Source organism: Acinetobacter pittii, from assembly GCF_022449185.1.
Taxonomy (GTDB): Bacteria; Pseudomonadota; Gammaproteobacteria; order Pseudomonadales; family Moraxellaceae; genus Acinetobacter; species Acinetobacter pittii_I.
The window spans coordinates 173,014-230,684 of the sequence record NZ_JAKUKO010000005.1; the positions used below are offsets into that span (position 1 = coordinate 173,014).

General features: G+C 39.7%; 51 protein-coding genes (1 of these 51 running past the window's edge). 30 read left to right on the forward strand and 21 right to left on the reverse strand.

What is annotated here, in order from left to right:
• The first annotated feature begins 430 nt into the window (after positions 1 to 430).
• The 8 genes from MKX14_RS12825 to phnX all read left to right on the forward strand — a co-directional run bounded on the left by MKX14_RS12825 (position 431) and on the right by phnX (position 9,088).
• Entirely contained in the window at positions 431 to 637 is a 207-nt protein-coding gene (locus tag MKX14_RS12825; protein ID WP_240282615.1) for a hypothetical protein, read from the forward strand.
• Between the two features lie 349 nt (positions 638 to 986).
• The gene (yvoA, locus tag MKX14_RS12830; protein ID WP_032052979.1) at positions 987 to 1,709 is read left to right on the forward strand and encodes a UTRA domain-containing protein; all 723 of its coding nucleotides are present in this window, start codon (positions 987 to 989) and stop codon (positions 1,707 to 1,709) included.
• Between the two features lie 91 nt (positions 1,710 to 1,800).
• A complete protein-coding gene (locus tag MKX14_RS12835; protein WP_240282616.1) occupies positions 1,801 to 2,838 on the forward strand; it encodes a putative 2-aminoethylphosphonate ABC transporter substrate-binding protein in 1,038 nt (345 codons plus the stop codon).
• 22 nt (positions 2,839 to 2,860) lie between these two features.
• Positions 2,861 to 4,063 (forward strand): ABC transporter ATP-binding protein, encoded by a 1,203-nt coding sequence (locus MKX14_RS12840; protein WP_240282617.1) that lies wholly within the window; start codon positions 2,861 to 2,863, stop codon positions 4,061 to 4,063.
• Entirely contained in the window at positions 4,057 to 5,766 is a 1,710-nt protein-coding gene (gene fbpB / locus MKX14_RS12845; RefSeq protein WP_240282618.1) for a putative 2-aminoethylphosphonate ABC transporter permease subunit, read from the forward strand. Before MKX14_RS12840 ends, fbpB begins: the two co-directional genes overlap by 7 nt.
• A 101-nt stretch (positions 5,767 to 5,867) precedes the next feature.
• Positions 5,868 to 7,022 (forward strand): TIGR03364 family FAD-dependent oxidoreductase, encoded by a 1,155-nt coding sequence (gene msoX / locus MKX14_RS12850; protein WP_240282619.1) that lies wholly within the window; start codon positions 5,868 to 5,870, stop codon positions 7,020 to 7,022.
• Positions 7,023 to 7,048: 26 nt separating this feature from the next.
• Positions 7,049 to 8,236: a 2-aminoethylphosphonate--pyruvate transaminase gene (gene phnW / locus MKX14_RS12855; protein WP_240282684.1), complete on the forward strand. Its 1,188-nt coding sequence runs from the start codon at positions 7,049 to 7,051 to the stop codon at positions 8,234 to 8,236.
• Positions 8,237 to 8,272: 36 nt separating this feature from the next.
• On the forward strand, positions 8,273 to 9,088 hold the full coding sequence (gene phnX, locus MKX14_RS12860; RefSeq protein WP_240282620.1) for a phosphonoacetaldehyde hydrolase: 816 nt from the start codon (positions 8,273 to 8,275) through the stop codon (positions 9,086 to 9,088).
• Between the two features lie 215 nt (positions 9,089 to 9,303).
• On the opposite strand, the gene MKX14_RS12865 is transcribed toward phnX, so the two are convergent.
• Together MKX14_RS12865 and MKX14_RS12870 are read right to left on the reverse strand one after the other, a co-directional pair.
• On the reverse strand, positions 9,304 to 10,554 hold the full coding sequence (locus tag MKX14_RS12865) for an MFS transporter (RefSeq protein ID WP_240282621.1): 1,251 nt from the start codon (positions 10,552 to 10,554) through the stop codon (positions 9,304 to 9,306).
• 61 nt (positions 10,555 to 10,615) lie between these two features.
• Positions 10,616 to 11,767 carry an acyl-CoA dehydrogenase family protein gene (locus tag MKX14_RS12870; protein WP_004747580.1) on the reverse strand — a complete coding sequence of 384 codons (1,152 nt, stop codon included), beginning with the start codon at positions 11,765 to 11,767 and terminating at the stop codon, positions 10,616 to 10,618.
• Positions 11,768 to 12,098: 331 nt separating this feature from the next.
• Between MKX14_RS12870 and MKX14_RS12875 the strand changes: the two genes are divergently transcribed.
• A complete protein-coding gene (locus MKX14_RS12875; RefSeq protein WP_240282622.1) occupies positions 12,099 to 13,316 on the forward strand; it encodes a CaiB/BaiF CoA transferase family protein in 1,218 nt (405 codons plus the stop codon).
• Positions 13,317 to 13,502: 186 nt separating this feature from the next.
• A complete protein-coding gene (gene pcaR, locus MKX14_RS12880; protein ID WP_240282685.1) occupies positions 13,503 to 14,348 on the forward strand; it encodes an IclR family transcriptional regulator in 846 nt (281 codons plus the stop codon).
• 65 nt (positions 14,349 to 14,413) lie between these two features.
• On the opposite strand, the gene pecI is transcribed toward pcaR, so the two are convergent.
• Entirely contained in the window at positions 14,414 to 15,223 is an 810-nt protein-coding gene (pecI, locus tag MKX14_RS12885) for an enoyl-CoA hydratase (RefSeq protein ID WP_159141898.1), read from the reverse strand.
• Positions 15,224 to 15,444: 221 nt separating this feature from the next.
• On the opposite strand from pecI, the gene MKX14_RS12890 reads away from it, so the two are divergent.
• Positions 15,445 to 16,416 (forward strand): NAD(P)H-dependent flavin oxidoreductase, encoded by a 972-nt coding sequence (locus MKX14_RS12890; RefSeq protein WP_240282623.1) that lies wholly within the window; start codon positions 15,445 to 15,447, stop codon positions 16,414 to 16,416.
• Positions 16,417 to 16,454: 38 nt separating this feature from the next.
• Here the strand turns inward: MKX14_RS12890 and ygaY are convergent, their stop codons facing one another.
• The 6 genes from ygaY to dcaE form a co-directional block, all read right to left on the reverse strand.
• Positions 16,455 to 17,627 (reverse strand): MFS transporter, encoded by a 1,173-nt coding sequence (gene ygaY, locus MKX14_RS12895; RefSeq protein ID WP_000977187.1) that lies wholly within the window; start codon positions 17,625 to 17,627, stop codon positions 16,455 to 16,457.
• A gap of 64 nt (positions 17,628 to 17,691) precedes the next feature.
• On the reverse strand, positions 17,692 to 18,534 hold the full coding sequence (gene dcaR, locus MKX14_RS12900) for an IclR family transcriptional regulator (RefSeq protein WP_000081482.1): 843 nt from the start codon (positions 18,532 to 18,534) through the stop codon (positions 17,692 to 17,694).
• A 109-nt stretch (positions 18,535 to 18,643) separates the two neighbouring features.
• A complete protein-coding gene (gene dcaF / locus MKX14_RS12905) occupies positions 18,644 to 19,849 on the reverse strand; it encodes a 3-oxoadipyl-CoA thiolase (RefSeq protein ID WP_000930805.1) in 1,206 nt (401 codons plus the stop codon).
• Positions 19,850 to 19,863: 14 nt separating this feature from the next.
• Positions 19,864 to 21,387, reverse strand: coding sequence for a 3-hydroxyacyl-CoA dehydrogenase (dcaH, locus tag MKX14_RS12910; RefSeq protein ID WP_111849694.1), 1,524 nt, complete (start codon positions 21,385 to 21,387; stop codon positions 19,864 to 19,866).
• Between the two features lie 61 nt (positions 21,388 to 21,448).
• Positions 21,449 to 22,210 carry an SDR family oxidoreductase gene (gene dcaG, locus MKX14_RS12915; RefSeq protein ID WP_240282624.1) on the reverse strand — a complete coding sequence of 254 codons (762 nt, stop codon included), beginning with the start codon at positions 22,208 to 22,210 and terminating at the stop codon, positions 21,449 to 21,451.
• Between the two features lie 29 nt (positions 22,211 to 22,239).
• Complete coding sequence (gene dcaE, locus MKX14_RS12920) at positions 22,240 to 23,028, reverse strand: enoyl-CoA hydratase (protein ID WP_240282625.1); 789 nt, start codon at positions 23,026 to 23,028, stop codon at positions 22,240 to 22,242.
• Between the two features lie 311 nt (positions 23,029 to 23,339).
• Here dcaE and MKX14_RS12925 point away from each other — a divergent pair, with 311 nt between their 5' ends.
• The 6 genes from MKX14_RS12925 to dcaY are packed head-to-tail and all read left to right on the forward strand — an operon-like array spanning position 23,340 to position 29,795.
• Positions 23,340 to 24,494 (forward strand): acyl-CoA dehydrogenase family protein, encoded by a 1,155-nt coding sequence (locus MKX14_RS12925; RefSeq protein ID WP_240282626.1) that lies wholly within the window; start codon positions 23,340 to 23,342, stop codon positions 24,492 to 24,494.
• 57 nt (positions 24,495 to 24,551) lie between these two features.
• Positions 24,552 to 25,835, forward strand: a complete 1,284-nt coding sequence (dcaK, locus tag MKX14_RS12930; RefSeq protein ID WP_240282627.1) for an MFS transporter — start codon at positions 24,552 to 24,554, stop codon at positions 25,833 to 25,835.
• 47 nt (positions 25,836 to 25,882) lie between these two features.
• Positions 25,883 to 26,551: a 3-oxoacid CoA-transferase subunit A gene (gene dcaI, locus MKX14_RS12935; protein WP_000608704.1), complete on the forward strand. Its 669-nt coding sequence runs from the start codon at positions 25,883 to 25,885 to the stop codon at positions 26,549 to 26,551.
• A complete protein-coding gene (gene dcaJ, locus MKX14_RS12940) occupies positions 26,551 to 27,204 on the forward strand; it encodes a 3-oxoacid CoA-transferase subunit B (protein ID WP_240282628.1) in 654 nt (217 codons plus the stop codon). The genes dcaI and dcaJ overlap by 1 nt, the downstream gene beginning before the upstream one ends.
• Before the next feature lie 38 nt (positions 27,205 to 27,242).
• Positions 27,243 to 28,559 carry an outer membrane trimeric porin-like protein DcaP gene (gene dcaP / locus MKX14_RS12945; RefSeq protein ID WP_240282629.1) on the forward strand — a complete coding sequence of 439 codons (1,317 nt, stop codon included), beginning with the start codon at positions 27,243 to 27,245 and terminating at the stop codon, positions 28,557 to 28,559.
• An 18-nt stretch (positions 28,560 to 28,577) separates the two neighbouring features.
• On the forward strand, positions 28,578 to 29,795 hold the full coding sequence (dcaY, locus tag MKX14_RS12950) for an MFS transporter (protein ID WP_240282630.1): 1,218 nt from the start codon (positions 28,578 to 28,580) through the stop codon (positions 29,793 to 29,795).
• A 20-nt stretch (positions 29,796 to 29,815) separates the two neighbouring features.
• Here dcaY and MKX14_RS12955 read toward each other — a convergent pair whose 3' ends face one another.
• Positions 29,816 to 30,265: a PaaI family thioesterase gene (locus MKX14_RS12955; protein WP_240282686.1), complete on the reverse strand. Its 450-nt coding sequence runs from the start codon at positions 30,263 to 30,265 to the stop codon at positions 29,816 to 29,818.
• A 304-nt stretch (positions 30,266 to 30,569) separates the two neighbouring features.
• Here MKX14_RS12955 and MKX14_RS12960 point away from each other — a divergent pair, with 304 nt between their 5' ends.
• Complete coding sequence (locus MKX14_RS12960; RefSeq protein WP_240282631.1) at positions 30,570 to 32,372, forward strand: acyl-CoA dehydrogenase C-terminal domain-containing protein; 1,803 nt, start codon at positions 30,570 to 30,572, stop codon at positions 32,370 to 32,372.
• Between the two features lie 196 nt (positions 32,373 to 32,568).
• Positions 32,569 to 33,372, forward strand: coding sequence for a thioesterase family protein (locus MKX14_RS12965; protein ID WP_240282632.1), 804 nt, complete (start codon positions 32,569 to 32,571; stop codon positions 33,370 to 33,372).
• 59 nt (positions 33,373 to 33,431) lie between these two features.
• On the opposite strand, the gene iorA is transcribed toward MKX14_RS12965, so the two are convergent.
• Positions 33,432 to 36,914 (reverse strand): indolepyruvate ferredoxin oxidoreductase family protein, encoded by a 3,483-nt coding sequence (gene iorA, locus MKX14_RS12970; protein WP_240282633.1) that lies wholly within the window; start codon positions 36,912 to 36,914, stop codon positions 33,432 to 33,434.
• Positions 36,915 to 37,118: 204 nt separating this feature from the next.
• Here iorA and MKX14_RS12975 point away from each other — a divergent pair, with 204 nt between their 5' ends.
• The gene (locus MKX14_RS12975) at positions 37,119 to 38,060 is read left to right on the forward strand and encodes a LysR family transcriptional regulator (RefSeq protein ID WP_005069913.1); all 942 of its coding nucleotides are present in this window, start codon (positions 37,119 to 37,121) and stop codon (positions 38,058 to 38,060) included.
• Positions 38,061 to 38,310: 250 nt separating this feature from the next.
• On the opposite strand, the gene mvaB is transcribed toward MKX14_RS12975, so the two are convergent.
• Genes mvaB through ivd form a run of 5 tightly spaced genes read right to left on the reverse strand, consistent with a single transcriptional unit; the run spans position 38,311 to position 44,824 of the window.
• Positions 38,311 to 39,213 (reverse strand): hydroxymethylglutaryl-CoA lyase, encoded by a 903-nt coding sequence (gene mvaB, locus MKX14_RS12980; protein WP_240282634.1) that lies wholly within the window; start codon positions 39,211 to 39,213, stop codon positions 38,311 to 38,313.
• Positions 39,210 to 41,201 (reverse strand): acetyl/propionyl/methylcrotonyl-CoA carboxylase subunit alpha, encoded by a 1,992-nt coding sequence (locus tag MKX14_RS12985; protein ID WP_240282635.1) that lies wholly within the window; start codon positions 41,199 to 41,201, stop codon positions 39,210 to 39,212. Before MKX14_RS12985 ends, mvaB begins: the two co-directional genes overlap by 4 nt.
• Before the next feature lie 11 nt (positions 41,202 to 41,212).
• Entirely contained in the window at positions 41,213 to 42,016 is an 804-nt protein-coding gene (locus MKX14_RS12990) for an enoyl-CoA hydratase/isomerase family protein (protein ID WP_240282636.1), read from the reverse strand.
• A 9-nt stretch (positions 42,017 to 42,025) separates the two neighbouring features.
• Positions 42,026 to 43,627 carry a carboxyl transferase domain-containing protein gene (locus MKX14_RS12995; protein WP_240282637.1) on the reverse strand — a complete coding sequence of 534 codons (1,602 nt, stop codon included), beginning with the start codon at positions 43,625 to 43,627 and terminating at the stop codon, positions 42,026 to 42,028.
• 24 nt (positions 43,628 to 43,651) lie between these two features.
• Positions 43,652 to 44,824 (reverse strand): isovaleryl-CoA dehydrogenase, encoded by a 1,173-nt coding sequence (ivd, locus tag MKX14_RS13000; protein ID WP_240282638.1) that lies wholly within the window; start codon positions 44,822 to 44,824, stop codon positions 43,652 to 43,654.
• A 144-nt stretch (positions 44,825 to 44,968) separates the two neighbouring features.
• On the opposite strand from ivd, the gene MKX14_RS13005 reads away from it, so the two are divergent.
• The 5 genes from MKX14_RS13005 (at position 44,969) to MKX14_RS13025 (ending at position 51,148) form a co-directional block, all read left to right on the forward strand.
• Positions 44,969 to 45,586 (forward strand): TetR/AcrR family transcriptional regulator, encoded by a 618-nt coding sequence (locus MKX14_RS13005; protein ID WP_002114305.1) that lies wholly within the window; start codon positions 44,969 to 44,971, stop codon positions 45,584 to 45,586.
• A gap of 108 nt (positions 45,587 to 45,694) precedes the next feature.
• Complete coding sequence (locus MKX14_RS13010) at positions 45,695 to 47,389, forward strand: AMP-binding protein (RefSeq protein WP_240282639.1); 1,695 nt, start codon at positions 45,695 to 45,697, stop codon at positions 47,387 to 47,389.
• A 71-nt stretch (positions 47,390 to 47,460) separates the two neighbouring features.
• Positions 47,461 to 48,132, forward strand: a complete 672-nt coding sequence (cmoA, locus tag MKX14_RS13015; protein ID WP_032062693.1) for a class I SAM-dependent methyltransferase — start codon at positions 47,461 to 47,463, stop codon at positions 48,130 to 48,132.
• Between the two features lie 276 nt (positions 48,133 to 48,408).
• Entirely contained in the window at positions 48,409 to 49,692 is a 1,284-nt protein-coding gene (locus MKX14_RS13020; protein WP_240282687.1) for a DcaP family trimeric outer membrane transporter, read from the forward strand.
• 100 nt (positions 49,693 to 49,792) lie between these two features.
• Positions 49,793 to 51,148 (forward strand): MFS transporter, encoded by a 1,356-nt coding sequence (locus MKX14_RS13025; RefSeq protein WP_133480486.1) that lies wholly within the window; start codon positions 49,793 to 49,795, stop codon positions 51,146 to 51,148.
• 47 nt (positions 51,149 to 51,195) lie between these two features.
• On the opposite strand, the gene MKX14_RS13030 is transcribed toward MKX14_RS13025, so the two are convergent.
• Entirely contained in the window at positions 51,196 to 52,434 is a 1,239-nt protein-coding gene (locus MKX14_RS13030; protein ID WP_240282640.1) for an SGNH/GDSL hydrolase family protein, read from the reverse strand.
• Between the two features lie 111 nt (positions 52,435 to 52,545).
• On the opposite strand from MKX14_RS13030, the gene MKX14_RS13035 reads away from it, so the two are divergent.
• Entirely contained in the window at positions 52,546 to 53,451 is a 906-nt protein-coding gene (locus tag MKX14_RS13035; protein ID WP_240282641.1) for a LysR family transcriptional regulator, read from the forward strand.
• Here MKX14_RS13035 and MKX14_RS13040 read toward each other — a convergent pair.
• Complete coding sequence (locus MKX14_RS13040; protein ID WP_016806122.1) at positions 53,444 to 53,746, reverse strand: hypothetical protein; 303 nt, start codon at positions 53,744 to 53,746, stop codon at positions 53,444 to 53,446. The genes MKX14_RS13035 and MKX14_RS13040 overlap by 8 nt on opposite strands.
• Before the next feature lie 905 nt (positions 53,747 to 54,651).
• On the opposite strand from MKX14_RS13040, the gene MKX14_RS13045 reads away from it, so the two are divergent.
• The 3 genes from MKX14_RS13045 (at position 54,652) to MKX14_RS13055 (ending at position 55,807) form a co-directional block, all read left to right on the forward strand.
• Positions 54,652 to 54,798: a hypothetical protein gene (locus tag MKX14_RS13045; RefSeq protein ID WP_005069891.1), complete on the forward strand. Its 147-nt coding sequence runs from the start codon at positions 54,652 to 54,654 to the stop codon at positions 54,796 to 54,798.
• A gap of 265 nt (positions 54,799 to 55,063) precedes the next feature.
• Positions 55,064 to 55,492, forward strand: a complete 429-nt coding sequence (locus MKX14_RS13050; RefSeq protein ID WP_017385584.1) for a hypothetical protein — start codon at positions 55,064 to 55,066, stop codon at positions 55,490 to 55,492.
• A gap of 93 nt (positions 55,493 to 55,585) precedes the next feature.
• A complete protein-coding gene (locus MKX14_RS13055; protein ID WP_002114549.1) occupies positions 55,586 to 55,807 on the forward strand; it encodes a hypothetical protein in 222 nt (73 codons plus the stop codon).
• 84 nt (positions 55,808 to 55,891) lie between these two features.
• Here the strand turns inward: MKX14_RS13055 and surA1 are convergent, their stop codons facing one another.
• From surA1 to MKX14_RS13070, 3 genes are all read right to left on the reverse strand, one after another.
• On the reverse strand, positions 55,892 to 56,209 hold the full coding sequence (gene surA1, locus MKX14_RS13060) for a surface antigen protein 1 (protein ID WP_000132045.1): 318 nt from the start codon (positions 56,207 to 56,209) through the stop codon (positions 55,892 to 55,894).
• 115 nt (positions 56,210 to 56,324) lie between these two features.
• Complete coding sequence (locus MKX14_RS13065) at positions 56,325 to 56,549, reverse strand: hypothetical protein (RefSeq protein ID WP_240282642.1); 225 nt, start codon at positions 56,547 to 56,549, stop codon at positions 56,325 to 56,327.
• 279 nt (positions 56,550 to 56,828) lie between these two features.
• Entirely contained in the window at positions 56,829 to 57,305 is a 477-nt protein-coding gene (locus MKX14_RS13070; protein WP_240282643.1) for a CinA family protein, read from the reverse strand.
• Positions 57,306 to 57,621: 316 nt separating this feature from the next.
• On the opposite strand from MKX14_RS13070, the gene MKX14_RS13075 reads away from it, so the two are divergent.
• Positions 57,622 to 57,671: the 5' portion of an iron-containing redox enzyme family protein gene (locus tag MKX14_RS13075; RefSeq protein ID WP_240282644.1), read on the forward strand. 1,369 nt of this gene lie beyond the right edge of the window; only the first 50 of its 1,419 coding nucleotides appear in the window; it begins with the start codon at positions 57,622 to 57,624; its stop codon lies beyond the right edge, outside the window.

A 57,671-nucleotide genomic window follows, 5' to 3' on the forward strand; every position in this document is an offset into this window, starting at 1 on the left:
GTGTATTTAATGCGGTATTTAAGTGTTTTAGTTTTAATAAAGATAATAAGTATATAATAACTTTAATGAAAAAATAGTTTTTTTATAGTTGTGAATGTGGTTGTAAGTTTTTATTTATTATTATATTTTAATTCTGAAAGATAGTAGTGTAGATATCAGTTAATTGTAAACGATATCTAAAAATCAACTTTTAAGTGAATCCCTATATCTATTGGAAGATTAAATAATGAGCTTTTTGATAAGTCTGGTGGTTAGAATATAAAGCTTATCTATGAAAATATTAATAAATAATTATTAATGAGTAGATGGATGGATACCCCAAAATTCTCTTATTTAAAATTGTCAAATTAACTTCTTTAATGAAGGTGAACTCTAAGTAAGTTTCTCTAAATAATTATATTTTTAAGAAATACTTAATGGAAGAATAGGTGTGAATTATAATTTTTTAACCTTTATTATAACTGTGTTGATTATTAATCTATCACCAGGCCCCGCTATGATTTATGTAATGAATCAATCATCAAAATATGGAATAAAAGCAGGATTAAAGGCAGCAGCAGGGGTAGAGTTTGGTGTCTTCTTCTTGTACCTTCAGATTCTCACCCTGCTTGGCTGCATTTTCTCTTATATGGGCTAATTTTTAATTTTGGAGGTATTTGTGTGAATGTGACAGTTGGAGCAATGGCGCGAAAATTAAAAACTATTATACAAAGAGTATCATGGTTTGATTATGTTCCACCGCTTTTGTTCTTATCTATTGCTGTTTTAAGCATAGCGCAAGCGGGGTTGTGAGTTTGTATTGTTGGAATTTCTACTTTTCATCACGATCGTACTATTATCATGGTCTATTTTTTATGGAAAAGCTGAATTGAAAAAAGCGGGGAATAGGACGTATTTTGCTTAAAAGATCAGCATTAATAAAAGCTTTTGTCACATTTTTTCAGTATATTGCTATTAATTTCTTTATTTATAAATTCTAAGTTTGTATGGAACAGGACCAAGCTCGCATACCTAAATATATTCCTATCCGCGATGCAATTGCCCACGATATTGAATCTGGCGTATTAAAAGCCCACGCAAAACTCCCTTCGGAAAGGGTGCTTTCTGAACAATTCCAAACCACTCGTGTTGCTGCACGTGAAGCTTTGTTGGCTTTGGAAACTGATGGTTTGATTTATCGCTTAGATCGCCGTGGTTGGTATGTCCGTTCTCCTCGTATTATTTATCACCCGCAATCTACCAAAAACTTTAATCAGTTTGTGATTGAACAAGGCTATGAACCTTCGACAGAAGTGATTTCGAGTGAACTGACTCAGGCCACTTCTTGGGATGCCAAGCATTTAAAAGTTGAAAAAGGGCATCCGATTTATTCAGTTTGGCGACGTCGTTGTATTAATGGACGACCTGTTTTGGTTGAGCATTTACGTGTTAACGCCGAGTTTTTCCCTGAGTTCTTAACTCATGATCTTAAGCAATCGATTACTTTACTGATGGCAAATCAATATAACTGCCATATCACTAGAGCCGACATTAATCTGTATCCAACCGCTTTATCGGAACAGCAGGCCAAAGCACTGCATGTCAATGTAGGTGCACTGGGTTTATATATTCGTCGTAGTAACAGAAATGAAGAAGGCGTAATTACTGATGTCGACCAAGAATATTGGCTACATGATGTTTTAGATTTACATTTCGAAGCGCGAGCATAAAAATACAATCTGGTTTAAACCAGATTAATTAAACTGTCATATAAAGCTGTTGAAATACGATCATCAAATAATTGCATTCGATGGTTTGCAGATGAAACAGTATGTTCAACAGACAATCAAACTCGGCACTGCATCAGTTTTAGGTGTGGTGGTCGCTATTCAAATGGGATGTTCATCAGCAACATCAAAAAACTCAGAAGAAATTACAGTCTATACGGCAGTGGAAGCCGACCAGCTCAAACAGTACCAAGAGGAATTACACAAAGCCTATCCAGAGCTAAAAGTAAAATGGGTACGTGATTCAACAGGGGTGATCACCGCTAAACTTTTGGCAGAGCAGAAAAACCCACTAGCGGACGTGGTTTTTGGTGTGGCTTTAACCAGTTTGCTGGTCATGGAAAAAAAGGACATGCTTGAGCCTTTCCAACCTGAAGGTGTGCAAAATTTAAAACCAGAATTTGTAAGTCAAAAACCTGTACCGACTTGGACGGGTATGGATGCATGGGAATCTGCAATTTGTGTCAATAAAGTCGAATTAGAAAAACGTAAGCTACCTATTCCAAAAACTTGGAAAGATTTAACCAACCCCATTTATAAAAACCTGATTGTGATGCCAAATCCGGCTTCGAGTGGCACAGGCTATTTAGATGTCACGGCTTGGATGCAAATTTGGGGCGAAAAGCAGGCATGGGACTATATGCAGGCTTTAGATAAAAACATTTCACAATATCCTCACTCTGGTTCAAAACCTTGCAAGATGGCAGCGCAGGGCGAAATCCCAATTGGAATTTCCTTCGGTTATCCAGCCTTTAAATTAAAAGCAGAGGGTGCACCTTTAGAAGTAGTTTATCCAACTGAAGGTTTAGGCTGGGAAATGGAAGCCTTAGCAATTGTGAAAGGAACCAAGAAATTAAGTAGCGCACAAAAATTTATAAATTGGTCGGTAAGCAAAGCGGCAAATGAAGCCTATGCCCATAACTTTTCAATGGTGGCCTACAAAGGCATTGAAAATACCACCATGGACTTCCCGAAAAACCTTCCCCAAATGCTCGTAAAAAATGATTTTTATTGGGCGGCAGAGCAGCGTGAACGTATTTTGGCTGAATGGTCAAAGCGTTTTGAAAAGTGATCTTTTGGATAAGGGCCTTATTATGCAAATTCCTTCGTCATTGCAATCATCTCTGCTGGGTCAAAACCAAAAGGCCGAGTTAGCAGGGCATTTATTGTCGACATTAACGACCTATAAATATCCTGAACATGGCCCTTCGGTTTTAGAAGTGGTGGATATCCAAAAAAAGTTTCAACACTTTCAGGCCCTAACGCATATTAATTTAGACCTGAAAGCTGGCGAGTTCGTGAGCTTTTTGGGACCTTCTGGATGCGGTAAAACCACATTGCTACGCATAATTGCGGGTCTAGAAAAACCTGATTATGGAAAGGTTATAAAAAAGGGCGCAGACATTACTTTGTTGAGTGCTGAAAAGCGTCACTGTGGCATTGTGTTTCAGAACTATGCGTTATTTCCAAACTTAAATGTTGAAGAAAATATTGCGTTTGGCTTAGACAAAAAGAAATGGGATAAGGCACATCGTAGTCAACGAGTTCAGCAATTATTAGAACTGATTGAATTACCCGATATTGCTAAAAAATATCCAAATCAATTGTCGGGTGGGCAGCAGCAACGTGTTGCGCTTGCTCGGGCAATTGCACCGAAGCCTGATATTTTACTGTTGGATGAACCATTGTCTGCACTTGATGCTCAGGTACGCCTGAACCTTAGACAAAAGATCCGTTCGATTCAATCGCAGCTTAATTTGCCAACCATTATGGTCACACACGATCAAGAAGAAGCATTAAGCATTTCTGACCGTGTTGTAGTCATGAATCATGGTGTCATTGAGCAAATTGATACGCCGCACAATATTTATTACAAGCCACAAACCCAATTCGTTGCAAAGTTTATTGGCACCATGAACTTTTTAACTGCCACTTGTTTAGTCGCCAATCAGCTCGAGGTTTTAGGTTTTATTCTTCTAAATTTGGAACAGCAAAAACTTAAAGCAGGGCAAAACTACAACATTGGTTTTAGACCGGAAGCTGTCGAGTTGGTTGATGATTTTGGTAGTGATAAAGAGTCATTATATCTGCCAGTTAAAGTATTAAGCACTGAGTTTTTAGGCGCAAAACGCCGTTTGTTTTGCACTATTCATATTGATGGAATTGAGCAGGCAAAGCACCTTTTGCAAATTGAAGTTGAAAATACCAAGTTCAAATCTTTGCAAGAACTCATGTTTATAAAAGTACCTAATCAGCTCATTCATGTCTTTGACGAACAAGGGTACGCACTATGTTAAATGAAGCTGCTTCAGCGGTTTTAAAAACACAGCCGCGTCGAAAAACTGAATATTCATTAAGATCAAATATTGCTTTAGCAAGCGTTGCAATCGCTTTGACTTTAGCAATTATTGCTCCTTTAATGATGCTGTTTGAAACCGCATTTTTTGATGAAAATCAAAATCTTGTTGGCCTTGAAAATTTTTATAATTATTTTGCAAGTCCAGCTTTACTCAGCTCTGTATTTAACTCGATGTGGGTTGCTTGTGCTGCTACTGTCATTACAGTATTTCTTGCCAGTATTTATGCTTTTGCACTCACCAATGTAAATATAAAAGGCAAAGGCTTCTTTAAAGTGGTCGCTTTTTTACCTATTTTAGCGCCGTCACTTTTACCGTCTTTGGCATTGGTTTATTTGTTTGGTAAGCAAGGTGTGTTTAAACCTTTACTGGGCGATATACAAATTTATGGTCCAATCGGTATTTTAATCAGTTATTGCTTTTGGCTATTTCCAGCAATTTTGATGTTGATGATGGTATCTTTTCGCAGTGTCGATCAGCGTTTAATTGAGGCATCTTTGTCGCTCGGCAAAAATATCTGGAAGACGCATTATCATGTCACGTTACCTGCAATTCGTTATGGACTCATTAGCGCAAGTCTAGTGGCTTTTATTTATGTGCTGACCGATTTTGGTATTCCGAAAGTCATTGGCGGTTCATTTAATATGATGGCACTTGATGTCTATAAACAGATTATTGGTCAGCAAAATATGAGCATGGGTGCGGTAATTTCCATCTTATTGTTGTTACCAGCAGTTTTTGTATTCATTTTCGATCGTATTCAAAGCAAACGCCATGCACGTTTTCAAGCTTTTCAGGCTAAACCTTATGTTTCAGCATCGAATAAAAAACTGGAAGTCGTTCTGAGCTTATTTTGTGGGTTGGTTTCAGGTGCGATTTTACTAATTATCTTTACGGCAGTGCTGGCTTCATTCATTCAGTCTTGGCCTTATGATTTGTCTTTAACCTTAGCACATTACAGTTTTGAATATGTCGATGGCGGCGGTTGGGCAGCGTACTTTAACTCGGTTCGTATGGCACTCTTTAGTACGGTTTTTGGAACAGCACTGATTTTTATGGTGGCACTATTAACCGAACGTTTTAAGGCACACCCACTCATTAAAAACTATGTGCAAGCTTTGGTTTTATTACCCCTTGCTGTACCAGGGTTGGTGCTAGGTATTGCTTATATTTTGTTTTTTAACCAGCAAAGCAACCCTTTAAATGTGCTGTATGGAACCATGACCATTTTGGTGATTTCAACCATCGTGCATTATTACACCGTCCCACACCTGACTTTAACCAATGCCATTAAACAGATTCCGCTACAGCTCGATCAGGCAGCACAAACTCTAGGAACATCGAAGGGGAAAACCTTTTGGAAAGTGTATTTGCCAATGTGTTTTCCTGCGCTATGCGATGTATCGGTCTATGTTTTTGTGAATGCCATGACGACTGTGTCGGCTGCGATTTTCCTCTATTCACCAGACACCAGTTTAGCTGCGGTAGCTGTTTTAAATATGGATGATGCGGGAGACACGGTTCCCGCTGTTGCGATGAGCATTTTGATTTTAACCACCTCATGTGTTGTAAAACTCATTCACTGGTTATTTACCAGAAAAATTATGGCAAAAAGTCAGCAATGGCGTGAAAGTTCTCACTAAGTTTTAGCTAAATACAATTTTTATTTAACCGACTGAAACGAAATGCTTTGTTTAACAAGGCAAGGGTTTATTCATCCTAAATTTCGCAAATTGGAAGTCTTATGAATAACGCACAGTTTGATTTAATTGTTGTCGGAGCTGGTATTTTAGGTTTGTCCGCTGCAATACAGGCGCAAGAGCAAGGCTTAAGAGTCTGTATCTTTGAGAAAAATGCCAAGCCAGTGGGGGCTACTCGTCGTAATTTCGGCATGGTCGGAACTTCGACATTAACCCATCCAGAGCAACAGTGGCGAAAGTACGCACTTGAAACGCGTTCTTTTTATCAGCGTATTCATGCTGAAACCGATATTTCATTTGCTCAACGCCAAGGTGTCTATCTGGCGAACACTGCACTTGAATGGCAGGTTTTAAATGAGTTTGCCGAGCGTGCAAATAATTATCAAATACCTGTGCATTTACGAAGTCATGATGAGCTGGTCACCCAATTTTCCTATTTGAACCCCGAGCAGCAGTTTCAAGGCGGTTTGGTTTTTGAAGAAGACTATTCGGTCGAACCGCATGTGATTGGGCAGCGACTATTGGCATATGCCGAAAAAAACGGTGTGGAGATTTATACCAATGCCTGTGTTGTTCAAACCCAATATCAGCATGAAAGTTGTCAGGTTCGTTTGGCAAGTGGCGAGGCATATCGGGCAAATAAAGTTTTGATCTGTCACGGTGAAGTGATCGATATTTTATATCCAGATCTCTTACAAAGTTTAAATCTGAAACGTTGTGGCCTACAAATGGCTCTGACTCAACGGTTTCACCAAAAATTAAATGCTTCTCTTTATTCAGGCTTATCTATTTCACGTTATCCGGCTTTTGAAATTTGCCCAAGTCATGCGGAGTTGGTTAAAGCGTCACAACAAGGTTTCATTAAAGAATTCGGTATTCATATTCTGATTAAACAAAACGAATTTGGCGAACTCATCGTAGGTGATAGCCACGAATATCATTCGATTAATGAAGCGCCTCAGTTCGAGCAGCGTGAAGAGATTAATGAATTTATTCAAGCTTACTGCCATGAAAAATTAGGGCTGACTTTACCTCCAATTCAAAAACGTTGGAATGGTTATTACCTGACTCATGAACATGAGTTGGCCTGTGTCACTGAAGCTGAAAAAAATATCTTTCTGGTGAGTGCGATTGCTGGCAAAGGCATGACTACAGGGGCTGGCTTTATGAAAGAAATATTAGAACAAAATATTTACTAGTTTGTCATCTGGTTTAAACCAGATTGATGTATATTGAAATGAACGTGAAAGAAATGAGTACCATTATGAACATGCAACCCCAACTCGATATGGATTTAGAGAACAAGTATTTGCTTCTCACACCAGGACCATTAACAACATCGGCAACAGTACGCCGTGCTATGCAAAAAGACTGGTGTACTTGGGACCAAGAATATAATTCGCTTGTACAAGATATCCGCTCTCGATTGGTCAATTTGGCAACCAGTCAGCCTGAAAAATATACGGCTGTGTTAATGCAAGGCAGTGGTAGTTTTGCTGTGGAGTCTGTGCTTGGTTCAGCTATTCCACGTGATGGCAAAATCTTGATCATTAATAACGGCGCATACGGTGCACGTATGGTGCAAATGGCGCGTTGCCTAAATATTGAAGTGATCGAGCTGAACTATTTAGAAACCCAAACACCAGATTTACAAGAAGTTGAGCGTGTTTTAAAAGATAAAACTATTAGCCATGTTGCTTGTGTGCACTGTGAAACTACCACTGGTATTTTAAACCCGATCCAAGAGATAGGCCGTTTAGTTAAAGCGGCAGGAAAAATCTGGATTGTAGATGCCATGAGTTCATTTGGTGGAGTACCTATGGATATGGCTGAGCTTGAAATTGATTTTCTAATTTCAAGTGCAAATAAATGTATTCAAGGTGTTCCGGGCTTTGGGTTTATTTTGGCAAAGCGTGATTGCCTAGAAGCATGTAAAGGTTTAGCTCGTTCGGTCAGCCTCGATTTGTATGATCAGTGGAACACGATGGAACAGCATAACGGCAAATGGCGCTTTACCTCGCCAACCCATGTGGTGCGTGCTTTTTATCAAGCATTGCTTGAACTTGAGGCAGAAGGCGGTGTTGCTGCACGTTATCAACGTTATTTACAAAACCAGCAAACCTTATCGCAAGGTATGCAAAAACTGGGCTTTGAATTGGTACTCGGTGAAGAGTGCCCACAATCACCCATCATTACCACTTTTCTTTATCCAACAGCCAAGTCTTTTAGCTTTCAGTCTTTCTACGAAACCCTGAAAAAATCAGGCTATGTGATCTATCCAGGCAAAGTCACCGATCTCAACTGCTTCCGTATTGGCAATATTGGCGAAGTTTATATTCAAGACATTGAAGGGCTTCTTGCTGCAATTGTGAGCTACTGTGAAAGCCATCCCAATCAAGCTGTAACAGCATAACTTTTATTAAAACATTTGAATTAAAGGGAATACATCATGACAACCAACAATACACAAATTCAGGCTGTGGTTTTTGACTGGGCTGGTACAACTGTAGATTTTGGTTCACGCGCACCGATTTTGGCTTTTATGGCTTTATTTAAAGACAATAAAATTGAAATTACGGTTGAAGAAGCTCGAGCGCCAATGGGTTTAGAAAAACGTGACCATATTGCAGCAGTTTTAAAAATGCCGCGTGTAGCGACTGCATGGCAGGAAGTATATGGGAAGCCTGCAACTGAAGCAGATATTGATCGTTTATATAAAGACTTTATTCCTTATCAGTTAAACTCTATTCCGAAATGTTCTGCTTTAATTCCAGGCGCATTAGAAACGTTTGAGAATATTAAAAAGCGTGGTGCAAAAATCGGCAGTAACACGGGTTATGCATCCATGATGATTGGTCGTTTGGTCAAAGATGCTGCCGATCAGGGTTATCGACCGGACTGTATCGTTACGGCAAGTGACGTGAAATTTGGCCGACCATATCCTGAAATGTTATGGAAAAACTTAATTCAACTCGATGTATCTGATATCAAAACTGTTGTAAAAGTAGATGATACCGTGGTGGGTATTGATGAAGGTTTAAATGCAGGGTGCTGGACAGTAGGACTTGCGGTTAGTGGTAATGAAGTCGGTTTAAGCTATGAAGAGTGGAGTGCATTATCGGCTGATGAACAGATTGTTCTAAAAGATAAGGCATACCAAAAAATGAATGCGTCGGGTGCTCACTATGTGATTGATAGTGTCGCTGATTTGCCAAATGTACTCGATGATATTGAACGCCGTTTGGGGCAGGGTGAACGACCTTAAACAAATGTTTAGGTCAATATATTTTTAAGCTTAGCTCCCTTGGGAGCTAAGCTTACCTAAAAAATTAAAATGAAGAGTAATAAACTCTACATATGTGGAAATAAGGAATAACTTTGAGGAGTAAATTCCTTATTTCCGGCTAATGATTTAAAACTAATGTTTAGATCGTTAGCACCATCAATCAGATAGGCATATGACCTATCTGATAGATCTTTTTATGACTTTTGAGGGTCATATAATTTTTCTTTAATAAATAGGGCTGGTATCACACCACAAATTAGGTAGGCAGCACCCATCACGACAAAACCTAAACCAATAGACCCGCCAGAGGCTAAAAAACCAATCGTTGCAGGGGCTAATGCAGCGCCTAAACGTCCGACGTTATAAGCACCACCGATGGCTGTACCGCGAATAGCAGTCGCAAAACTTTCGGTCATGTAGGTTGCATTTACGCCATACGGGATGCCGTAGAGGAAACCAAAGGTCACCAGTAAATATAGAATGTTGCTTGGCGAGTTATAAAAAACAATCAGAGGTAGGAAAATAGCAGTACCGATTGCACCAAAAGCATAGGTAAAACGACGTCCTAATTTATCTGCCATCATGCCCGCAAGGACTTTACCTAAAATCATGGCGGTATAGGTACCTACCATATAAGCCGTCATTTCCTTAAATTTCATACCGAGTTCACTTTCAAGGTATGACGGCATCCAGTTATTTACACCATAGTAGCCAAACTGTAAAAAGCCTGCCGTTAATGCCCATAAGATAAACATATTACGGTTTCGTTTATCTTGGAAAATAAGCTTAAATGCCGAGGTTTTCGATGCGTTTTGAGTCACAACAGGTTGTTGTAGTCGAGACTTTTGCCATGCTTCTGGTTCTGGTACAAGCACATGCATGAGAACGGCAATAACAACAGGAATAATCGCAACATAAAACAGCATGCGCCAGCCATGATCAGGAATAATCCAGCCTGCAAGCAAAGTTGCAACAATGTAGCCAACCGTCCAACCTGCTTGTAAAGTGCCCAGTACTGTAGTGCGATAACGGGTTGGAACATATTCGGCCATGAGGGTATTACAGGCGATATAAAGTGAACCCAAACCCAGTGATGCAAAAAATCTTAAAATACCAAACTGAAGAAAGCTTTGGGTGAAACCTAAGCCACAGGTGAGGAGCGAGAAAGTTAAAATAGAAATAACCACAATGCGCACGCGACCAAATTTATCGCACGCCCATCCCCCAAAAATTCCACCAACAGCCATACCTGCTAATGTAAAACTGCCAAGCATACCTGCTTGTACTGAACTTAATCCAAAATCTGCCTTAATACTATTTAAGCTATAAGACAGCAGCATCAAATCTGCACCATCTACCAATAGTGCTAGAAATGCAAAAATAAATGCTATTTTCCACGTATGAGGCTGTATACGAGAAAGACCTTCTTTGTAATTTGTAGCCATAATCCATTACCTACATTTGATAAAAAGCACTTCAAGTCGTTTTAAAGTGCTTAAAATTTGATTAAGACGCAGCGCGAATCATATTTCGGGCAATAATCACTTGTTGAATTTGAGTGGTCCCTTCATAAAGACGGAAAAGACGAACATCTCGATAAAAACGTTCAATGGCATATTCACTGATATAGCCCGCACCGCCGTGAATTTGTACGCAGCGATCAGCAACGCGGCCACACATTTCGGTTGCAAACATTTTTGCGCAAGAGGCTTCCGTGCTAACGTTTTGCCCTGCATCGCGTAGGCGTGCAGCGTCTAAGACCATACATTTAGCGGCATAAATCTCGGCTTTGGAGTCAGCAAGCATGGCTTGAATGAGTTGGAATTCGGCAATCGGTTGTCCAAATTGCTTGCGTTCGATGGCGTAATTTAAAGAATCGTCTAGCATTCGTGTTGCTGCGCCGACACTCAAGGCAGCAATATGCAAACGGCCTTTATCGAGTACTTTCATGGCCGTTTTAAAACCAACACCTTCAACACCGCCAATGAGTGCCGAAGCAGGGATGCGGCAATTTTCAAAAATAACGTCACAGGTATGGGCACCTTTTTGTCCCATTTTTTTATCGCGTTTGCCAAGAGAAATGCCTGGAGTTTGGCTATCAACAATAAAGGCAGAAATGCCGCCAGCACCTTTAATGTCAAAGTTTGTGCGTGCCATGACTGTAAATACACCAGCATGAGGTGCATTGGTAATAAAGCGTTTAGTGCCGTTTAACACATAAAAATCGCCATCTTTTACTGCACTGGTTTTTAAAGATGCCGCATCAGAACCTGCGTCCGGTTCGGTTAAGCAAAAAGAGCTGATCACTTCACCACGTGCTAAACGTGGCAAGAAAAATGATTTTTGTGCTTCGGTCCCATCAATAATCAGGCCACTTGAGCCAATGCCATTATTGGTTCCAATCAGAGAGCGAAAAGCAGGAGAGGTACGACCTAATTCAAAAGCGACATAGACTTCTTCTTCCATTGTTAGTCCAAGACCTTCGTATTCTTCTGGAATGGTTAAACCAAATAAGCCCAGCGCTTTCATTTGCTCAACGATATCTTGAGGAATTTCATCCGTTTCGGCGACTTCATTCTCATGAGGAATTAATACACCTTCAACAAATTGTCGAATCATATCAACAAGTTGATTTAAGGTTTCCTGATCTCGAATCATAGTCTCGTCCTTTTACTACATGCAGAAAACATCAATGTGATGTTCGTAAAATCACCAATATTTGAAGCGATAGTAATCAAAGGATGAACGCAAAACAATATATTTTGAAAATTAATTTCGCAATGCGATACTTTGTTGTTGATTTATGTTTGGCTAATTTATTGATTTATTTGAGCTATATTTCCTTATAAAAAATCATTATTTTTAGTGGAAAATTATAGTTTGATTTTTCAAAAGAGCTGTGTATATTAAAAATATATATCGCTATGCGAAATTTTAAATGGATAAGTTTTCCTATAGGAAATAAGTCACAAAATATAGTGGGATGAAGATGGGTGCTTTAAATGGAATTCGGGTACTTGACTTAAGTCGAGTATTGGCTGGACCTTGGTGTGGACAGATTCTTGCCGATTTAGGCGCAGAAGTCATCAAGATTGAACGACCGAAAGTCGGTGACGATACCCGTTCTTGGGGGCCACCTTGGATGAAAGATGACTCAGGCCAAGACACCCAAGAAGCTGCTTATTATCAGTCTACCAACCGCAATAAACTATCGGTTGCCATCGACATTGCCAGTTCTGATGGTCAAGAATTGATTAAAGCCCTCATTCAAGACACCGATGTCGTGATTGAAAACTACAAAGCGGGGTCTCTAAAAAAGTACGGCTTGGATTATGAGTCTTTATCTGCGATTAACCCTAAACTGGTGTATTGCTCAATTACAGGCTTTGGTCAAACTGGCCCAAGAGCAGAAGAGCCTGGTTACGACTTTATTATTCAGGGCATGGGCGGACTCATGTCAGTTACAGGTGAGCGTGATGATTTGCCTGGTGGTGGACCACAAAAAGTAGGGGTCGCATTTTCCGATTTAGCCACGGGTCTTTATTCTACGATTGCCATACAGGCTGCTTTACTCAACCGCCATGTAACAGGTTTAGGCCAATACATTGATATGGCTTTGCTTGATGTTCAAATTGCCACAATGGCAAATCAGGGAATGAACTATCTTTCATCGGGTAATATCCCTAAGCGTTATGGCAACGCACATGCCAATATTGTGCCTTATCAGGTATTTAAAGCTTCTGATCGTGATTTTATTATTGCATGTGGAAATGACACTCAGTTTATTCAACTCTGTCGAAGTATTGGTTTACCCGATTTACCAAATGATGCGCGTTTTGCCCGAAATGCGGACCGAATCAAGCATCGTGATGAAATTATAGGAATTTTACAAACTCACTTTTTAACAAAAACAGCTGATGAATGGGTAGATGCAATCTATGCGGCTAAAGTTCCAGTAGGTGTGATTAATAACTTGGAACAAGCTTTTCAAGAGCCGCAAGTCATTGCCCGAGAAATGTTAGTCGAGATGAACCATCCTCAACGTGAAAAATTGAAGGTAATTGGCTCACCAATCAAACTTTCTAGAACACCCGTTGAATACAAAACAGCACCGCCGCTGCTGGGAGAACATACGCAGGCCATTTTGGGAAGAGTGGTTTCTTCAGAAAAACTGGCTGAGCTCAAAGAAAAAGGTGTAATTGGGTAGGTGGCTTAAAAGCGGAAGGTTAAAATTATATTTAAAATCAGAAAATAAAATATTTAATCTTTCGCTTTAATGAGTTAAATGAAGTTATCTTTTAGATGCAGACTCGGATGTTTGCTCTTTTGCTATTTATAGAAAAAATAGATTATAATTTTCGCAGTGCGAAACAAAATATGGATTGGTATGACAATGAACGATGCAGTTGATGCAGAACAGACAGAAAAATTATTAGCGCCTTTACGGCATGAATTATTACATCCGATTGAAGACATGCAGGATGAAAATGATCGCCAATTTATTACTGCATTAGCACGTGGTTTAGAGCTATTACGTTGTTTTAGACCGAAGCATCAGCATTTGGGCAACCAAGAGCTTGCTCAGATGACAGGTTTGCCAAAACCAACCATTACTCGCCTTACACATACCTTGTCGCGTTTGGGCTATATCAAACAAGTACCTAACTCAAGCAAATTTCAGCTTTCAGTAGGAGTTCTTGCTTTTGGTTATTCGATGCTGTCTAACGTATCGATTCGCTCTATTGCTCATCCATATATGAAAAATTTGGCAGACTATGCTGGTGCTGCTGTAGCCATGGCAACACGCGATCGTCTGAATATGATTTATCTTGACGTGGTGCAAGGCAAAGGCAATATGACCATGCGCCGTCAAGTCGGAACGTATTTACCGATTCATTTAAGTTCGATGGGACGTGCATGTTTAGCTGCCATGCCTGAAGATGAAAGAGAGTTCTTGCTTAATGCGATTCGTAACAAGCACAAAGAAGACTGGATCAAAATTAACCGTGATCTAGACAAAGCCTTTAAAGACTACCAAGATTTTGGTTATTGTTTTTCAATTGGCGAATGGCATAAAGATGTCAATTCGGTTGCGGTTCCACTCATTCATGAACAACATGGTTTATTGGTGTTTAACTGTGGCGGCCCAAGTTTCATTATGAATCGTGAAAAACTTGAAGAAGATATTGCACCACGTCTTTTACATATGGTGAATAATATTCGTACCGAGATTAGCTAAACCTATTTGATTCATTTATAAGAGCCAGCTGTGATCTTCAAAGCTGGCTTTTTAGTGGGTAAGCTTTAGGCTGTTTGGTTGTGAAAGTTCGGTTTCCGTTTTTCTTTGAAAGCACTTAATGCTTCTTTAAACTCGGAACCTTGTAAACAACGCGAGAAAATAGTCGACTCATGGTCAATACGATTGAGTAGATCATCAATTGGCATATCTCTTAGTAACTTTTTACTGAGCTGTAAGGCTTGGCTTGGTTTGTGAGCAAGTTTAATTGCCACATCTTCAACCACTTGATCCAGCTCAGTTGCCTCAAATATTTCATTTACTAGACCATAATTTTTTGCTTGTTCCGCCGAAAACTTTTCACCGAGTAAAATAATTTCTGAAGCTCGAGCAAAGCCCAATAATCTTGGCAAGATGTAACTTGAACCCGCTTCAGGTACAAGCCCCAAATTCACAAAGGGAAACTGAAAAATAGAATTTTGGCTTGCATACACAAGGTCGCAATGTAGAAGCATAGTGCTGCCAATGCCAATTGCCACACCATTTACTTTAGCAATAATCGGTTTTGGAAAAGTTGCCAAGCTTTTTAAGAAAACAATCGAAGCGGGTGGTTCTGAAGTGGTGGTATCTCGTTTTTCAAATGCGTTTACATCATTGCCGCTGGTAAATGCGGAGTCTTCACCAGTAAGCACAACCACATGAATGTCTTGATTGGTTGCAGCTTGATCTAATGCCTGACTTAAAGCTGCATACATTTCATAATTAATTGCATTCTTTTTAGTGGCATTACTCATGGTGAGCGTTAGTATATTTCTATCAAAATACTTATGAATTGTGCCTGTTTTAAGCTCGCTTTGGGTTTTGTTGTTCTGCTGCATCGTTCATTCCTTTAAATAATTTTCCATCTAAAATTTAAACTGATGCTATCGAAAAATAATTCCGTTATCAATTATTTTGTTTTATATTGTGGTATAAAATTTTGTATTGTGAAATTTTTAACTTAAATTACTTTAAATGTTGATAGGATTTATGCGTAAATAAGCATCTAGCCCTGCTAAGGAAATAAGAAGCTGGCTATAGAACAGTGAGTGGAAAGAATATGAAGACTAAAATTACAGAATTATTTGAAATTGAGCATCCAATTATTCAAGGCGGTATGCATTATGTTGGTTTTGCAGAGCTTGCTGCTGCGGTTTCGAACGCGGGCGGGTTAGGTATTATCACTGGCCTGACTCAGCGTACACCTGAAAATCTGGCAAAAGAAATTGCACGTTGCCGAGAAATGACCGATAAGCCTTTTGGCGTAAATTTAACCTTTTTGCCTACGGTAAATACTCCTGATTATCCGGGTTTTGTAGAGGCAATTATTAAAGGTGGCGTAAAGATTGTAGAAACAGCAGGGCGTAATCCTGAACAGGTGATGCCATATTTAAAGGCTGCTGGTATTAAAGTAATTCACAAATGTACTTCGGTTCGACATAGCTTAAAAGCTCAGCAAATTGGGTGCGATGCAGTTTCTGTAGATGGTTTTGAGTGTGGTGGGCATCCTGGTGAGGATGACGTGCCCAATATGATTTTATTACCTTTAGCAGCCGATGCATTAGAGATTCCGTTTGTTGCCTCGGGTGGTATGGCAGATGAGCGCTCACTCGCGGCTGCTTTAGCGATGGGAGCCGATGGAATTAATATGGGAACGCGCTTTATTGCGACTCAGGAAGCTCCCGTACATGCAAATGTGAAACAGGCGATTCTGAATGCAACCGAACGAGATACGCGTTTAATTATGCGTGCTTTGCGAAATACTGAACGTGTCATGAATAATGCGGCCGTAGAAAAAATCGTGGCAAAAGAAAAAGCACTTGGCGATAACATTAAGTTTGAAGATATTATTGAAGAAGTTGCTGGGGTTTATCCAAAAGTCATGATTGATGGCGATGTAAATGCAGGTGCATGGTCATGTGGGTTAGTGGCAAGCTTAATCCATGATATTCCGACATGCGATGAACTGGTTAGCCGGATTGTCAAAGAGGCAGAAGATATTATTCGTGGTCGGTTATTAGGGGTTCTATAACGAACTATTGCCTACTTTATATAAGATCAGCACAAGTTTTAATTGTGCTGATTTTTTGCATCACTCACACAATAATAAAGACATAAAACGGCAAAAATTAAGCCTAAAATACAGACGCCCGTCCATCCGAAGTGTTTCCAAGCATAACTTCCCGCCGTTGTGCCTAAAGCGCCTCCAGCAAAGTAACCTGTCATATAAATCGCGTTAAACCGCGAACGTAGTTCTTGATTAAGTTTAAATACAATACTTTGGTTGGTGACATGTACAGCAGAAAGAGAAGCGTAGAGAATGAGTAAGGCAATAATATAAAAAGCAAAATGGTAGGGTAAAAGTGAAAAAAGAATCCAACTTAATATAAGGCCAATGCCGCAATAAATTGAAATTTTATGGATATAGCCTTGGTCAATAAATTTGCCTGAAAAATTAGCAACGAACGTTCCTAACACGCCAACAAAACCGAAAAGGCCAATGGTAAAGTCACTAAAAAAATAGGGCGCCGGAGCCAGAAGCAACGACATGGTGGTAAAGGTTAAACTCACGCATGCAAATGTAAAACCACCAATATAAGTTCTAGTCCTTAAACGTCGATTTTGAATAAAAATCTGTGGTAAAGAACGAATGGTTTTCGCATAGTTTTCAGATTTAGTCGGTGGAAATAACCCGATATTACGATGCAAAATAAAGGCAATCACAAGTAACAGAAAACCACTAACCAGATAAATAATATTCCATGCAAAAAGTGTAGACATCAGTCCAGAAAGGGAGCGGGCGAGTAAAACCCCCATCATCAGTCCACTCAGTAAAAAGCCTACGACACGGCCACTTTGTTGAATTGGAACCAGACTTGCAGCAAGCGGTAACAACAGTTGGGCTGCGCTGGAAAATAAACCAGTAATGATAGTGCCAAGCAGTAAAAGATAAATATTGTGCGAAAAACCGCTAATAATTAATCCACTTGAAGCCAATAACATAAAGATAAATAGTAGCTTGCGCTTTTCTATTATGTCCCCTAATGGCATTAAAAAGAGTAAGCCACATGCGTAGGTGATTTGGGCTAGAGTTGGCACCCACGCTGTAGTTGTTTCAGTTAAATTTAGACTTACACTAATTGAGTGAATAAGTGGCTGACTAAAATAATTTCCACCTGTACAAATGCCTGCGGCAATTGCCATTAAAATAATGGTTGGGGTATAGAGTGCGTTTTTCATCATGCCTATAGTCATAATGAAAGTGGAACTTTAATCAACACAACCATGACTCTTTTAAGTACGGTTATTAGTGCGTTTCATTCAAGGCATCTTGAATATTGTGCACCATGTGGATTAAACGTGGTCCAATTTCACCTTCAAGTTTTTCGGGATTTAAATGAAAACTTGGCGCACCACAGTTAAAAACATAAAGGCCATGTTTGGAGCTGACCAAAGGTACAGCCACTGAGTTCACTTCTTTATGCCACTCACCTAAAGACAAACAATATCCATAATCTTGATAATCACGGAAAGCTCGTTCTAAAGAGCGTTTTATGGCTGGCCAGTTTTCTGGATTTTTTTGTTTCAACGCATCAAGCAGAAAATTGCGCTCACGTTCAGGGGTCGCAGCCAAGCATGCTCGTCCCATAGAACTGCTATGCAGTGGTAAAGTAGAACCAATTGGACGGCGCATATTCAATGCAGTTTCAATTTGCACAACATCGATATACACCATATTTAAGCGGTCACGCGTTGCCATCGCCACAGGCGCTTGAACATACTGGCTCATCTCTTCCATATATTGATGAGCAATATTACGAATCGAGATGTTAGATAATGCTGCATATCCTAAAGATAAGACACCAATATCTAGTGTGTATTTGGTCGAGTTAGGCAATTGTTTTAAATAACCTAATGAAACAAGGGTATTGGTAATACGTGCAATGGTCGGTTTAGGTAAACCTGTCATTTTTGCTAATTCTTGGTTGCCAAGCACCTGATTATTTGCAGAAAAGCATCTTAAAAGTTCTAAACCGCGTGCTAAAGAAGCAATAAATTGCGGGTTGTTTTCCCGATGTATATGCGAAATAGGATCTAAACGTATCTCATCAAAATTTATTGGTTTTTCAGTTTCCGTGTTTTGAGACATTCGATCCTCAAATATAATTAAAGCAATAGTTTTGCCATTATATTTCGCTCTGCAAAATAAATCCATTCATCACTGCGCTGTTGTGATGAATGGATATCGGGTTCAATGGTTATGAAACGTTTTCAATCACCATCGCAAGACCTTGACCTACACCAATACATAGGCTCACCACGGCATATTTCTTCTTACGGCGAATTAACTCGCGCGCTACTGTTAACGCAAGACGAGCGCCTGAAGCACCAAGTGGATGACCGACAGCAATTGCACCACCGTTCGGGTTTACACGTGGATCATTAAAATCAACATTTAAACCTTTTAAACAAGATAAAACTTGTGAAGCAAAGGCTTCATTAATTTCAATAATATCCATGTCATCTAAAGTAAGACCAGCACGCGCAACAGCTTTTTTAATGGCTTCGATCGGACCTGCACCCATAATGCGTGGTTCAATACCAGCCGCCGCAGCAGACAAGATTTTTGCCATTGGTTTTAGGCCATATTTTTGACCCGCTGCTTCTGAACCAATCAAGAGTGCTGCTGCACCATCATTAATACCTGAGGCATTACCCGCAGTGACCACGCCACCTTCAAAGAGCGGTTTTAACTTTGTAAGTGCTTCAACAGTTGAACTTGGGCGAGGGTGTTCATCTTCAGAAACGAGTTTAGGTGGCAATTTTTTGCCTTGGAAAACCTCAATTGGCGTAATTTCATTGGCAAAGAAACCTTCTTCTTTGGCTTTTTGATATTTGGCTTGTGATTGAGCTGCAAATAAATCAGCTTGCTCACGGCTAATCCCAAACTCGGCTGCAACGTTATCGCCCGTTTCAGGCATTGAATGACCGCCGTACTGCGCAATAATTTTTTTATTGGGAAAGCGAGAACCAATGGTGGTGTCATAAATTTTTGCATCACGGCTATAAGCACTTTCTGCTTTACCCATCACAAAGGGTGCACGTGACATACTTTCTACACCACCTGCAATATACAGTTCGCCTTCACCACAAGTAATGGCACGTGCTGAGTCAATCACGGCACCTAAACCACTCGCACATAGGCGGTTTACCGTCTGGCCCGGTACAGTGACAGGTAAACCTGCAAGTAATAATGCATTTCGTGCCACATTACGACTATCTTCACCCGCTTGATTAGTGTCGCCTAAAATCACATCTTCAATATCCGCGCCCGGTACACCAGTTTTTTCAAGTAGTTTTTGAATGACCGTTGCTGCTAAATCATCAGGACGAATTGAGGCAAGTTCACCCGCATGACGGCCAAATGGACTACGTAAACCATCATAGATATATGCATTTAACATTGAGAAATTCCTTTTCAAGACTCGTGAGTAAAAGTAAGAGGTAAATGAAGTGCGACACGACGCTGTAACCACGGGCTAGGGCGGTAACGTGGGTCATGCGTAAGTGCTGTTATACGGTTCAGAATGAGTAAGATTTTTTCGCTACCGACTTGATCGCCCCATTCAATTGGTCCAAATGGATAGCCTAAGCCAAGACGTACTGCAGCATTAATGTCATCTACCGTTGCAATATTTTGCTGGGCAATATCGCAACCTAAATTAATGACCATTGCTAAAACGCGCTGCGCAACAAAGCCAATACTTTCATTAATCATACTCACCAGATTTCCATCTAGATTGAAAATAGAGTGAGCGGCTTGTCGGTATTCAGGTTTGGTAACAAGTGAAGGCATTAAGGTACGGTGCTTTGCAATGCCATAAAGCATGTCTATAGCAACAGCATGTTCTGGATTAACCCCAAGGCGAGTAGCCGCTTGAGTGGTATCTTCACCGTAACAAGCAAGTAAACATAAGCTATCTGTTTGTGGTTCAGAATTGGTGTCTAGGGTAATATTTTGCTGAGTTAAATAATCTTCGAGCTGTTTCTTATCATCTAAAAAATCGGCAGCGATCCAAACTTTTGGATATTGCGCTAAACGCTCTACAAACTGAGCAGGTTGTTCACCTGTTTTTGAGCCAGTTTCATAATTATAAAAACCTTGATTAACCTTACGTCCAAGTTGCTTGGCATCAAGCATTTGCTTGGTCAGCGGGTTTGGTTTGTAGCGAGCTTCTTCATAGTATTGGTGATAAATCGACTCCATCACAGGATGCGAGACATCAAGGCCAGTTAAATCGAGTAACTCAAAAGGACCCATTCTAAAACCAACGCCGTCACGTAAAATTCGGTCAATTTCACTGATGCCACAGACATTCTCATTTAAAATTTTGAGCGCTTCGGTGCCATAAGCTCGGCCCGCGTGATTAATAATAAATCCAGGGGTGTCCTTCGCTACAACAGGGCGGTGACCAAATGCACGAGACAGATCGTTTAAAGCATCAATAATAAGTGGATCTGTTTTTAAACCACGAATGACTTCGACCACTTTCATAAGTGGAACTGGGTTAAAAAAGTGATAACCCACAACACGCTCAGGCTTTTTGCAATTTGCAGCAATGGCTGTAATAGAAAGAGAAGAAGTGTTTGAGGCTAAAATAGTATTATCCGAAACAATATCTTCAAGCTGCTGCATCAAGCTTTGTTTGATATCAAGACGTTCAACAATTGCTTCTACAATCAGGTCGCAATTTTTTAAATCTTCAATTTGATGAGCAACAATTAAATGGTTATTTGCCGCTGCTGCTTGCTCAGATGTAATTTTATTTTTGTCGACTAACTTTTGAAATGTAGCAGCCAGTTTTTCTTTAGCCTGTTCTGCTGCACCTGCTTTGGCATCATATAAATAAGTGGTATGACCTGACTGTGCAGCAATTTGAGCAATACCACTGCCCATAACACCTACACCAATCACAGCCATGCTTTTAATATCATAAGTCATGTCGATCATCCTGATTATTGATCTATATTTGAAATTAAACGGAAAAATAGGGTTGGGTGATTTAGCTTAAGCATTGTTTATCACCATCAATTGGTAAGATTTGCCCTGAAATTGAGCGGCCACTGTCTGACGCTAAAAATAGGCATAAATCTGCAATATGTTTTGGATTGACAAAATATTTGAGCGACTGATTTTTCAGTGCATTTTGAGTCACTTCTTCAAGTGAGGTATGCGCTACATCGGCACGGGCCTGTAATACGCGTTGAACCCGATCACCATCGACTGCACCCGGAAGAATAGCGTTCACTCGAATATTATCTGCACCGAGTTCCATAGAAAGCGTTTTGGTAAAACCAATCAGCCCCCATTTTGAAGTGGAATAGGCCAATCGATATGGATAGCCTAAGCGTCCTGCAATAGACGACATATTAATAATCACGCCTGCCTGTGCTTGCTTTAAATAGGGAATGGCTAACTGGGTAATTAAAAAAGTGCTATTCAGGTTTAAATTAATCACCGTGTTCCAATCTTCAAAACTTAGCTCATCTGCTGCAACGGTCGGGCCTGAGATGCCTGTGTTATTGACTAAAATATCAATACCGCCAAGTTTATGAATGGCTTGACTAAACATCAGTTTAATTTGTTCATGGTCGGCTAAATCACAGGTATATATGTGTAGCTTTGGATAAGCTTGTCGAAATTGTTCTAAGCTTTTAGCATTGATATCACAAATAAAAACTTCATCCTGATTGTTTAAAAATGCCTCGGCAATGCATCGTCCTATCCCTGAACCACCTGCGCTAATTAATACTTTTCTGGCCATTTTCATTCCTTTGTTATTATGGTTTTAAATTATTTACCTTGATACGACGGCTTACGCTTTTCAATAAAAGCTTGGACACCTTCATTTTTATCTTCGGTAGAAAATAATAACTGGAATGCTTTACGTTCTAATGTTAAGCCTGCATTTAATGGAACATCTTCGCTCATTAGTGCAACTTCTTTAATTTGTTGCAGGGCAATAGGAGGCATTTTGGCGAGGCTTTGTGCCATTTGAATCGCAGTTGGAATAGTTTGGTCATCTTCTGTAACTTGTGAAACAAGACCAATCAAATAAGCTTCTTCGGCTTTGACCATGGCGCCCGTCATAATCATGCGCATGGCATGGAATTTACCCACAGCACGGAATAAACGTTGTGTACCACCAGCACCCGGCATTAGACCGACTTTAATTTCCGGCTGGCCAAAGGTTGCGCCTTTACCTGCAATAATAATGTCAGCGTGCATTGCAAGTTCGCAGCCACCCCCTAATGCATAACCATTTACAGCAGCAATCACGGGTTTAGGGCATTGGGCAATTGCATTCCAATAACGTTCGGTATGACGCAATAACATTTCTGTGGAAGTTGCGGTTGCCATTTCTTTTAGATCTGCACCTGCGGCAAAGACTTCTTCACCACCTGTGAGTACAACTGCATTGATCTCATCGTTAAAACTTAACTCGGTAAAAGCTTGTGCTAGTTGTTTGCGAACCTCTGTATTCAGTGCATTTTTTGCTTCAGGTCGGTTAATTTTTACAATCGCTATTTTTTGAATAGAAAAGTCGACTTCTACGAAATTATTCCCTGTTAATACACTCATTTTTGAATTCCTTGTTTCGCATATCAAAATTATATTCCTTTTATGATGCTTATTTTGGAATTTATTTCAAGTCTTATTTAGTCTGTTCTAACGATTATGATCTATAAAATAAGATAAGTTATTGATATTGTGTAGTGGTATGATTTTAAATTTCGTTAAACGAAATTAATTTTCAAAAAAGCTTGAAATTTGTATTTTTGTTCTCGTACTATGAAACACATCCGCAGTAAACAAGATTTAAAACATGGTATCCAGACTAGCTGGAGATGGTTGATGGGTACGATGGAAATACATAAAAAGGGAGATCACAGATGATCCGTGATGAAGGGATGATGGAGCAGTTGCTTTCAACAATTCGAGATTTTGTAAAAAATGAATTGATCCCTCGTGAAAACGAAGTGGTAGAGAAAGACAAAATTCCAGATGACATTGTGCAGCAAATGCGTGAGCTAGGTTTGTTCGGACTCACAATTCCCGAAGAATATGGTGGCCTAGGCATCACCATGGAAGAAGAAGTCAGAGTTGCATTTGAACTTGGGCAAACTTCACCGGCTTTCCGTTCTTTAATTGGTACCAATAACGGCATTGGCTCAAGTGCGATTTTGATTGATGGCACAGAAGAGCAAAAGCAAAAATATTTACCGCGATATGCAAGTGGCGAAATTGTTGGTTCATTTTGTTTAACCGAGCCTGAGTCTGGTTCTGACGCTGCCTCTTTAAAAACCAGCGCAGTTAAAGACGGTGATTTTTATGTGTTAAACGGCACCAAACGTTTTATTACCAATGCACCTCATGCTGCAACTTTTACCGTAATGGCTCGAACCAATCCTGAAATTAAAGGGTCTGGTGGTATTTCAGCTTTTTTAGTTGAGGCAAATACGCCTGGCATTACGTTGGGCAAAATTGACCAAAAAATGGGGCAAAAGGGTTCGCACACTTGTGATGTGATTTTTGAAAATTGCCGTGTACCTGCTTCTGCATTGATTGGTGGGGTAGAAGGTGTCGGTTTTAAAACGGCCATGAAAGTGCTCGATAAAGGTCGTTTGCACATTGGTGCCTATAGCGTGGGTGTTGCCGAACGCATGTTAAACGACGCATTGCACTATGCGATTGAGCGTAAACAGTTTGGTCAACCTATTGCGAACTTCCAGTTGATTCAAGCCATGCTTGCCGACTCAAAAGCCGAGATTTATGCAGCTAAATGTATGGTTTTAGATGCAGCTCGCCGCCGTGACAATGGCGAAAACATTAGTACAGAAGCATCTTGCGCAAAAATGTTTGCGACTGAAATGTGCGGACGTGTTGCTGACCGCTGCGTACAGATTCACGGTGGTGCGGGTTATATCAGTGAATATGCCATCGAGCGTTTTTATCGTGATGTTCGTTTGTTCCGTCTCTATGAAGGAACCACGCAAGTTCAACAAATTATTATTGCTAAAAACATGATTAGGGAAGCTACAGCCTAATAAAAAACAAATGCCATGAGGCATTGGATGCCTCATGTTCCTTCTGAGGATATGGACATGACAACAGAAACAGTTACCCAAAATACGGCTAGCAGTGAAGCTATCCAAACACCAAAAAAGATTTGGATTACCGCATTTATATTCGCTTTTTTAACATTGTTGTGTGATGGGGCCGACTTAGGTTTTTTGGCATTGAGCCTGACCAGTCTTAAAACAGAATTTCATTTAACGGGTGTACAAGCTGGAACACTAGGCAGCTTAACGCTTTTCGGATCGGCTGTGGGTGGTCTGATTGGCGGCTGGGCGTGTGACCGTTTTGGGCGAGTTCGCATTATTGTGTTCTTTATTGCTTATTCTTCAGTTTTAACCAGTGCACTGGGTTTTACTGATTCTTATATGCAATTTGCAGTTTTAAGAACATTTGGAGCGATGGGCTTAGGCGCACTTTATATTGCCTGTAATATTTTAATGTCTGAAATGGTGCCAACCAAACATCGCTCGACCGTTTTGGCTACTCTCATGACTGGTTATACACTGGGTTCTTTACTCGCGACCTTATTAGCTGGACATATTATTCCTGAACATGGTTGGCGTTTCCTTTACTGGATTGCAATTGCGCCTGTGGTGTTGTCAGTTTTGATGCACTTTTGTGTACCTGAACCTGAGTCATGGAAAAAAGCCCGTCAACTAAAAGCGCTAGAAGTCGCTCAAAGTAACCAACCTAAAAAACGCCAAAATCCATATCTTGAGATTTTAAGAGATAAGAAACATGGCACCATATTTGTGCTTTGGATTATTAGTACGGGTGCATTGCAGTTTGGCTATTACGGCGTAAGTAACTGGTTACCCGCATATTTAGAGTCTGATCTTGGCATCAAATTTAAAGAAATGGCCATGTATATGGTCGGTACTTTCCTGATTATGATGTTTGCCAAAGTAATCGCAGGGATCGTTGCCGACAAATTAGGACGCCGCGCTGTATTCGCTTTTGGAACCATAGGCACAGCCTTATTTATTCCGGTCATTGTCTATTTAAATACACCAACGAATATTTTATGGATGATGCTGATCTTCGGTTTCCTTTACGGTATTCCATACGCAATTAATGCTACCTATATGACAGAAAGCTTCCCAACTTCTATTCGAGGCTCGGCAGTGGGTGGTGCTTATAACATTGGCAAAGTACTTTCTATTTTCTCTCCATTAACAATTGGTTATCTATCGCAAAATGGTTCTATTGGCTTAGGGCTTTTGGTGATGGCTGCAGCTTATTTTATCTGCGGGGTAATTCCATTGTTATTTATTAAAGACCGACTATTTAACCCGCAAAAGGCAGAGTGACAGATCAATCTGTCACCTTAAATTAAGGATGAAAAGGGACAAGTGAGATGATAAATAAAATCACCAGTGATATTGAACCGATTTTAAAAGCTATTCCTGATGGGGCAACTATCATGACAGGCGGGTTTGGTGTGACTGGGCAACCTGCTGAATTAATTGAAGCCTTAATCGATTTAGGAAAAAAAGAACTCACCGTTGTAAATAACAATGCGGCTTCTGGTGATCGTGGCCTAACCAAGCTCATTATTGCTGGCTGTGTTAAAAAAATGATTTGTTCATTTCCGAAATCTGCAGGATCCACGGTTTTTCAAGACTTATATAGAGCGGGAAAAATTGAGTTAGAACTGGTTCCACAAGGTAATTTGGCTTGTCGGATTCAGGCCGCAGGGGCCGGTTTAGGAGCTATTTTTACGCCGACTGGTTATGGCACCAAAGTTGCCGAGGGTAAAGAGACCCGAACCATTAACGGTAAAAACTATGTGCTTGAATATCCACTTGAAGCTGATTTTGCACTGATTTATGCCGATAAAGCCGACCGCTGGGGCAATTTAACTTACCGCAAAGCGGCCCGCAATTTTGGGCCAATTATGGCAAAAGCCGCCAAGACCACGATTGTTCAAGTGAATGACACCGTAGAGCTAGGAACGCTTGACCCAGAGTGCATTATTACACCGGGAATTTTTGTTCAGCACGTTGTAAAAGTAGGAGATATCTAATGTCAGTTCAAAAACGTTCTCGTGAAGATATTGCCAAACTCATTGCCAATGACATTCCAGAAGGTTCTTATGTCAATTTAGGCATTGGCTTACCGACCAACGTTGCTAAATTTTTGCCAAAAGACAAAGAAATCTTTTTACATTCGGAAAATGGTGTTTTAGCTTTTGGCCCACCGCCACAACCTGGTGAGGAAGATCAAGATTTGGTTAATGCCGGAAAAGAACTTGTCACTTTGTTAGATGGTGGATGCTTTATGCATCATGGCGACTCGTTTGACATTATGCGTGGTGGCCATCTGGACATTTGCGTAATTGGGGCATTTCAAGTTGCGGTAAATGGAGACTTAGCAAACTGGCATACCGGTAAAGCAGATGATGTACCCGCAGTTGGCGGTGCTATGGATTTGGCAGTCGGTGCAAAAACGATTTATGTCTATATGGAGCATGTCACTAAAAAAGGTGAGCCCAAAATTGTAAAGGAAATTACATATCCAATGACGGGTGAGCAGTGTGTAGATCGTATTTATACAGATTTATGCATTATTGAACTCAACGACCAAAAAGCTTATGTCACGGAAATAGTTGAAGGCTTAACTTTTGATGAATTACAGGCTGTCACAGACTGTGAATTGATAGATGCACGTGTAGCCTAAATTACACACGGAAAAAACGCTTCTTTAAGGATTAAAAGATGAAAAAATTAATTTTAGCCGCAGCTTGCGCCGCGGCTTCAGGGACTATTTTTGCAAATTCTTCAGATACTACAGAACAAAGAATTAATTTGCTAGAAACCGAGCTGCAAAAATTAAAAGTAGAACTTGCTGCTCAGAAACAAACTCAAAATAATTTACAGGTCAAACAGGTAAAGATTGAAGAGAACATAGAAAAAACTAAAGCAACGGTAACAGAAAAGCCTGTTGCTCCGTCGTGGGTCACTTGGACAGATAATGTTAAGGTTTACGGTATTGCCCGTGTTGATGCAGCAGTTGATTTTAAATCATCACCAGACTCGGGCGGTAGAACAACCAGCAGTCTATACCGAACACCTTTTGAAAGTGAAAAACGTTCAAATCATGCGCGTTCAGATGTAAGCGTAAATGCAAGCCGTTTAGGAGTTTATTTTAATAGTCCAAATAAAGCTGTGACGGGAAATATCGAAGCCGATTTCTTTGATAGCTCTAATATGGGCACAGGAGATGGTAAATTCCGTATTCGTCATGCATTTTTCACTTATAAAGACTGGACCTTTGGTCAAACATGGTCACTCATGTCTAACATGGAGACACGTACAGAATCTGTGGATTACACGCAATTTGTGGGAACTTCTTATACGCGGACTCCTCAAATTCGCTATGACTGGAAAATTGATGCCAATAATGATTTGAAAGTAGCCTTGGAATATACAGGTTCGAGAGTCTCGGCATTTCCAACTTTAACGGGTCGCTATACTTTTAAACAAGGTCCTTTAACGGCACTTGCTCAAGCCTTTATTAATGAAAAGTCTACTGATGTCGCAACTGCCACGGTGAAGAAAGTAAGCTGGGGTGCTGGAGGCGGCTTAAAATATCAACTCACGCCACAACAATCAGTACAAGCAAATTATCAATATATTGTTGGCGATCAAAAATTTATGCCGTACACCACCCAAAGTGGATTGGCAAATTCAGCAAGTTTAAATGCCGCGGGTGATTTTTCTTTAAACGAAGACAAAACAGATTTGGTTATGAATAAGTTGAATAGCATCAATATTGGTTATTCATATAAATTTAATGAGCAATGGCGTGCAAACTTATCGGCTTCAATGTTTGATTATGATGATGACACGGCTTATGCCAAACTTAATCCAGATGCCAACAAACGCCTAACTGACTATGCAGCTAACGTTTTCTATTCACCAATTGAGCAAATGGATATTGGTATGGAATATCATCAAGGCAAACGAGAAGTATTTGATGGCAGAACCGCTGATGTGTCACGCTTAAACTTTGTATCGATGTATAAATTCTAAAATGGGACGTAGTTAAAAATGGAAAAAATAGTTGAGCCCAATGCAGAAAATATACTGTCAAAAAGCTTTATTTTTATCATGGCAATGACATGTGGCATTTGTGCGGGTTCAAACTATTATAACCAGCCCTTAATCTATTCCATTGCAGAAGCATTAAAAGTCAATGCCGATCAAGTCGCCTTAACTATTGTGATTAGCCAACTGTCATATGCAGTTGGCCTTTTTATATTGGTTCCCTTAGGCGACTTTTTTGAAAAGCGCAGTTATATTTGCTTGCTGATGTGTTGTACGGGGCTTGCCCAAGTAGGGCTATCTTTAAGTCAAACCTTGCCAGTTTTATATGGCTTTACCTTTTTAGCTACATTCTTTTCGATTGCGACTCAAGTTTTGGTTCCTTTCGCCGCAGGTTTAGCCAGCCCGAAAAAAAGCCCTCAAGTTGTAGGTACTCTCATGAGTGGTTTGTTCTTAGGAATATTATTAGCACGTTCCATTGCAGGCTTACTTTCTACAGTTTGGTCTTGGCATGCGGTTTATTTAATTAGCGGAATCGTCATTTTGGTGTTTGCTTGGGTGATGTGGGTGAAGTTGCCAGTTGCACGTAAGTCTCACCAACTCAATATTCTACAGATTTATGGTTCACTATTTTCATTAGCTGTTCACCAGCCTCATTTACTGCGCCGTGGTTTGGCAGGGGGAATTGGCTTTGGAATTTTGGCTCTGATTTTTACTACTATGACTTTTATTTTGGCGAATGAGCCTTATCACTTTAACGATTTCCAGATTGGTTTATTTGGGATTGTTGGATTGGCAGGTGTATTTGCGACTCCTTGGGCAGGTAAGAAAATTGCAGCGGGTCTTGAAAATAAAATTGCAGTGATTTGCATGGGGTTATTAATAAGTGCATGGATACCACTATTTTTTGCCCAGCAGTCTCTGCTTGCCTATGCTGTTGGTGTAATTATGGCGTACTTTGGTTTGTCGGCATTTCATGTACTCAACCAAAATTTGGTCTATCGAATTTCGGCTGAGGCGCGTTCCCGTATTAATTCAATTTATATGACTTTATATTTTGGTGGAGCCGCCTTAGGTTCTTTTATTGCGGTGTATGCTTGGAAACACTGGGGATGGGAAGCATGTGCTGCCTTAGGTTTAGTGATGGCATTGGTGAGTTTTACGATTGATCGTTTAGATTTTTATGAAATGAATAAGATTGCAAAGCCAGAAAAAGCTCCATAAACAGGAGCTTTAAAATTTTATTATTTGCGAATAATCATTAAGGTTGCCGAGGCAAAAGCATACACTTTGCCGTTTTCATCTACGATTTTACCTTCGGTACTAATAATATTGCGACCCGCATTAATTAACTCGGCTGTCGCATAGTAAGACGTATCAACCTGCATAGGGCGAATCATTTTTACATTTAAATCAATGGTTCCATAACCAACGCCATGTTCAAGTAGGGTATGAGCTGCGCTGCCTGTCGCAGTATCTAAAGCTGTGGCGCAAAAGCCGCCGTGTACACCGCCTTGTATATTTCTATGTTCTTTGCGAGGGGTAACTTTATAAGTTACTTTACCTTCGGAAACTTCAACGAGTTCCATTGGTATGGTGTGAGCCATAGGTGATGGAGAAACTTCACCATTTTTTAAAGCGGTTAAAAACTCAAGACCTGTGTATTTCGGGCTTTCCATAAATCGTCCTTGGATGATTAAGCAGTCTAATCACGATACTATAAATTGATTTTTTACGGAATAAAATTTTGCAATACAAAATAAAAAAATTATTCTACTTAAAACGAGACTAAATATTTTTTATCTTATATTTATTTTAAAAACATATATTTATATTTTTTATCTATGGCTAAGCTAGGATAATTTTATTAAATTAGTGAAAATATATTTTGCTATAAGAAATTTTTTGATATTTTGGTGTGATTGAAACAATAAAAGTCCATTTTAAGGAAAAACGATATCTGCCATGAGACAGGCAGTGAAGTGAAAGGAAAAAACTATGCCTTTATACAAAGCTCCATTACGCGATATGCAATTTGTACTGCATGAAATGCTTCAAACAGAACAGAACTATCAAGGTTTAAGCAACTATCAGGAAAGCGTAAATCGAGAATTAATTGATCAATATTTAGAGGCGGCCGCAGATTTTTGTGAAAATGAGTTGGCACCGATTAACCAAAATGGTGATCAGGAAGGGTGCCATTTAAATCAAGGTGTAGTTACAACGCCGAAAGGTTTTAAAGAAGCCTACCAAAAATATGCTGAGCTAGGTTTTACCTCGTTAACGGCCGATCCGGAATATGGTGGACAAGGCTTGCCGACATTGCTGCGGATCGCTATTTCTGAAATGTTATGTGGCTCTAATTGGGCTTGGGCGATGTATCCCGGCTTGTCTCATGGCGCAATGAGAACAATTGAGCATCATGGTACCGAACAACAAAAACAAAAGTTTTTGACTAAACTCATTAGTGGTGTTTGGACCGGAACGATGTGTTTAACCGAATCACATGCGGGCTCGGACCTTGGGTTAATTAGAACTAAAGCAGAACCAAATCCTGACGGTAGCTACTCAATTACAGGCGAAAAGATTTTTATCTCGGCAGGTGAGCATGATCTTTCAGAAAATATTATTCATATTGTTTTAGCCCGTTTACCTCAGGCACCTGCGGGGACTAAAGGAATTTCTTTATTTATTGTGCCTAAATTTAATGTGAGTGATGACGGTCAGGTGTTGGACCGTAATAAAGTTGTTTGTAATGCGATTGAACATAAAATGGGGATTCACGGCAATGCGACCTGTGTACTAAATTTTGATGGAGCTAAAGGTTATTTGATTGGTCCTGAAAATCGCGGGCTCAATTGTATGTTTACCTTCATGAATACTGCACGCATTGGAACGGCAGTACAAGGGCTTGCTGCTTCTGAAATTTCATTTCAAGGCGCATTAAGTTATGCCAAAGAGCGTCTTGCTATGCGATCGCTATCTGGTCCTCAATATCCTGACAAAAATGCCGATCCAATTATTGTACATCCCGCTGTACGCTCGATGTTAATGACCCAAAAAGCGTTTTCTGAAGGTGGTCGTGCACTGGCTTACTTTTTAGCTCAGCATGTCGATATTGTCGAAAGCTCAAATGATCAGGAACAGCAAAAACACTCCGATGAATTACTGGCTTTTTTAACGCCAATTGCCAAAGCTTTTTTAACCGAGTCAGGTAATGAGTCTGCCAAGCATGGCGTTCAAGTATTTGGCGGGCATGGCTTTATCGTTGAGCATGGTATGGAGCAAATTGTACGTGATGCGCGTATCTCGACATTGTATGAGGGAACGACCGAAATTCAGTCTTTAGATCTACTGGCACGTAAAGTCCTTAAGTCGGAAGGCAAACTCTTAAAGAACATGACGGATTTAATTGATCAATTTATTAATCAACAGCAATCTAGTGAAACCCTGAAACCTTATCTAGAAAAATTAGCTGAGCTTAAGCAACAATGGCTGTTACTGACTAAAACGATTGCAGAGAAAGCCAAGCACAACCCCGAAGAAATAGGGGCAGCTTCGGTGGATTATCTTTATTTTTCCAGTTACGTCGTGTTCGCTTATTTATGGGCTCGAATGGCACAAGTTGCCCATGAAAAATTAGAATCGGGTACACAAGAAGAAGCTTTTTATAAAGCAAAATTAACGACTGCTAAGTTTTTCTATCAAAAACTTTTACATCGTACACAGAGCCATGCTGCTTCTATTGAGTCTGGAGCTGATGCTGTGATGGAGCTCGATCAAGATGCTTTTGCATTTTAGCAACTAGTAATTTTTAGAATCACTGGGTGAAATTGACATGCGAAATTTTACCTAGTGATTAAATTTGTAAATTTAGACTCATCAGTTTTTGGTAGGAAAAACCAGTTGAGACAAAGAAATAGAGGGTTAACATAAGCATTAAAACGTGAATTTTCATCAAATATTGATGTTGGACAAGGACTAAGGAAAGAAAATCATGAATGCTTATTATCAATTACTGAATAGAACAATTGGTCCTCAAGGTGAAGTGATTGCTCATTATTGCTCAACTGTTCATGCACAAGGGGCATGGAACCCTCATGAACAGCATATGGCGCCTGCAAGTGGCGTGATCGCAGTAGAGTTAGAACAGTTTTCACCACGACAAGATATGCGAATTGGTCGAATTAGTTTTGATATTTTTGGATTGATTGCATTTGGTGAATTTACGATTAAAACACATGTCATTCGTGCCGGTAAAACGATTGAATTGATTGAAGCGGAACTACAAGCACAAGGTAAAACTTGTATTGTGGCTAGAGCATGGTGCATGTGCACTCAAGACAGTTCCGATATTGCTGGGCTTGAAGATCAACCAATTCATCATCCCGATACTTTTGCCGAATGGACAGGCATGAAAAGATGGCCGGGTGGTTTTATCCAGACATTAGTCACTAAAACTGATGATCAGCATCGTGCGGGCAAAGGCATTGTTTGGCTAAACAATCATAAAGAAATAGTTGAAGGGCAGCCGACCACAGATTTTGCGCATTTAATTGGCATGGTAGATACCGCAAACGGCATTGTCCCAAGACAAGAAGGAGAATTTACTTGGGGCTTTCCAAATCTTGATTTACAAATCCACATGCACCGTTATCCGCAAGGTAAATGGTTAGGTCTGGAAACCGTTCAGCAATATGGTTCGGATGGCATTGGTTTAACCAGTGCAGTTTTACATGATGTGTATGGTCCATTTGGACGAAGCGAGCAGATTTTGACTTTACGTAAAATGACTAAATAAATTTTTGAGCCAATAAAAAAGTCATCCCCAAGGATGACTTTTTTATTGAGATTTAATTGTTAGTTACGGACTTTTAGCAATGTTGGGGTAAGCTCATCCCAACGCTGTTTTGCAGCATCCATTGCTTTCATTTTGATGTGCCCATAACCACGAACTTCTGCCGGTAATTTTGCAATTTGTTCAGCAACTGCCAAGTTATGATTGTCTGGTGCTTCAACAAGTGCTTCAACAAATGCGATGTAACGGTCACGCCAAGCTTGTTCGTGTTGACGTTCTTCTTGACGTGCAAATGGGTCAAGGAAAGTTTCACGAAGCCATTGTAAGCGAGCAAGCATCATCATTGGGAAGCGCATCCAGTAACCAAACGCACGTTTACGGACATTTTTCAGACCACCAAGTAACGCTGGCGGAGCAAGGTGATACGTTAAACGTAAGCCTTTACCGAATTGGGTTTCAATCGATTCTTTGAAGCTTTTCCCTGTTAGTAGACGTGCAACTTCATATTCATCTTTATAAGCCATGACTCTATAAAGCTGAGTTGCAATCGTACCTGTTAATTCTTCTGGTAACTTTTTAGCTGCTAGCTCTACAAGTGTACGGTATTTAGCTGCATAAGCTTCATTCCAGTAGTCTGTTAAACGAGCAGAACGGTCTTCAACAAGTTCAGCTAAAGTTTGTGGAGTCTTGGTTTTTGGCATTGCTGCAAGTAAACGAGCAGCTAAAGTTGGGTCACTTGCAAGATGACAACCCACGCGGAAAGCTTCGATATTCTTTTCAACAGCCGTACCATTTAGGCGAATTGCTTTTTCAATGCTTTCACGTAATAACGGAATGCGACCAGATTGCCATGCCATACCAAGTAATAACTGGTTGGTATAAATTGAATCACCTAACAGTTGTGTTGCAATTCGAGCTGCTGGTAGAGAAACCAGTTGACCTTGACGAACACGACCACGAAGACGATCAATTAAATCGGTAATTGGTGCATACCAGTCACGAGATTTAATAAACTCAGAAGTAGGGGTACTGTCTTCATTTACAATAACCAAAGCATCATCTTTTAAGCGAGATAGAGCAGCGCTACCACCAGCGACTACAGCATCTGCACCGATGAGTAATTCACATTGGCCCGCTGGAATTTTGGTAGAAGAAATTTGCTCATCAGTTGCTGCAAGTTGTACATATGAATAAACCGTACCGCCTTTTTGCGCAAGTCCAGCCATGTCCATAACACGTGTGGCTTTACCTTCTAGGTGAGCCGCCATACCAAGCAGTGCACCAATAGTCACAACACCCGTACCACCAATACCACCGACCATAATACGACTTGGAACATCATATAACTGAGGAATAACTGGTGATGTTGGCCAGCCTGCACCAATACCTTCAAATTTAGCAGGACGTTTCATATCACGTGTATGAACAGTCACAAAACTTGGGCAGAAGCCTTCGGCACAAGTGAAGTCTTTGTTACAGCTACTTTGGTTAATTTGACGTTTAGTACCTAAAGCTGTTTCTACCGGTTCAATAGATAAGCAGTTTGATTTTTTCGAGCAGTCGCCACAGCCCTCGCAAATATCACTGTTAATGTATAAACGCTCAGCCGGATCAGGATAGGCATCACGTTTACGACGTCGGCGTTTTTCACTGGCACAGGTTTGTACATAGATTAAAGCGGTGACACCTGTAATTTCACGAAGCTCACGTTGAACTGCATCGAGTTCATTACGGTGGCGAATTTCTACACCCGGTGCAATGCCGTCTTCTTCGTTTAATAGTTTAACTTCATCAGTGACAATAACTTGTTTTTTAATACCTTCGGCAGCAAGCTGACGAGTTAACTGCGCAACGCTCAAATGACCATCTACATGCTGACCACCTGTCATAGCGACCGCATCGTTGTAGAGGATTTTGTAGGTAATATTGGTTTTTGCAGCGATAGACTGACGAATTGCTAAGTAACCTGAGTGGAAGTAAGTTCCATCACCAAGGTTGGCAAAAATATGTTTTTCATTTGTAAAAGGCGATGCACCTACCCAACTTACACCTTCACCGCCCATTTGAGAGAACGTTTCAGTACCGCGGTCAAGTGAAACGGCAATATAGTGACAACCGATACCGCCTAACGCACGACTACCTTCAGGAACTACGGTTGAAGAGTTATGTGGGCAACCACTACAGAAATATGGTTTACGTTCAGCAAGATCAATAACACGCTTTGATTCTTGCTCTGCTTTTAGCAGTAAGTCGATTCTGCTTTGGATTTGTGCTTTTAAGTTTTCTGGAATATCAAGTTTTAAGAAGCGAGCAGCCAGCATTTTTGCAATTGGTTCTGGTTGGTACTCATAGTGACCAATGAGCGGTGCTTCTTCAATAGAGGTACTCCATTCACCTTTGCCGTCAGTTGCTTTACCAATCACACGAGGACGTTTGTCATCAGGCAGTGAGTACAGCTCATCTTTAATTTGTGTTTCGATAATTGGACGTTTTTCTTCAATAACGATCAGTTCTTGTAAACCTTCGGCAAACTCACGAACACCTTGGGGTTCTAAAGGCCAAATCATCCCAACCTGATAAACACGTAACCCAAGCTGTTGGGCAGTTTCATCTTCAATACCTAAAATGCGTAAAGCTTCAATGGTATCTAAATAACCTTTACCACTTGCGGCAATACCAATACGGGCATTTTCACAAGGCCATGTAACAGTATTGATTTTGTTGGCACGGGCATAGGCCAAAACAGCAGGTAAGCGATATTTATAAAGGCGTTCTTCTTGTTGGATACCATGATCGGGCCAACGAATGTTAACGCCACCCTCTGGGAAATTGACATCTTCAGGTATAACCGGAGTAACACGGTCTAGGTCGACATGAACTGACGCAGAAGTCTCTACAATTTCACTGACCAACTTCATTGAAGACCAAACGCCAGAAAAACGTGAAATGGCAATGGCATGAACACCAAAGTCTAAAATTTGTTGAACGGATGTTGGATAGAAAATTGGAATACCACAACCAATCATGACATGTTCAGACTGATGAGGAATTGTAGAAGATTTACATGAGTGGTCATCACCAAATAAAGCAACAACACCACCACGTTCAGAGGTACCAGCTAAATTAGCATGGCGGAGTACATCGCCTGAACGGTCAACACCCGGGCCTTTACCATACCACCATGAAGACACTCCATCATATTTGCCTTGGCCTGAAAGATTAACTTGTTGGGTACCCCAAATAGCGGTAGCAGCCAAGTCTTCATTTACGCCAGGTTGAAATACAACATTATGGGATTTAAGTAATCCTTGAACTTGCCAAAGGAAACTATCATAGTTACCAACAGGAGAACCGCGATAACCAGAAATAAAACCAGCAGTATGATAACCATTCATCGCGTCACGGCGAGTTTGGGCAAGAGGCAACCGAACAAGTGCCTGAATGCCGGTCATATATGCTGTACCGTTATCACTTACATATTTATCTTCAAGTGACACATCCTTTGTTGCAATAATATTTGGAGTGACTTTTGTAGCTATATTCATTTATATCTCCTTAGAATTTTTAGTAGCTCGGACTACTTTCTTTTTTCAACATCCAGTTGAATATTTGGAGCAAGTGACATACGAAATAAAAAAAGATCGGTTCCTCTTCTTAAAAAGAATTAGTGCCAATGTATGTACATTTAGTCATTGTGGTTGATCTAAACTGGTGCAACAATCTGTAATTTAGGAAAACATATTTACGTTATGCGCAAAAATCTCGATGGTGGACTATTGCATGCAATGCATGCATTCCTGAAAGTGATTGATAGCGGGAGTTTCACAGCAGCAGCTGAGCAGATGGATCTGACCACAGCACAGGTTTCACGTCTTATCAGCGAGCTAGAAACACGCTTAGGTACAAAATTAATACAACGCTCGACCCGCCAGCAGGCACTGACCGATATTGGTGCGACTTATGCAGAGCGCTGTCGCCAAGTCATTTCAATGGTGGATGAAGCGGAGTCAGAAGTAACAGGAACAGCTTCTAAACCGAAAGGGCGTTTACGAGTATTAAGCATGGGAAGCTTTGGGCATCATTATGTGTTTCCAGTGATGGCCGAGTTTTGTAAGCATTACCCTGAACTAACTGTGGAATATACGACATCACAGTACGTTCCAGACTTGTTGGCAAAAGGGGTCGATGTCAGTCTTTATCTCACTGAATCATTAACAGACTCTCGTTTTGTCGCACGCAGAATTGGCACTATTTTTTCTGTTTTATGTGCTTCACCTGCTTACCTCGAAAAACATGGTATGCCAAAGTCCCCAGAAGACTTAAAAAATCATGCCTGTTTACGCTTGGTAAACCCGTCTATTACACCAGATTGGCACTTATTAAATACAAGTGGTGAGTCTTACCAAATCGACATTGGTGGACAACTCATTGCAGATAACCCTGAGTTATTATTAGATGTGGTGCAACAGGATATGGGCATCGCGTTATTGCCGATGTTTTCAGCTTTAGATGCGGTTCAAAATGGAAGATTATGTCATATCTTGCCAGAGTGGCGTTCGCCCGATATCGGGGTTTATACCTTGTTGCCTTCACGCCATTTTATTGATGCCAAAACACGTGCATGGTTAGATTGGGTGGAAGAATATATTTCCCCAAGAATTGAAATGGATGCATCTTATTTTTATAAATAATGAGATAAATTTTTTAAGGACTAAGCTAGAAAAGGATGAAGAATAATACAGATTAGAATAAAAATAGGGTAGAGAATGCTTCTTTTGAAAGAGGCATTTAATACAGAGATAAATAATAGATTTTAAAAAAATTGCATGAGGGATTTAGTCCCAATTCCCGAATGAAATGGGATAAAGATTAGATAGGATGATCTGGTACTTAGCCTTATATTAAGCCTTATATCAGATGCTGACCTACTTTAATTTATGACTAGGCACACTTGGTTTGCCAATAAACATTTGCATAATTCGACAAGCTTTTTCGGTTTAATACATTGCTAATATTTTGGCTGGCTTGCATCAGTTTCTCTAAGTCAATGCCAGTTTCAAAGCCCATGTGTGACAGCAAATAAAACAAATCTTCGGTCGATACATTACCCGATGCACCTTTGGCATAAGGGCAACCACCAAGTCCTGCAAGGGACGAGTCAAAAACACGAATACCTTGCTGTAAAGACTGATAAATATTGGCAATTGCCATGCCATAGGTGTTGTGGAAATGCCCAGCCAAAACCTTGCTGTCGAGTTCAGCGAGGCATGCTTGCCAAACTTTTTGAACGCGATCTGGTGTTGCGGTACCAATAGTTTCACCTAAAGACACCTCATAGCAGCCCATGTCATAGAGCCGTTTCACAACTTTTACGACTTGTTCAGGAGCAATTGCACCTTCATAAGGACAGTCGACAACACAAGAGACATAACCGCGCACACGGATGTTATGTGCTTTTGCCGCGCTCATGACATCGCTAAATTTCTCAAAGCTCTCGTCGATTGAGCAGTTAATATTTTTACGAGTAAAACTCTCAGAAGCTGCGGTAAAAACCGCAACCTCTTTGCATCCTACTGCTTGAGCTGTCTCAAAACCTTTGATATTGGGCGTGAGCAGGCTAAATTGTACATCGGTTGTTTGAGGTAACAACTTAAATAGCTCGTCACTTTGAGCCATTTGCGGCACCCATTTTGCCGAAACGCATGAACCCACTTCAATCGATTTTAGACCTGCGTTAATCAGGTCATTAATAAAGTTTAAGCGTTGTTCGACGGTTAAGGCCTGCTTTTCGTTTTGGAGGCCGTCTCTGGGACCGACCTCCACGATTTTGACAAACTCACTCATGCAACTTCCTCCTGCGCAGGCTGAAATTCCACAAGCTCGTCGCCAGCTTTGACTTGATCGCCCACTTGGAAATAGGAATCTACAATCACGCCGTCTTTAGGAGCGCGGATGGTGTATTCCATTTTCATGGCTTCAAGCGTCATTAAAATATCGTCTTTCTTCACGCTATGATTTGCGCTCACAAGTACTTGAGTGACCACACCTGGCATTGGTGCTTTTAGGTGGCCTTCATCGGCTTGGCTATCTGCCTGATTAAAGTCTTGGCGAATATAAGCAAACTTATAGCTTTGTCCATTTTTGAACAAGGTAATGCTTTGCTGACTTTGGTTAAAAGGTAGCTTTTGCTTAGATCCACCAATTTGAACAGACGCCGTATGCGCATCAAGTAATTGACCAGAAATCGGGTAGCTTTGGCCATTATATTCTGCGGTGAAGCCATGTTCATTTGAGGCAAATTTGATTTGGATATTTTGGTTTAAATAATTCAGTTTAATACTGTGCTGATAAGCAATATTTAAACGCCATAGAGGCTGAGCTTGCCAAAGTTGTTTTTGACTTGAGCTGTTGTTATTAAGTTTACTTAGAAACTCAATAAATGCCGCTGCTACCACAAGTTCAGGTTTGATCTCTTCAGGGCTAAACAAGAAGTTTTGTTCACGCTGAATCAGGTTGGTATCGAGCTTGGCTTGTTTAAAAGACTCACTACGAACAATCTTTTCCAGAAAGGCAATATTGTTGCCTAAACCATCCACATGGAATTGGCTTAAAGCGTGTTGCATTTGAATGAGCGCAGCTTCACGGTTTTTACCCCATACAATCAATTTGGCAATCATAGGGTCGTAATAGGTCGTGATTTCATCGCCTTCAACGATACCGCTGTCTACACGCACATATTGGTTTTGAGTTGGGTAGTGTAGATAGTCAATTTTACCGATTGCAGGTAAAAAGCCTTTTTCAGGTTCTTCGGCATAGATCCGTGCTTCGAGTGCATGTCCGTGAATCTGCAATTCGTTTTGTAGTTTAGGCAAAGCTTCGCCATAAGCCACACGAAGTTGCCATTCAACCAAGTCTTCACCTGTAATCATTTCAGTCACTGGGTGCTCGACTTGTAGACGGGTATTCATTTCCATGAAATACGCCGTACCGTCTTGTTCCACAATAAACTCAACCGTACCGGCACCGACATAATTTACCGCACGTGCAGCATCAATTGCCGCTTGGCGCATTGCATCGAGCTTCTCACTTGGCATTTGTGGAGCAGGGGCTTCTTCTAACACTTTTTGATGGCGACGCTGTACAGAGCAGTCACGTTCAAACAAATGCACATAGTTGCCATGTGTATCGCCAAACACTTGAACTTCAATATGGCGCGGTTGAATCACATAACGCTCAATCAAGACATCATCATTACCAAAGCTCGATTTAGCTTCACGTTTACACGAAGCTAAGGCATGCAGAAAGTCTTCACTGCGTTCAACCAGACTCATGCCTTTACCACCGCCGCCAGCACTGGCTTTAATTAAAACAGGATAGCCAATTCGGTCTGCCTGCTGTTTTAAAAAGTCGGCATCTTGGTTAGTTCCGTGATAACCCGGTGTTAAAGGAACACCTGCTTTTTCCATTAAAGCTTTAGAAGTCGCTTTTAAGCCCATTGCTAAAATGGCATCCACTGGCGGGCCAATAAAGCAAATGTTGTGTTGTTGGCAAGCGAGTGCGAACTGGTCGTTTTCAGAAAGGAAGCCATAGCCCGGATGAACCGCTTGGCTGCCTGTATCAATCGCTGCTTGAATAATGCGGTCGGCTTGTAAATAACTTTGTGTTGCAGGGGACTGACCAATATAAACCGCTTCATCTGCAAGTTTAACATGTTGTGCATTTGCGTCTGCATCTGAGTAAACAGCAACCGTTGCAATACCTAATTTTTTAGCTGTACGAATCACACGGCAGGCAATCTCGCCACGGTTCGCAATTAAAATCTTTTCAAACATGATGATCGTCCTTAATTGTTGTTATTCGAGTTAGAAACCCAAGCAGGCTGCTGTTTATTTAAAAAGGCACTCAGACCTTCTTTTGCCTCGCTGCCTTGACGAACTTGAGCAATATGATGTGCTGTCTGTTGCAGTAAATCATTGCTCATGGTCTGGTTGCTCACCATTTGAATGAGTTGTTTTGATGCCGCTTGAGCATGCGGGCCACCGAGTAATAGCGCATCAACAATTTCTTGAACTTTTTTATCTAAGTCTTCGGCATCTGCAACCTCGTGTGCTAAACCAATATGCTTAGCATCACGTGCTGAAATCCGCTCGGCAGTTAAGAAATAGCGAGAGGCTTGTCTTGCGCCAATTGCACGAATTACATAGGGACTAATGGTGGATGGAGCAAGTCCTAAACGAACTTCGGAGGTTGCAAACTTGGCATCAGTGCTGGCAATACAAATATCACATGCCGATGCTAAGCCCATACCGCCGCCAAAAGCAATGCCATGCACTCGAGCAATGGTCGGTTGTTTAAGTGTTGCAAGTGCATCTAACATTTGGGCAAGTTTTAATGCATCTGCTTCATTTTCAGTTGAAGATGCCTGACCTGCGTGTTTCATCCAGTTGAGGTCGGCACCTGCTGAAAAGCTTTTGCCGCGACCAGCTAAAACCACAACACGAATGTCATCACGGGTATTAATTTGCTTAAAGCAGGCATGTAGTTCTTCAATGACTTTGGTATTAAAGGCATTGTGCAATTCAGGGCGGTTCAGCCAAACATAGGCAACCTGACCTTGTTGTTCGAGTTGTAAAAATTGATAGCTCATATACACCTCTTACATGCGGAACACGCCAAATTTGGTTGGCTGGATTGGAGCATTCATAGCGGCAGCAAGGCTTAAACCAAGTACCTGACGAGTTTGAGCTGGGTCGATTACACCGTCATCCCAAAGTCGGGCAGAAGCATAGTACGGATGGCCTTGACGTTCGTATTGTTCACGAATCGGTTGTTTGAATTCATCTTCTTCTTGTGCTGACCACTGGGCACCTTTTTGCTCAATCTGATCACGTTTTAAAGTTGACAGTACACTCGCGGCTTGTTCGCCGCCCATCACTGAAATACGAGAGTTCGGCCAAGTCCATAAAAAGCGTGGTGAATAAGCACGTCCACACATCCCATAGTTACCCGCACCAAACGAACCACCAATAATCAAAGTGAGTTTTGGTACATTTGCGGTGGCAACTGCCATAACCAATTTAGCGCCGTTTTTTGCAATCCCTTCATTTTCATACTGGCGACCAACCATAAACCCAGTAATGTTTTGTAGGAATAACAATGGAATATTGCGCTGTGTGCATAGCTCAATAAAGTGCGCGCCTTTCTGTGCAGACTCTGAAAATAAAATTCCGTTATTGGCAATAATGCCGACTGGCATACCATAGAGTGAAGCAAAACCGGTAATGAGTGTTGAACCAAAACGTGCTTTAAACTCATCAAAACGAGAGCCGTCTACAATACGTGCAATGACTTCACGCACATCGAAAGGTTTACGCGCATCGCTTGGCACTACACCATACAGTTCCGAGGCATCAAATAGCGGTTCATCAATTTGCTTGTTTAACTCATTTGGCTTTTTATTTAAGTTCGCAACAATGTTTCGCGCAATCGCAATTGCATGTTCATCATTTTCAGCTAAATGGTCAGCTACACCCGAAAGCCGTGTATGCACATCACCACCGCCTAAGTCTTCACTACTCACCACTTCGCCAGTCGCAGCTTTTACCAGAGGAGGGCCGCCTAGGAAAATCGTACCTTGATTACGGACAATAATGGTTTCATCCGACATGGCAGGTACATAAGCACCACCTGCGGTACAGCTACCCATCACCACAGCAATTTGGGCAATCCCTAGGCTCGACATGCGTGCCTGATTATAGAAAATACGCCCGAAGTGATCACGGTCTGGGAAGACTTCATCTTGCATTGGTAAATAGGCACCGCCTGAGTCCACCAAATAAATACAAGGCAAGTGATTTTGTTCAGCAATTTCTTGTGCACGTAGATGCTTTTTAACCGTAAGTGGGTAATACGTTCCGCCTTTAACCGTTGCATCGTTGGCAACGATCATGCAAGTGATGCCGTTGACTTGACCAACACCTGCAATCACACCTGCGGCAGGAACATCATCTTCATAAACGTTGTACGCTGCCAATTGACCAATTTCTAAAAATGCCGTGCCGACATCAATCAGTTGATCAATACGTTCCCGGGGTAAAAGTTTACCTCGAGCCAGATGTTTTTGGCGGGCATTTTCACCGCCGCCTAAAGCAATACGCTGGGCAACTTGTTTGAGATCTGTGACCAATGTTTGCATGGCTTGCTGGTTTGTTTTGAAGTCTTCGCTTCGAACATTAATCTTGCTTTGTAATTGGTTCATAAGATGCGTCCTTATTTATAATTATTATTTGGTTTCATTGAAAAGTTCGCGGCCAATCAGCATGCGGCGAATTTCAGAAGTTCCGGCACCAATTTCATAAAGTTTTGCATCGCGCCATAAGCGGCCAGCAGGGAATTCATTGATATAACCGTTGCCGCCTAGACTCTGGATTGCTTCACCCGCCATCCATGTTGCTTTTTCGGCAGCATATAAAATGGCACTTGCGGCATCTTTACGTAGACTGCGGTCATGGTCAGCTTTGTCACACGCAGCACCAACAGCGTAGACGAGGGCTTTACATGCCAACCATGTTGAATACATATCGGCAAGTTTGCCTTGCATAAGCTGGAATTCACCTAAAGCTTGGCCAAACTGTTCACGTTGATGTAAATAAGGAATCACGACATCTAAACAGGCATCCATAATACCTAAAGGGCCAGCACTTAAAACTGCACGTTCATAGTCCAAACCACTCATGAGTACTTTTGTACCATTACCCACGCCGCCGAGTACGTTTTCAGCAGGTACTTCTACATTGTCAAAGAACAGCGGGTAAGTGTTAGAGCCACGCATACCGAGTTTGTCTAAGTGGTTGCCGTGACTAAAGCCTTTCATACCTTTTTCAATTAAAAAAGCAGTCATACCTTTCGCACCAGCTTGCGGATCAGTTTTGGCATATACCACTAATACGTCTGCATCCCCGCCGTTGGTAATCCACATTTTTGAACCATTTAAAACGAAGTGATCACCTTTTTGTTCGGCACGTAATTTCATGCTAACGACATCTGAACCTGCATTTGGTTCAGACATTGCAAGGGCACCAACATATTCACCAGAAATGAGTTTAGGTAAATATTTCTGCTTTTGTTGCTCGTTACCGTTACGGTTAATTTGGTTTACACATAAATTAGAATGAGCGCCGTATGACAGGCCAATAGATGCCGAAGCACGCGAAATTTCTTGCATAGCAATAATATGAGCTAAATAACCCATATTGGCACCGCCATATTCTTCAGAAACCGTCATGCCTAAAAGGCCCATATCTCCAAATTTTTTCCAGAGATGTGCAGGGAATTTGTTGTCTTGATCAACTTGTTGGGCGATTGGTGCAATTTCCTTTGCACAAAATGCTGCCACTGAATCTTGAAGCGCAATTAAAGTTTCATCTAGACCGAAATTCAAGCTGCGTAGGTTCATGATATCTTCATCCTATTGGTTATATTTGTTGTCCATAAAATATTTTGTGGGTATTTGATAATTACCATACAATGATTTTTTAAAAAAGTGAATACTGATTCATAAAATGATTTACAATTCATTTTATTTGTTAGAGAATAAATTATGAGCTATAAACGATCATCTTTAATGCAAGAGCGGATGGAGCAAAATCGTAAGTCGATTTTGAGTTCAGCCAGAAAGTTAATTTCAGAGGGAGGGTTTAAAGACGCGCAAATACAAACAATTGCAGAGCAAGCGGGCGTATCAAGTGGTCTGGTTTATCGTTACTTTGACAATAAAAGCCAAGTGCTGATTGAAGTTTTGTCCGAAGCCATTAATACAGAACTATTGGTGATTGACTCAATTACCGAAAGTGACTTATCGGCAAAGCAGAAATTACATAAGGCTGTGGCAACCTTTGTAAAACGGGCACTGAATAGTCCTCAGCTTGCATATTCACTCATGTTTGAACCTGTCGATTCAACAGTTGAACATGAGCGTTTTCGTGTGAAGCAATTGATTAAACAAAGTATTAAAAAAATACTTGCGGATGGAAATGCAAGTGGTGAGTTTGTCTTGGATGATTTAAATACAGCAGCACTTTGTGTTGTCGGTGCCATGACCTATGTGGTAGTTGAACCCCTAGACCCAGCTCAAAATACAAAGTTTGATCATGCGCATAAAGACTATTTTTCAAAACAGATTGCTGATTTTTGTGTAGATGCTGTGCAGAGGAAATAGGGCATATAAAGGAAAAAAACACAAAGAAGGCGGTTTAGAAAAATAGTTGCAGTAACAACAATTAGATCAGGTAAGAAGAGAATTAGAAGAATCAAGGAGAATGATTCAATGCAACAAGAACGGTTAAGCTACGCCTCGGGACCAAGCACGCAGCCCTTATTGGGTATGACCATTGGTGAACAATTTGATCAGGCTTGTCGGCAATATGCTGAAAAGGAAGCAATCGTTAGTTTTCATCAAAACAGACGATTAACCTATAAAGCTTTACAAGATGAAGTAAATGCTTTTGCTTGTAGCCTTTTAAAATTGGGATTAAAAAAAGGCGATCGATTAGCCATTTGGTCGCCTAACTGTGTGGAATGGACAGTTACCCAATTTGCAGCTTTTAAAGCAGGGATTATTTTAGTCAATCTAAATACAGCTTATAAAAGCCATGAACTTGAATATGTGTTGAATAAAGTCTCATGCAAAGGATTGATTATTGCTTCTCAATTCAAAACGACTGATTACCAAGAACTACTCACAAAAATTGCCCCTGAGTTAACGAGCAGTCCAGATAAAGTACTTAGTTCAGCGCGACTGCCACATTTAAAATTTGTCATTAAAATTGATGATCAGCACCATACGGGTATTCATCGCTTTAGTGATTTAGTCACTACACCAACTTCTGAACAGCTAGAACAATTAAAACTATTAACCAAGCAACTTCAGTTTGATGAAACCATTAATATTCAATTTACATCAGGTACAACAGGTAACCCTAAAGGGACCATGTTGACCCACCATAATATTTTAAATAATGGCTATTTTGTCGGTGAAGGCATTCGTTTAACCCCTCAAGATAAAGTCTGTATTTCTGTGCCGTTGTTTCATTGTTTTGGCATGGTCATGGGGAATTTAGCCTGCGTTACGCATGGGGCAACCATGATCTATCCATCGGCTGTATTTAATTCTTTAGAAACTTTAAAAGCGATTCATCAAGAGCGTTGCACGGCAGCGTATGGCGTGCCAACCATGTTTATTGCGACCTTAGAACATGAGCGGTTTAATGAGTTTGATCTGTCGAGTTTAAGAACAGGCATTATGGCAGGTAGTCCTTGTCCACGTGAAATTATGCAACGTGTTATAGACCGAATGCATATGTCTGAAATCACCATTTGTTATGGCATGACCGAAACCTCGCCAGTGAGTGTACAAAGCTCGGTAAACGATTCGATTGATAAACGGGTAAGCACAGTTGGGCATGTTCATCCGCATGTTGAAATTAAAATTGTCGATTTAGAAGGGCAGATTGTTCCGCAAGGAACTTTGGGTGAGCTATGCGTTCGCGGTTATTCAGTGATGGCTGGCTATTGGGGTGAAAAAGAAAAGACCAAAGAGGTCATTGATGCTGCTGGCTGGATGCATACAGGTGATATTGCCGAAATGGATCAAGACGGTTTTATTAAAATTAAAGGCCGTATTAAAGATGTGGTGATTCGCGGTGGGGAAAATCTCTTTCCAAAAGAAATTGAAGACTTTTTATACACTCATCCAGATGTAAGCGATGTCCAAGTCATTGGCTTGCCAGATGCCAGATATGGCGAAGAACTCTGTGCTTGTATTATTTTGCATGAGTATCATCAAATTGATGAAGACAGCATTCGCCAATTCTGCAAAGAGCATATTTCTCATAATAAAGTGCCGCGCTATGTCCGATTCTTTAATGAGTTTCCAATGACAGCTTCAGGCAAAGCGCAGAAGTTTAAATTGCAGGAAATTATGCGAGCTGAACTTAACTTAACTGGAAATGTCTTTGATTAAAGAAGTCGAAAGTCAGGTCAAAGTGCAGCAAACTATAAGTTGAAAGGCAGCTTAAATAGAGGATAAACAAAATGGCAAAAGACTTTAATAGCCCAAAGGTAGTCGAAGGATATGACGAACATATTCGTAAATTAATTCCGGGTTATGAAGTGATCCATCAACAGGTGGATGCCATTTTGCAATCAGTGTTGCCGCCAAATGCTCATATTTTAATTGTGGGTTGTGGCACGGGGTATGAACTCGAATATTTACTTAAACGTCATCCAAACTGGAAATTTACAGCAGTTGATCCATCTTTGACTATGCTGCAAAAAGCTCAGGAACAGGTTGAACTTTTAGATAAATCTTCTCAAGTCACCTTTGTTCACGGTGAAACGTCAGCTTTACCTCTTGAGAATTGCTTTGATGCTGCACTTTCTATTCTCGTGGCTCATTTTATTGCAGATGACATAAAACCTGTTTTTTTTAAGGGTATTTATGATCGCTTAAAAGAAAAAGCGATTTTACTGACCTACGATTTAATGACGTGTGTAAATCCACAGCATCTTCAAGCTTTACGTTATTTATGTTTGGCACAAGGCTTAACAGAAGAACAATGTCAAAAAATGTTAGAGCGTATGGCGCAAGACTTTTTTAGCCTAACCACTGAAGGATATATAAAACTTTTAGAAAAAACTGGTTTTGAAAGTGTGCATCCTTATACGCAGATTTTGACGTATCAAGGGTTTATTGCAAAAAAATAATGGATTTGGGAAAGCGTTAATACGGATATAAAACCTGCATATTCTCAATGAGGAAGAGAATATAAAAACTGAAAAGAATTAGAAGATTTAGCTTTACTTAAAACAAATTAAAAGTGGTTTTCAGGCCGCTTTAGGGAGGTTTTGTCTAAAAAATATGATCGAAGGTTTTTCTTGTGAAAGAAAGACAAATTTTAAGCACCTATTTTAGATGGGTACATAACAAAAAGGATGTCGAGATCTTTAAGTCGAATTAAAGATCAAAAGGAAAATTTCATGATGAAAGTTTTAAATACAACGGTTCAAAAAAGCCTGTTGGCTGTTTCTGTGACCCTGTTTATGTCTTCCGCTTTGGCAGGTCAAACAGATCCTGAAATAGCACAACTTCGCCAAGAAGTGAAAGAACTTCGGGCTATGTTACAAGCCAATATGCAGGCGCAAAAATCTTTATCGCAAGGACGAGTGGAGTTAGCAACTACTGCAACGCCCCAAGCTATTCAGCCTACAAAACAAGGTTTAACCAAGTCTGGTGCAGAATTTAACTTATATGGTTATATACGGGCAGATGCTTCTTATCAAATGAAGGGGGCATCTACGATGTATAACAATATTAGCGGTGTTCCACTTGAAAACACGCCAGAAGAATCTGCACAAAAAGACCAGTTGCACAGTACGGTTAATGTGACACGTTTCGGGTTGAATTTTAAAACCCCAACTGCTGCGGGTGATGTGGGCGGGAAACTTGAAATGGACTTCTTTGGGGCTGCTACTCGGGATCAGTTTCGGATACGCCATGCTTATTTAACGTTTGATAAATGGCTCATTGGTCAAACGTGGTCAACATTTATCGCACCTGAATATTATCCGGAAACGATTGATGCAGGCACATTTGTAGGCAGTGCATTATTAAGATCACCACTAGTTCGCTATAGCGATAACTTAACGGCAAATACAAGCTTTGCAATATCGGTTGAAGATCCGAAATATACTGCGACCTCAGATCCTGACAATAAAATGCGTTTACCAGCCTTGGTAGGGCGCTTAAATCATAAATTTACTAATGGATCGATGTTGTCGGGACGTAGTTTTGTTGCCGAAAAGAGAACTAATCATGATGAGGAGGTCGCTTGGGGCGTAGGCTTGGGCGGTAAATATCAAATTACGCCCGATACATTACTCAAAGCCGATTATTACCATGTCAAAGGAGATGGGCGTTTTCTACTATGGAGTAACAGCGGCTATGCAATAGACGATCAAAATAATATGCATAGCAATGAATTTGATACCGTTTCTTTAGGTATTACTCATCAATTTACACCACAAATTCGTTCAACCTTGGGTTATGGCTATATGAAAGCCAAAGATGATAACCGTTTTGCTGAATTACAACGTAATAGTACCACCCAAAATAAAGAGCTTTGGCAGGGCTGGGTGAATGCACTTTATAACCCATACAAACCAATTACCTTGGGCGTCGAATATGTGTATGGCGAACGAGAAACTTTCAATGGACGTAACGGAATTGATAACCGCTTCAATATGATGGCGAGTTATGACTTTTAATTTATTCAACAAAACCTTGAATAATCTGTTTTTTCTTTAGGGTGCAATATGTCGTTTTAAAAAATTGAATATGAATTTATCTCACAAAGGAGGTGAGTAAATGACAACATCTAAATTAAATGTAAATGAAGTTATTGATCAGGCCAGATTTACCCCTTTTCACTGGAGTATTTTACTTTGGTGTTTATTAATTATTATTTTTGATGGTTACGATCTGGTGATTTATGGCGTGGTACTGCCTTTGCTAATGCAAGAGTGGTCGTTAACAGCTGTACAGGCGGGGATGTTAGCAAGTACGGCACTATGCGGAATGATGTTTGGGGCAATGTTCTTTGGAACACTGGCAGACAAAATAGGCCGTAAAAAGGTAATTTTAATCTGTGTGACTTTTTTTAGTGGTTTTACCTTTTTAGGTGCTTTTGCATCAAGCCCACTTGAGTTTGGGGTACTTCGGTTCTTGGCGGGATTAGGCATTGGTGGGGTTATGCCTAATTTAGTTGCACTTACATCAGAATATGCGCCTAAACGTATAAGAAGTACTTTGGTGGGGAGTATGTTTAGTGGTTATGCAATTGGGGGAATTCTTTCAGCATTGATTGGTAGTTATTTGGTTGAAAGTCAGGGATGGCAAATTATGTTTTTAATTGCCGGTATTCCATTATTTTTATTACCTGTCATTTGGAAGTTTTTACCTGAGTCTTTAACTTTTTTAGTTAAGACGGGTAAGACTGAGCAAGCACAGCGCATTATTCAAAAAATTTCCCCTGAACAAAACCTAACGATCAATACTCACTTAGTGCTTAATGAAGATAATGTTCCAACAGGTAGTTCTGTAAAGGGATTATTTAAACAAGGCCGTGCTTTCAATACACTCATGTTTTGGCTTGTATTCTTTATGTGCTTACTCATGGTGTATGCCTTAAGTAGCTGGTTACCAAAACTCATGCTGGCAGCAGGGTATTCATTGGGCAAAAGTATTTTATTCTTGCTTGCCCTAAATGTTGGCGCAATGATCGGTTCAATTGGCGGTGGTATTTTGTCTGATAAATTCCATTTAAAACCGGTAATTATGGGAATGCTACTGGCGGGTGTTTTAGCATTAATCGGTTTAGGCTTTAAGTCTCCAGCCTATGTTTTATATGGTTTGGTGACTGTTGCAGGTGCTGCAACGATTGGGACCTCAATTCTGCTTTATAGCTACGTTGCACAATATTATCCATTGAGTGTGCGCTCTACTGGGATTGGCTGTGCTTCTGGTGTTGGTCGTATTGGGGCAATTGTTGGTCCAATCTTAACGGGCATGTTATTAGTATTAGAATTGCCACATAAGATGAATTTCGTGATGATCGCAATTCCTGCAATTCTTGCTTTTTTAGCAGTCATGATGCTTCGACGACCTGCAGTTGAAAAACAGCCGATTGCACCGAAACTTACCGCTGAATTAGAAGGTAACTAATCGATATTGATACAGGTAGGAGAAAAATTCCTACCTGTATCTACATTTTATTTCTTCAGTAACTGGTTTAAATGAACCAGATTTGCCATTTGTTGATTCCCACGATCATTTGGATGTAAATGATCACCCGAATCATAAATTGGATTTAATCGATCAGGATGTTTAGGGTCTTTTAAGCCTTGCTCAAGATCAAGTACACCGTCAAATGTATGGCTGGTTCTGATCCAATGATTAATGCGCTGGCGTAATTCATCTTTATTGGGTTGATAGTAGTTATCTAACGGTGTATTGGGTAAAGCTCCCGAAAATGGTAATAGGGTTGCTCCAATCACTTGAACACCTTGGCGATGTGCTTCATCTACAACACCTTTATAACCTTGAGTGAGTGCTTCAAAAGTCGGTATTTGTTGTTTAGGTGCAAATGCGGTACCGGGCCATGAAATATCATTAATACCCACCAGAACAATTAATGTTTTCACACCTGAATATTGAAATATTTCTTTTTTCAAACGATCTAAAGCACTGTCACCCATACCGTCTGTGAGTAGTCGATTTCCTGAAATTCCACTATTAATTACCGCAACTTGATGTGGCGATAAGCGCTTAGCTAAAAAGTCGGTCCATCGAGTATTTGCATCTAAAGTTGCACTTGCTCCATCGGTAATTGAGTCTCCAATGACTGCAACTACATGGGCTTTACGCTTCGGTTTTACTTCCACAGCCGATAATAATAATCGTGCAGTTGTGGTTTTGGCACTGCTAGGCGTATTTAAATTCGCAGTCTGGTTGCCCGTAATGAGCCAACTGGTTTGTTTCGCATCCCAATGAAAAGTTTTAAATGTAGTGGGCTTTTGAATAAAGGTATTTACCATTAACTGTGCATGATCGGAAACAGGTAGCTGGATTGGATCACTAATCAGTTGTTTGCCAGGTAAAATTTGTGCTTTAATTTTCCCAGAAAAATAAACAGGATAAGCACTCTTTGATTTAAGACTTTGTCCTTTGACTAACCCCACAGTAGTTTTATCAATATAAAGCGGTTGATCCCCATATTGATTTGTAAAAACGAGCCGAACCGCTTCACCACCTAAACTAATTTGACTGATTTGCTTAATGGTCTGATTCGATATTTGATCTGGAATATTGGTCGGGAAAAAGAAATCTTTATTCCAGACTTTTTGTGGACTAGCTGCCCAAGTGGTAACCCACTGGCTCTTTTGTACTTCTGCTTGTGCAAAGCTCGTAAATAAAACAAGAGAGAATAGGGCGGGTTGATAAAGTTTCATCTCGTGAACTCTTTAAAATAAATTAAAGTTATCTTGAAACAAATTACTGGCTTGTTATAGCAACATAAGCGGAATAAGATTTGTGAATGAAATTCATAAATAGATTTTGTTATGTCATATTTTGATATTAATCGGTCTGGGGAGTTGGCAATTTTTATTCGAGTGGTCGAGTTAGGAAGCTTTTCAGCAGTCGCAAGAGCTTGTGACATGACGCCGTCTGCTGTGAGTAAGTTAATTTCACGCTTAGAAAAAAGACTTGGCGTCAGACTACTGAACCGTTCAACACGCCAGTTTCAGCTTACCAGTGAAGGATGCCAATTTTATGAGCAAGGCATTCAAATCCTGAACGATCTAGACGAGCTTGAACAATCTGTTACTGCAAACCATATACCGCAAGGGCGAATTAGAATTCATACCAGTCTTTCATATTGGACGCATTTTTTATTGCCTTGTATTTCTCTATTTAACGAGCGCTACCCACAAATAGAATTAGAAGCTCATTTGAGTGATGAAGTCATTAATTTAGTTGAACAAAGAATTGATGTTGCAATTCGCACGGGACCGTTGAAAAGCTCAAATTTGGTTGCTCGCTCACTCGGAAGCACTCAGAAACATTATGTATGTTCACCTACCTATATTGAAAAGAATGGTTATCCGCAGCATCCAGAAGAGTTATACGAACATCAGCTTTTAGACGTAAGTTACCAACGTCAAAATAAAACTTGGCTTTTTAAAAAAGACGATCAAGAAATCACACTTGCTCCCACTAAGGTTTTAAGAATAAATCATGGAGAAGCCATCTTGCAGTTAGCGCTTGCAGGTGCTGGTATTGCACAGCTTAACCAATTCCAAGTCAAAAAAGCTTTAGAACAAAAACAGTTGGTCAAAATCCTTGAAGACTGGAATATCAAGGCTTCAGAAGAATTTCATGCTGTTTGGATAGGACATGATAAATATGTCCCTAAGCGCGTAAGGGCTTTTTTAGATTTCTTGGTAGAGCATACAAAAGTTAGTTAATGGAGTCTTTTCTTGCGCTTAACTGACATTGGTGCATAGTTTCATTCATAGTTTCCACAAAGTGCATATTCGCATTAATATTTTGTAAGCTTACTTTGGGTAAGTTCTCTACAAACTGCGGCGAATAATGTTTTTCTAAAGAGTTATAAATACAGTTGCATTGTGAAAGTGCACGACCTGCCCAAACACAATGTGTATTAAATTCATTTTTACTGATAGACCTGCAACCTAATAAACTTATAGAACTTATTAATAGGGTGCAGATTAAAACAATACGATATAAAAAAAACATCATTATTGCTCTTCATTGGTTGTTGTTATCGTTAAGTCATGTTTATAGAAATTTTCTAGTCTTTATCGAGCGTTAAATATGGAAATATTTACTCTGAAAAGATAGGAAAGCAGAAACATAAAACTGTAGGATATTTTCTTGAAAATATTTTCAGTTAAGTCGATAACGTGATGAAGAGTAGAAGAAAAAATACGATATAAAATAATAGTCATTAGAGACTCCTTGGTGAAAGAAGTTGCGCCCAATCACTGCTATTAATTATGGTGGTGAAACGAAAGAGGGTTAGCAGACTGATACCTAAGAAACCAGCACACCCGAAGGTGTCCCACTCCCGTTCCTCCGTCAAAGGCACGAGGGGCTACACACCAAAAAACTTGTTTTTAGTGCGCTTAGGTAGACGGTCTGCTAAAACCGACTGACAAAATAGGTCAGCCGGAGCATCATAAGCTGAGCCTTAAAGCGGGTCAATTGCAAAAATAAAAGATTGGTTTATATAAACAAATATTAATATTTTTAAATTTTCATTAATAAAATAATGAGTTATTTAGAATTGAAAATATTGAATAATGGTTCAATAGAGGTTGAAAAATAATTTTTAATGTTTATATATCAAATATTTATTAATTGTTTATTTATATAGTGTTTGCAAGTAATGACTTATTTCAACATAAGTCAAAAAAGAGCGGGAAATTTTGATTTTATGAATATGCTGTAATCAAATAAATAGCTATTGCCAAATTTTAATTAAAATATCAATTGCAAGAAAAGTAATTTTTTAACATTTATATTATTTAGATTTTTACAAAAGCTTGCACAACCTACAAAACTTAAGAGAACCACAGCGGTAGGCCAACATAAGATAATGTTATTCATAAGCCTACATCTTAAGATTTATAAGGGTGACCTCAATGTTAAGAATTTTTTGTGCAGTGAGTATGGTAGTTGCAATCGCAATGGGTATGAGTGCATGCCAAGATCGAAATTCAACAGATGATGATGGAACACATGGTTCGAATGACCCAGCAACTACTCAACAAATGGAAAAAAACTCATAATTATTTCGCTTAAGGAAACTCACATTTATGTGGGTTTTCTTATCGTTATTTTCTATAAAATATGTAACATAATAAAAAAAGCAATTATATAAAAATATAAAATTAATCAATAAATTAGTGTGTTATAGCCTTTATATTAATTTGTTGTTATTGAATTGTTTCCTCAGTAAATTATAGTTTCAAAAAATTAATAAAATAAACACAATAAATTACTTATATTCATCCAAAATTCATTTTAGTGAAAACAATTTTTAAAGGTAAGGATATGCCCCAGTACTTAAAAATAGCTGAGAAAATCTATCAAAATGTTAAGGAAAAAAAAGGGTTTGTAGATGATCCTATGGAAGATCTTAACAATTTAATGATTGAGCTTAGACATGAGATTAAGGGGACAAAACTTAAACTTTTATACAATTATATTGATTTTGCTGAATTGCTGATAAAACCTCTTCAGGAATCTAAAATTAAATTGGATTTAAGTATTATTCCAAAGAGTAAAAATACACAAGAATTTGTGCTATGGCTTGCAGGTTTTATTGAGCGTATTACTACAGGTGGCCAAGAAAAGTTACCTCCAATTCGCGATAAAGTTGCATTACCAGCGTATGCTTATGAAGAAACATATCCTGCTAAAGAAACCCCCGTAAATAACGGGGAAGAAATTATTGAATATTTTAAGAAAAACCAAAATTGATAGTTCGTTTGAGTCCGACCCAACTTGATTGTCAGACTTTTGCATTAAGTTAATGGGAAAAAATGAACTTCAGTTAAGAAATAAGGTGGCGGTATGTTTGTATATTTTACTGATGGAACTTGCATTAATGATTCTGAAATTTATGGTGTGAAAGCTAAGCAAGAACAAAACAGATATGTAGTAGAAGTTACGATCAAGCCAACACATACACTATCTACGACACCGGATGTACAATTTAAAAAAGAAATTTTTGATGATCCGCACCAAGCCAATCAATATCTTAGTAATAATTTTAATATGCCGCCGTTTTTCTAATTTATAAATATTTCAAATAATAAAAAAGCTTATTTCCCAGGGCCAATAGGAAATAAGCTAGATGCTTTGGACCAATTAAGGATGTTACATGTCATCCCATGCATCTTTAATGGCTTGTTTTGCATGTTCCCATTTTAATCGGGATTCAGCTTTGAGTTCTTCCCACTTTTGTTGCAAGCTACCTTCCATATCTTCAAACTGAGTTCCTTCTTTAGATTCTGAACGGGCACGGTGACCTAGTTCATAAGCTGCAGAAAAATCACGATCATAATCCAGATCTGGCGTAGTTAATTGAGCTTCTTGATAATAAGGTCGAGTAAGATAACTTTCTCGCCAGCGAGAGTCAGAATAATTATGGTCGCCAGCTACTAGTTGAGCATGGTCTGTATTTTGATCTGTCATCAGTTTTTCCTCTTCTCTTATTTAATTTTATGCTTATGTTAAATTTAGGAAGGTGAGGGCACCTTCCTAAATAAAATGAATGACCGCATCAAATGACATTTAATTCAACAACGGATTAGCGTTGCTGATTGTTATTTGAATTTTGTTGGCCTGAATCTTTTTGATTAGAGCCTTGTTGTTGGCGGCGGTTGTCATTTTGCTGTTGTTGCTGATTGTTTTGTTGCTGTTGATCGTTTTGCTGTTGGTTGCCTTGTTGCTGCTGGTTGTTACGGTTGTCGTTTTGCTGTTGTTGTTGCTGTTGATTATCGCGTTGATTGCTTTGATTATTAGTAGTGCTCATCTTTAATTACCTCATATCATTTATGATGTGTGTTTTATCTGAGAGCTTCAGATAGGTTCATTAAAACATGAAAATATTTAATGTGTAGCCTTGGGGTGTTACCCTATATTTAACTGTAACTTTAAATATTAAATAAAGCCTTGATTTATATAAAATGTAATTTTAATGAATAAACATAATTAATATGAATATAGTTAAAATTACATTTGGGTACATAGAGCTTAAATAAAAGCTATGATCATTTCTAAATATGTATTTGTTATCTTTTATGAAGGAAAGCTATTTTTTATTATCCAATATTACATATTTTATATCTTGCGTAATGTAATAGAGCAGTTGTCTAAGTTTAAGATAGGGTAGTCCTTTAAATAGTCGTCTAAAATTATAAAAATTATCTTTATAATAAATACAATAAAAAAAGGTCCCTACAGGTTTTTCTTTAGTTTCAGTACCTCCTTTTTTTAATAATCCAGTACAAGCGATATAAAGGTCGGCATTTATTAGTTCTTTCCCTTTTTTAATCATCTCTACAGTGACTTGCATAGACTCAGGCGTATATTTTTCAATGAGTTCAGGTGAAATATGAAGAGTGTTTTCTTTAACACGTAAGTCGTAGCTGACCAAGCTACCAATCAGAATATCACCTGAATAGGGACTTAAAGAGAAGCGATAAGCTAAATAACCCGCCGAAGCACTTTCAAAAAATGCGATTTTAATTTTTTCTTGTGCTAGTAATTTGCAACATGAGTTAAACATTTGTTTTCTCCCTGAAACTGTTTTTAATTTAGTTATAAGATTATTTTTAATTTATTTTTGTTAAGTTTTTAGACTTTATGATTTTAAAGGTAGCTTAAGTGTAATTAAAGTTTGTTGTTTATATATTTTTTATAAAAACATACAGTTAAATAATTCTAAAGGTGAGAATGTAATTTTGTGTTAATTTATATCTATTTGAAATTTAATAATTTTAAAATTATATGTTATTTTTTAATAACGCAATATAACAAAGATAGGCTGGGATTATAGTTTAGCTGAAGTATGGTAGTTTATAGCTCACTAAAGGAGAATAGAAATGCCTGTTGTAGTGAAAGAAAGATTATTAGACTTATTACAAGATAATCA

Coding starts and splice junctions, on each gene's coding strand:
- yvoA (WP_032052979.1), top strand. CDS start 987: ATGGAACAGGACCAAGCTCGCATACCTAAATATATTCCTATCCGCGAT.
- MKX14_RS12835 (WP_240282616.1), top strand. CDS start 1,801: ATGAAACAGTATGTTCAACAGACAATCAAACTCGGCACTGCATCAGTT.
- MKX14_RS12840 (WP_240282617.1), top strand. CDS start 2,861: ATGCAAATTCCTTCGTCATTGCAATCATCTCTGCTGGGTCAAAACCAA.
- fbpB (WP_240282618.1), top strand. CDS start 4,057: ATGTTAAATGAAGCTGCTTCAGCGGTTTTAAAAACACAGCCGCGTCGA.
- msoX (WP_240282619.1), top strand. CDS start 5,868: ATGAATAACGCACAGTTTGATTTAATTGTTGTCGGAGCTGGTATTTTA.
- phnW (WP_240282684.1), top strand. CDS start 7,049: ATGTATATTGAAATGAACGTGAAAGAAATGAGTACCATTATGAACATG.
- phnX (WP_240282620.1), top strand. CDS start 8,273: ATGACAACCAACAATACACAAATTCAGGCTGTGGTTTTTGACTGGGCT.
- MKX14_RS12865 (WP_240282621.1), bottom strand. CDS start 10,554: ATGGCTACAAATTACAAAGAAGGTCTTTCTCGTATACAGCCTCATACG.
- MKX14_RS12870 (WP_004747580.1), bottom strand. CDS start 11,767: ATGATTCGAGATCAGGAAACCTTAAATCAACTTGTTGATATGATTCGA.
- MKX14_RS12875 (WP_240282622.1), top strand. CDS start 12,099: ATGGGTGCTTTAAATGGAATTCGGGTACTTGACTTAAGTCGAGTATTG.
- pcaR (WP_240282685.1), top strand. CDS start 13,503: ATGAACGATGCAGTTGATGCAGAACAGACAGAAAAATTATTAGCGCCT.
- pecI (WP_159141898.1), bottom strand. CDS start 15,223: ATGCAGCAGAACAACAAAACCCAAAGCGAGCTTAAAACAGGCACAATT.
- MKX14_RS12890 (WP_240282623.1), top strand. CDS start 15,445: ATGAAGACTAAAATTACAGAATTATTTGAAATTGAGCATCCAATTATT.
- ygaY (WP_000977187.1), bottom strand. CDS start 17,627: ATGATGAAAAACGCACTCTATACCCCAACCATTATTTTAATGGCAATT.
- dcaR (WP_000081482.1), bottom strand. CDS start 18,534: ATGTCTCAAAACACGGAAACTGAAAAACCAATAAATTTTGATGAGATA.
- dcaF (WP_000930805.1), bottom strand. CDS start 19,849: ATGTTAAATGCATATATCTATGATGGTTTACGTAGTCCATTTGGCCGT.
- dcaH (WP_111849694.1), bottom strand. CDS start 21,387: ATGACTTATGATATTAAAAGCATGGCTGTGATTGGTGTAGGTGTTATG.
- dcaG (WP_240282624.1), bottom strand. CDS start 22,210: ATGGCCAGAAAAGTATTAATTAGCGCAGGTGGTTCAGGGATAGGACGA.
- dcaE (WP_240282625.1), bottom strand. CDS start 23,028: ATGAGTGTATTAACAGGGAATAATTTCGTAGAAGTCGACTTTTCTATT.
- MKX14_RS12925 (WP_240282626.1), top strand. CDS start 23,340: ATGATCCGTGATGAAGGGATGATGGAGCAGTTGCTTTCAACAATTCGA.
- dcaK (WP_240282627.1), top strand. CDS start 24,552: ATGACAACAGAAACAGTTACCCAAAATACGGCTAGCAGTGAAGCTATC.
- dcaI (WP_000608704.1), top strand. CDS start 25,883: ATGATAAATAAAATCACCAGTGATATTGAACCGATTTTAAAAGCTATT.
- dcaJ (WP_240282628.1), top strand. CDS start 26,551: ATGTCAGTTCAAAAACGTTCTCGTGAAGATATTGCCAAACTCATTGCC.
- dcaP (WP_240282629.1), top strand. CDS start 27,243: ATGAAAAAATTAATTTTAGCCGCAGCTTGCGCCGCGGCTTCAGGGACT.
- dcaY (WP_240282630.1), top strand. CDS start 28,578: ATGGAAAAAATAGTTGAGCCCAATGCAGAAAATATACTGTCAAAAAGC.
- MKX14_RS12960 (WP_240282631.1), top strand. CDS start 30,570: ATGCCTTTATACAAAGCTCCATTACGCGATATGCAATTTGTACTGCAT.
- MKX14_RS12965 (WP_240282632.1), top strand. CDS start 32,569: ATGAATGCTTATTATCAATTACTGAATAGAACAATTGGTCCTCAAGGT.
- iorA (WP_240282633.1), bottom strand. CDS start 36,914: ATGAATATAGCTACAAAAGTCACTCCAAATATTATTGCAACAAAGGAT.
- MKX14_RS12975 (WP_005069913.1), top strand. CDS start 37,119: ATGCGCAAAAATCTCGATGGTGGACTATTGCATGCAATGCATGCATTC.
- mvaB (WP_240282634.1), bottom strand. CDS start 39,213: ATGAGTGAGTTTGTCAAAATCGTGGAGGTCGGTCCCAGAGACGGCCTC.
- MKX14_RS12985 (WP_240282635.1), bottom strand. CDS start 41,201: ATGTTTGAAAAGATTTTAATTGCGAACCGTGGCGAGATTGCCTGCCGT.
- MKX14_RS12990 (WP_240282636.1), bottom strand. CDS start 42,016: ATGAGCTATCAATTTTTACAACTCGAACAACAAGGTCAGGTTGCCTAT.
- MKX14_RS12995 (WP_240282637.1), bottom strand. CDS start 43,627: ATGAACCAATTACAAAGCAAGATTAATGTTCGAAGCGAAGACTTCAAA.
- ivd (WP_240282638.1), bottom strand. CDS start 44,824: ATGAACCTACGCAGCTTGAATTTCGGTCTAGATGAAACTTTAATTGCG.
- MKX14_RS13005 (WP_002114305.1), top strand. CDS start 44,969: ATGAGCTATAAACGATCATCTTTAATGCAAGAGCGGATGGAGCAAAAT.
- MKX14_RS13010 (WP_240282639.1), top strand. CDS start 45,695: ATGCAACAAGAACGGTTAAGCTACGCCTCGGGACCAAGCACGCAGCCC.
- cmoA (WP_032062693.1), top strand. CDS start 47,461: ATGGCAAAAGACTTTAATAGCCCAAAGGTAGTCGAAGGATATGACGAA.
- MKX14_RS13020 (WP_240282687.1), top strand. CDS start 48,409: ATGAAAGTTTTAAATACAACGGTTCAAAAAAGCCTGTTGGCTGTTTCT.
- MKX14_RS13025 (WP_133480486.1), top strand. CDS start 49,793: ATGACAACATCTAAATTAAATGTAAATGAAGTTATTGATCAGGCCAGA.
- MKX14_RS13030 (WP_240282640.1), bottom strand. CDS start 52,434: ATGAAACTTTATCAACCCGCCCTATTCTCTCTTGTTTTATTTACGAGC.
- MKX14_RS13035 (WP_240282641.1), top strand. CDS start 52,546: ATGTCATATTTTGATATTAATCGGTCTGGGGAGTTGGCAATTTTTATT.
- MKX14_RS13040 (WP_016806122.1), bottom strand. CDS start 53,746: ATGATGTTTTTTTTATATCGTATTGTTTTAATCTGCACCCTATTAATA.
- MKX14_RS13045 (WP_005069891.1), top strand. CDS start 54,652: ATGTTAAGAATTTTTTGTGCAGTGAGTATGGTAGTTGCAATCGCAATG.
- MKX14_RS13050 (WP_017385584.1), top strand. CDS start 55,064: ATGCCCCAGTACTTAAAAATAGCTGAGAAAATCTATCAAAATGTTAAG.
- MKX14_RS13055 (WP_002114549.1), top strand. CDS start 55,586: ATGTTTGTATATTTTACTGATGGAACTTGCATTAATGATTCTGAAATT.
- surA1 (WP_000132045.1), bottom strand. CDS start 56,209: ATGACAGATCAAAATACAGACCATGCTCAACTAGTAGCTGGCGACCAT.
- MKX14_RS13065 (WP_240282642.1), bottom strand. CDS start 56,549: ATGAGCACTACTAATAATCAAAGCAATCAACGCGATAATCAACAGCAA.
- MKX14_RS13070 (WP_240282643.1), bottom strand. CDS start 57,305: ATGTTTAACTCATGTTGCAAATTACTAGCACAAGAAAAAATTAAAATC.